Below are 55872 nucleotides of genomic sequence, written 5' to 3' on the forward strand. Positions count from 1 at the left end.
GTGTGTGTCTAGATGTTCGTCCCTAAGATCGTAGGCGATACCGACCCTGATCATTCGGGCGATCTCTCCTAGCCCATCCTCCAGACCCTTGATGATCTCACGACCGAAGTAGTCATTCTGCCAGAGAACCACGATCCTCTTTCCCGGGTACACTGCCTGGATGTAGTTCGCGTAGATGCGTCCCTCTTCTCGGAACGAAGGCTGCCAGCCCATTGTCCATGGGAACGAGCTTGGATCGCTGAGATGATCGTCGCCGGAAGCAACAAACAGCTGAGGGATCTGTTTTTCATTCAAGTATTGGCGAACGGCGAAATTGCCTGGTGTACCGAAGGAACCAAACATCAGGAGAACATTGTCCTGCTCGACAAGCGCACGCGTCAAGCTCAGGGAGGATGCCGCATCAGATTTGTCATCGTAGGAGATGAAGCGCACTTTGCGGCCATTGATGCCACCGCGCTCATTGAGCATCTCAAAATAGGTCGCCTCGGCCTTGCCGATTGCCCCGAAGATCTCAAGGTTTCCACTATACGGCATGAGATTGCCGATGCGGATTTCGTTGTCGGCCACCTCCTCACGCACGCGCTCCGAGATCGCGCCCAACGAGGCAACAGCAACAGCGATGGTCAGCAGGGTCCGGAGCAGCGTATCCATTGCAGAAACTCGACTAGATGGAGCGCGCTTGCCTAGATTTCGAGCCTGCCGGAGTGATTACTTGATCTAGATCAATAGAGGGCTGCTTTGGCGGTGTCAGCGGCGCGGCTGCCGCCGCGAGGTTGTTGTCTTTACTGCGCGCAAAAGTGGCGGGTCAATTTAGCTGACGCAAAAACGATCGGCGTCGCAACGGTATCTGTTCGCCCGGAATGAGCGTCTGCCGGAGCGTGGGCATTTGACCTTTGACTACAGTGTTCTCCAAGACTTCCATCAGGAAGCGCGTGCGATCTTCCATGCGGCCCCCGCCGTAACTGTCGGTGCGCGTATTGAGCACCGAGTTCATGAACTGCTCGAACAGATAGCCGTTGGCTGCATGGAGTTCGACACCATCGAACCCGACCTTCCGTGCATTGGCGGCAGCTTTGGCAAAGGTGCCGACTATGGCCGACACTTCATCCGTGCTGAGGGGCCTCGGCGTCTCCGTAGGCATATAACCCAACCGGCCATCCGGGCCGTGGGAAAACACCGACGAGCCCTTTGCCCGTTGCTCGGTCACGCCCACCGGCGCCTGGCCGTTCGCCAGAATCGAGGAATGGGCCATCCTGCCGACGTGCCACAACTGCAGAAAGATCGTGCCGCCATGACGGTGAACCTCATCGGTCACCGGGCGCCAGCCCTGCATTTGGGCTTCCGAGTGTCCTTGCGTAACCGTGGCTGGACTGATCCACGTCGGCGGCCTCGGTGATGATCAGGCTCTGGATCTGGCTGAAGGCAAGCGTGACGATACCGCTTGACGTCTGCGCGTCGGTGCCGAGATAGGCAATGACCGCCTTGATAGGCGCGCCCGCAGCGGCGAGCTTCAGGATAGAGCCGTTGAAAGCGCCGCCGAAGTCGATGTCACCGTCACTGCCGCCTGGATGTCCTGAGGGCCACTAATTGTATTGCCGATCCAGTTGAGTTTGACGGGCGCGAGGTATCCGAGCTCCTCGGCGAGCTCGGGGTAGAGCACGCGGCCCGACCAGCCCTGATATCGCAGCTCGAGCTTTTCCGGCGCCGGCCCCGGCTGCTTCGGCGCATCCTCCGCACGGAGAGGGCCCGGGGCCGAGACCAGCAGAAAGCAGAAGAGAGTGAAGAAACGCAACGCCTGTTCAGCAGCGAATTTCGGACATTCACAAGCTGCAGCCAGAGTTCGGCCGCCTCCGCTCCCGATCCGCAGATAACAAATACGCATCGACCGTCTCTCCTGGCTTGAGATTGCACGCCGGCCCCCATGGTAGGGCTGGCGCGCAATCATCGGACGTCTAGAATACGCCGTCATATTCCAATGTGAGGCGGTGGATGCGGCGCGGAGCCTTGCCGTAGTCACGAGTCGCGTAATGCTGGACCTGTCTGTTGTCCCAAATCGCGACGTCACCCTCCTGCCACTCGAAGCGAGCCTGCACTTCGGGCGTCTTGATGAGATCGTACAGATAGTTCAACAAGCTCTGGCTGGCGGTCTTGGAGACGCCGAGCAGATGGCTGGTGTGGGCCTCGTTGACGAAGATCAGCTTGCGGCCCGTCTCCGGGTGCGTCTTGACGACGGGCACTTCGATCGGCGGAAACTTGACGGCGGCATCCCTGACGCGCGCCAGCCCCTCTTCAGCCGTTTCTTGTCCTCCTGCCGCATAGCCCGAGAGAAGATCCGACAGCCCGGCCTTTTTCGGCGAGGCCCAGAAGGTGTTCACTGCCGTCAATTTCTCGAAATAGCGGGCTAGGTCGGGATCGAGCAGATCATAGACAGCGCCGGAGGAAGCCCAGATCGTATCACCGCCCCCGCCGGGAGGCACCTGCTTGATATGCAGCACCGTCGCCTTGGGAGGCTCGCGTTGCCATGAGACATCGACGTGCCAATTGTCGGTTCCGCCCGACTTGGTGTGTTCGTCATGGGCGATGACCTCGATCTCGGGAAACTCGTTCACCGACGGCAGATAGATATTCTTGCGGATGGGGTTGCCGAAGACGCGGGCGAGTTCGACATGCTGGCCGGAGTCCAGCGCCTGATTGCGGATGAAGATGACGCCGTGCTCGATCAACGCACGGTTTAGATCCTGCTTGTTGCGATCGCTGAGCGGCTTGGTCAAATCGACGTTCTCGATCACCGCTCCGATCAGTGGCTTATAGCGACGGACAGAAAGGTCTTGATGTTGCCCTGTATTCCCGACGGCAGCCTCCGCCAGCGCAATGCTCATTGTTGATGGCCCTCCCGGAAAGTTAAAGCGATTAAAATCGTCAGTCTGCGCACAACCGGAGTCAAGCTTGATCGGAAAATAAGTAAACTCCATTCGACAAACCGGTGAGCAACCCCTCATCCATGTTTTCCTTCATGAAGAAACGAAAATTTTGACCTATGGAACATCGGCGCGAGCAAACGAGTCCTGCGAAAATACGACCGTGCGCTCGATGCGGCCATGAATGAAGCTCACGCCCGCTCCCAAGCCAGCGGACCAGCGGATATTTGTTGCTGTTTGCAATGGAAATTTGGAATGGCGAGGTCCGTCCTTTCTTGTATTTTCCTTGTCGCCTCACGTCGGGTGATGCAATGGCTCAGTCACTTTCGATCATCGACTTCCATAGCCACCACGTCCCGCCTCAATGGCAACTGACAACATTGCGGAATTTTGCGCCGAGCGAGCGCTCACGATGAGGGCGCATCAACACCCGCCTCGTCGATCCCGGCGCGCTGACCGCTGCGATCGATGACGGTGATATCGCCGGACGCGTGGTAAACATCCTGACCGCATTATCCTCGTTCGGGCGCGAGGTACCTGCCATTGACGTGTTAGGCAATTGCAAGCGCAGATTGGAGACGCGGCTGCTGATCCTGCCTCAATTTCCCGGCGTCAGGAAGAGCGGCGACGTCCAGATTCTCGACTGGTCCCGCTGCCGCGCGGTGATGAACAGCGGATGCTCGACGCCCGATGTGAGATCGAAGCCGGAGAGATCGATCTCGCCGCCGACATCGCGCGGCAGCGCGACGTCAGAGACACGCTCAACGGCCACCTCCAGCTCGATTCCGCTGAGAGCGAGCGCGCGGCCGCCTGCAAGAAGGTCGGTGCCGGAGATCTCGAGGCTGAACTGCGGCGCATGTACGTGAGGCGACGGACTCAAGGGATCACCGACCTTCACATAGCCCGCAATGCCCCCTCGCACTTCGATCCTGGCACCCGCGAGGCTCGACAGGGTCAATTCGATGGCATCCGTGTCTCCATGGGTCGCCGTGACAAATCCCACGGTGGTCGTGTCCTTGCGCCAGGCCCGCTGTTCCGGATGATCGAATCCGACGCCGCGGACATCAAGGATTGCGGCGCCGAGCACCGTGATCTCGCCGCTCCAGTTGGCGGCACGATAGCGATCCCTGATGCGCGCACCGGCGAGACGCACCCTCACCTTGCGCTCGGAGAGACCGGCTTCCGCATTCAGGTCCCGGCGCCAGATCAGGCGGCCGGCATCGAACAGTTCGACGCTTTCCCAGCCCTGATCGCCCAGCAGCCGGTAGGTCAACGGCTCATGCCGATTGGCGGCGACAACCTCGCCCATCCAGGCCGCGCCGAGCCGCAGGCTCGCGAAGCTGCGCTCGCCGGTCGTTGCGAAGGTGCGCCGCGCGCGCAGTGCCTGCCCCACACTCGCGCGGTCGAGGCGCTCCGCGAGGACGCCCGTCAATCCACCGCGGGAGCCGAACACGGCCGTGGCCGGCGCACCACCGCCGCATCGTCCCTGGTGTTCGTCACCCGCAGCGGACGCACCGACGCGATAGCCACGCGCCAAGGCGTCGGTATAGAACCAGTGGAACTGGCCCCAGGACGATCCCACCTCGACAAGGCGCTCCAGTTCAGGGTGATGCCAATCGAGGATGCAGCGTCGCCCGCCCACATGGGGAATGAGGAGATGCTCCTCCGGGCTATCGGCATACGCCGCATAAAGCTCGTCAACCGGCCACACGCCGGGACGAATGGTGCCGGCCGTCGTCTCGTTCCACTCGAACGAGCGCACTGAATGGCCTTCTGCATCAAACGGAAACCGCGGCTTGCCTTCCCCCAGAAACACGACGTTGCGGTCGCCGCCGGCGCTGGAGTTGCCGCACCACTCGGTCCCCGGATAGCAGACGAACCGGCCCGGCGCGTTGAGCCCGGCAATGATCTCGACCGCCCGCTCCCAGTCGGCCTGCTTGATGTTGAAGTCGTTGACGGTGTACCCGACGATGTCGAGCGCCGCCACGTCGCGGCCATAGGCAAGGTTGTAGAGCGTATCGTTGGTGCCCACGGTGTCATGGGAATGCACATGGAGATCCGCGTAAAGCGGACGCATGTCCTGCGCAAGCGGTTCGACCTGGACGAAGGCAACCGCCGGCGCGGCGAGACCTTCGACCTGCGCCTCCAACCGCCACTCGCCTCTGCGCTCCAATGCCAGGCCGTGGACGCGCGCGACGTTCCATCCCTCGGCAGCGAAGTTGAGCGGCTGCGATTGCACATGCCCGGCGGGATCGATCAGGCGCAGCTCGCCACGCGCTGCACGGTCGCGACAGGTGTTACCCCACAGATCGTCCAAGCGAACCACGATGTCGAACAGAGACTGCGGTGCCACCAGCCGCGGCGCGGTCAACACTGGCGACCGCGGCGGCCCGGGCACGATGTTGATGACACAGTCGCCGGGCACCTCTGCGAATTTCGAGCTGCCGAGCGGGTCGATGAACAGGCGGAAACGAAAGTCCTTCTCGACGAAGCTCTGCACGCGGGTGCCACCGCCGCCCTGCCGGCGGTCGCCGAGCCGGATCACGATGCGGTCGCCAGGGTTGAGATAGCCGTCCACGATGTCGACGATGATCGCCTTCTGGAAGGGCCGCTCGTGCCCTTTCTGGTCGAAGCGCACCTTCAAGCCCTGCACCGTCGACGGACTTTGCCCCGGCCGCAGCGGTCCAGCGTGATATTCGGCGGACACGTAGTTCGCACCGGCCGGATCGGAGGTCTGGAACAATGCCCAGTCGGAATAGAACTTGAACGCGAGCTTGAGCCAGGCGCCGTCGGCGAGGCCGACCGCGCCGACCTCATAGACCAGCTCGATCTCGGTCCATTCGCCGGCGACGAGCTGCTCGCGACTGCAGCTGACCCGCCCGAGGAACGGCAAGGCCTTGTTCTGCTCGTACAGGCCCTGTGGCGCGACGTAGCGGCCGGCGCGAATGCGCGGATCAGTCTCTGCGGTCATGCGATGCTTTCTATGAGGGCTGTTTCAAAATCATGGGGTACGCCAGGCCTGGTAGTGGCGCTCGACGCGACGAAACACCAAGCTCTCTGCAAGCCATGCGATCAGGCCGATCAGCACAATTCCAAGCAGCACCTGGCTGGCATTGCCGACCTGGCCACCCATTGCGACCATCCAGCCGATGCCCTGCGACGCTCCGATCATTTCCGCGGCGACGAGTGCGCGCCAGGCCTGGCTGAAGCCGATCCGCAGCGCCGCAGTGACGAAGGGAAGCGATGCCGGCAGATAGACGTGACGCAGCAGTTGCACAGGGCTTGCGCCGAGCGTGCGCGCGGCGCGCACCTGGCCGGCAACAATGCCGAGCACGCCTTCCTGGATGGTGACCGCCATCGGGAATACGGCGGCGATGAAGATGACTACCGCAATGGCGAGATAGCCGAGCCCAAAGAAGATCAGGCAAAGCGGCGCCCAAGCGATCGGTGGAATGGCCATGAACAAGCTGACCAGCGGCGAGGCGAAGGCGCGGAACCGCTGCGACAGCCCGCCGGCAGTGCCGATCGCCAGCGCGACGAGCACCGCTATGGCAAAGCCGCCGGCTTCGCGCGCGAGGCTTGCACCCACCTGCCGGCCGAGATCGCCGCTCCGGATCCAGCGCAACGCTTCAATCGCCACGTCCCAGGGCTGCGGCAGCACGTAAGGAGGCACCCGGCTCGCGGCCATGCACCAGACCAGCAGCAGAACCGGCAGCGACGCCCAGCCCCAGGACGGTTTCGGCATGCGCATTGCGGACGTCAATTCTGCTCGACCGCGCGCGTCCATGGACCGTCATCGACGAGCTGCTCCACCTTCAGCGGCCGCGCGAGCAGACCTTGATCACGGGAATAGTCCATCAGCCGCTGGATGAAGGCGCGGTCCGACGCGGTCAGCTCGTCAGACCAGCCCAGGCGCTTGCGCGCCTCGGCGACAATCGCCTCCGGCGGGATCGTGCTGCCGTCCCGAGCCGTGACTGCCTCCAGCTTGAATTCGCGGGCGATGATCTGATCAGCCTCCGCGGCATGATCGCGCAGAAAAGCGATTGCCCGGCGATGTGCGCGCAACAATTTCACCAGATCGTCAGGACGATCCTTGAGCGTCTTCGCCGGCGCCATCACGACATACCATGGATATCCTGGAATGGCCGCGTTGACGTCGAACACGAGCCGGCCGCTGCCGCGCAGCAGCGCCTGGCTGACGAACGGCTCCCAGGAAAACACCGCATCCACCGTGCCGGTGTCCAGCGCCACGTTCATGCTGCCGACGGGCAGCTGCGACAGCGCCAGATCGGCCTCGGGATTGAGAGCCGCGGTGTCCTTCAGCACGTAGCCGCGTAGCAGCACATCCATGCCGCTGCCGCGCGCCACGCCAGCGAGTCTGCGGCCACGCAGGTCATCGAGACTGCGGACCGGTCCATCAGCCCGGGCCACAACCGCGGCCTGGCCGTAGTTCACCTTCGCAAGGATGCGGCTGTCGAGGCCACGAGAAAACCACTGATAGACCGGCGGCGCGCCGATATAGCCGACATCGAGCTCGCCGCTGGCCATCGCCTGCTGAATCAACGGGCCGTCGCCAAACGGCTTCAGGTCCACCTTGAGACCTTCCTGGACATAGAATCCCTTCTGATCGGCGATCAGCGCCGGCGCATTGGCCATGGCAGCAACCCATCCGATGCGCAGAGGAGCCGGTTGGCTCTGCGCCGACGACGGCCCGCTCGCCGCGAGCATCGCGACCATCGCACACAACAGAGATCTGATCATTGGACTGACTCTTGTTCGACAAAGGAAGCGGGCGTCGACCGCGCCTGCATCACACCGGCGTCCGCTGCAACAGCGTGTCGCAAAGCTCGGCGAACCCGGGCAGCACGCGGGTGCGGCGGAGGTCGCGCGGCCGCGGCAGATCGATCGTGACCTCGCTGTCCAGGCCATGGGGAGGGAAGCCGAGGACGAGCACACGATCGGCAAGAAAGACCGCCTCCTCCACATCATGGGTGATGAAGAGAATGGTCTGGCCGAGCGTGGACCACAGCCGCAGCAGCTCCGCGTTCATTGCGCTGCGCGTGATCGCGTCCAGCGCGGCGAACGGTTCGTCCATCAGCAGCAGGCTTGGTTCGAGCACGAGCGCGCGTGCGAGGGCGACACGCTGCTGCATGCCGCCCGAGAGCCGATTTGGCAGCTCATCGGCCACATCAGAAAGGCCGACCAGGTCCAGATACTGCAGCGCCTTGCGCCGCTGCTCGTCAGGATCAAGCTGCCCTGCCATGCGCAGGCCGAACCGTACGTTCTCGCGCACGCTCAGCCACGGAAACAGGTTCGGCGCCTGGAACACGTACCCGAGCTCGCTCATCTCGGGCCTGACCGCGCGGCCGTCGATCGTCACCGTGCCGGAATGCGGCGCAAGAAAGCCTGAAAGCAAGTTGAGCAGAGTCGTTTTGCCGCAGCCTGAAGGACCGAGCAGCGCGACGAACTCGCCGGGCCTCGCCTTCAGTGTGACATTCCGGAAGATGTCCCTCCCCGGCCGGTAGCCAAAACCCATGCCATCAACGATGAACGAGGCGCCGCGACGCGTGGTCGGCGCTGCGGCGCGCGCAAACTGAAAAGGCTCGGTGGCGCGGGCGCTGGTGTCGGAAGCAAGCATGTAATACATTATGATACAAGTTGACGCTGCCGCAACCGGCGCGCAGCGGCCGACCGCAAAACGAAAGATCCGCCCCTGCTTCCGGCTGGAATGAGCACAGAATGTCTCTCGTGAGAGAAAACGCGACAGCTCTCTACCAACAGATCGCCGATCGGCTGCGCCAGGAGATCGCGGCCGGCCGGTTCGAACCCTCCGGCCGCCTGCCCTCGGAAGCCGAGATCGGCGCGCGCTTCGACGTCAGCCGGGTCACCGTACGCCTCGCCCTCGACGATCTGGACAAGGACGGCCTGATCGACCGGAGAAAGGGCAAGGGCACTTTCGTCGCCGGCAAACAGGTGCGCCACGAGCTCAACGTCCTGCGCAGCTTCCACGAGACGTTGCGGCGCCAGGGACTGGAAGCCACCATGCGCGTAACGGCCCTGCGCATGGTCGCAACGCCAACCGGCCTGCGTCCCCTGTTCGGCAAGGCACGCCGCGATTGCCTGCTGCTTCAACGGCTGCACCTGATCGACGCGGAGCCGATCGCGTTCGGCCGCAGCTACCTTCCCGTGGACATCGGCAGCCTCACGCCCGCGGAGGTGGAGCAACAGCCGACCTACTCGGTCATCTCGACCCTTGCCGGCGCCCCCGTGATCCAGGCGAAGATGGAGCTCGGCGCACAGATCGCCAGCAAGGAGCTCGCCGGCAGTCTGCACACGACACCGGGCGCAGCTCTGCTGACGATGGAGCGGACCTCGTACTTCAGGGACGGCAAGTGCGCCGAGCACTCGACCTTCTTCATCAAGCCGGAGCGCTACAAGTTCGTGCTGAACGGAATCTTCAGTGAGACGGCATCATGAGGTGCATTGCGAACGGCAATAAAAACTAAAGTTCCGTGGGCGGGGTGGGCGGCCGCCCGGAGACAATCGCCTGCTCCAGCAGATCGAGGCGATCCTGGCCCCAGAACGGTTCGCCGCGATAGAATAGCCCTCAATTCGCGGAGCCTTATCATGTCTTCTCTCAAAGAAGCTGCTCGATTCAGGACCAGCCGCCCTTTCCAGCTCGATCTCGCGGAAGACAACAGCTTGGCCAACACCCTGCGTAGACGCGAGGAGATCTTCAATGGGGATGTGCTGCCCAGCGATGCCGCGCTGGTGGATCCGAGCGACTTCTATGCAACGATTGCTTTCGGGCCATCGCGAAGACCTATTTCGAAAGCGCCGGCAGACAGATCGAACAGCAACAAGCGACGTTCAAGGACATCGCCGCCGCGCAGGCAAAGGCCTGGCGCGAGGCCGTCGACAAGTTCCGTGAAGCCGAGGGCAAGGTTGCCGCAACGCATACCGGGGATTCCGATGCCGCACTCAAGCAGCTGAAGTCCGACGCAACGGAGGTCGAAGCGCGCTTGCAGAAGCTGAAGCAGGCTGGCGGCGAGTCCTGGTCGGTGCTGAGCGCAGCGCTCGCGGAGTCCCGCAAGGCGTTCGATCTGGCCAATCAGGCGGCCTGGAATGCTCTTAGAGGTTCTGGCGCGAAGAGCTGAAGGTTTCTGACAAGCCCCGCCTCAGGCGAGATGCGCTGGGGAAGATTCGCTCAGTTCTCAACGGAGGTCGAGCGCCTGCGGCACAGCGTTTTGACCGCGGAGTTGATCACCTTGGTGAAGCAGGGGAGCGGCAAATCTCTCTGGGAGACAATTCCGGCCCCTGCAATAGCCCGTTACCATCAAGGGCGCGAAATCGTACAAGATCGTAGCTTGGCGGGTAAAATCGCAGGATTGGTAGCGGGGGAGGGACTCGAACCCCCGACCCCAGGATTATGATTCCCGTGCTCTAACCAGCTGAGCTACCCCGCCACGGCGGCGCCGTTGCAGCATGCAGATGCCGCGGCGCGAATGCGCGGCATATAAGGAGTGGGCGGACGGCCTGTCAAGCAAAGCAGGCCGTCGGCCGGCCTTCTGCCAATATGCCTCCTGCCAACAAGCCGCCAGCCAAGGTGCTGCGAAACGGGGGGCTATTTTGGCCGGACGGAGGGATCGCCGCCGGGGCTGCCGGGCGGCGGGATCACCGGAGTATTGCCGCCGTCCGGGGGCGGTGCCCGCATCTCGGGATCTACGCCCGCAGGCGGGCACAGCACGCCATCGGAGCGCGACAGTTTTTCGCCGAGCGGCTCGGATCGCTGCCCGGTGGTGGTATCCGGCTTTGCGTTGGGATTCGCCGGCTGTTGCATCGGCGTGCAATTCTCGCCGCGCTGGGGCTGGGGCGGCGCGGTCTGCGCCGGGGGCGTCGTCGGCGCAGGCGGGGCCTGTGCGACCGCCGCACCCGGCACCGCCATCAGCACACCGAAAAAGACAAGTGACTGGTTCATCCGCATGCGAAGCAAACGGCCGGCGCGCGCGGAGGTTCCGGCCAAAACCGCATTCACGATTTGCGGAAGCGGATCAGCGAAAAATGCCCCATTGGCGGCATCGGGCGCCGCTCGGCAAGGCTGACGCCGCCATGTTTCCTGGCCCAGTTGGCGAGCCGCGCCCATGGAAATTCCGGCCGCCAGCCGAGCCTTCGGGCAAGCGGCGCGAAAGCCAGTTCGAACAGGCGCCGCGGCCCGCTTTCGGCGCCGATGTGATTGACCAGGATCAACTCGCCGCCAGGCTTCAGCACGCGGATGAAATCATCCAGCGTCGCCTCGGGATCCGGAACCGCCGTGATGACATATTGCGCCACCACGGCGTCGAAGAACGAATCCGGGAACGCGAGGTTCTTGGCGTCCATCACCGCCAGCGTCTCGACATTGGTCAGGCCCAGCGCCCGCACGCGCTGCTGCGCCCGCCGCAGCATCGGCTCGGAAATATCGACACCGCAAAGTCTGGTGCTGCGCGAATAATCCGCCAGCGACAGTCCAGTGCCGACGCCGACATCGAGCACGCGACCACCGATCCGGTCGGCTTCGGCGATCGTCGATTGCCGGCCCTGATCGAACACCCTGCCGAACACGAAATCGTAGATCGGCGCCCAGCGCCCATAGGCCTTTTCGACCCCCTCGCGGTCGATATCCGCCGCCATCCCCTGCCCCGAATTTATGTCAGCGCACGGCCTCGGCGAGAGGCCGCACCATCGCAGCCACGTTCCTCGCGGCCGCGCTCTTGATGAATCCGCCGCCGAGCACGCGCGCCTGGCCAGACGGCGCGTCGTAGAACACGCAGGCCTGCCCGGGCGATACGCCCTCTTCGCCGGCGACGAGCTCAACCTCGTAGCCGCGATCGGTCCTACGCAGCCAGGCCGGTTGCGGCGCGCGCGTCGAGCGCACGCGCACGAACAGCTCGATACCCTCGCCGATGACGCGGTCGAGCGCGCCATCGCCGATCCAGTTGACGTCGCGCAAGAGAATGCGATCCATGCGCAGCGCTTCGCGCGGGCCCACCACGACACGGCGGCTCGCCGCATCGAGCCTCACGACATACAGCGGCGCGCCGGTGGCGATCCCCAGCCCCTTGCGCTGGCCCACCGTGAAATGAACGATGCCCTGGTGCTGGCCGATCACCTTGCCGTCGAGATCGACGATGTCGCCGGGTGCGACCGCATTCGGCTTCAGGCGGCTGATGATGTCGGTGTAGCGGCCGGTCGGCACGAAGCAGATGTCCTGGCTGTCCTGCTTGTCGGCGATCTCGAGACCGAAGCGGCGCGCGAGTTCGCGAACCTGCGGCTTGGTCATATCGCCGAGCGGAAAGCGCAAATAGTCGAGCTGCTCGCGCGTGGTCGCGAACAGGAAATAGCTCTGGTCACGATCGGCGTCGGCGGCGCAGACCATCGCCCGCGATCCGTCGGCGAGGGGCCGCGAGGCGACATAGTGCCCGGTCGCGAGCACGGCGGCACCGAGCTCGCGCGCAGTCGCGAGCAGATCGCGGAACTTGATGGCGCGGTTGCACTCGATGCATGGCACCGGCGTCTCGCCGAGCGCGTAGCTGTCGGCGAAATTGTCGATCACCGATTCGCGGAAACGACTCTCATAGTCGAGCACGTAATGCGGAATGCCGATCCGCTCGGCGACATTGCGGGCGTCGTGGATGTCCCGGCCGGCGCAGCAGGCGCCCTTGCGATGGGTCGCGGCGCCGTGGTCGTAAAGCTGCAGCGTGATCCCGACCACATCGTAGCCTTCCGACTTCAAGAGCGCAGCCGTCACCGATGAGTCGACGCCGCCGGACATGGCGACCACGACCCTGGTGTCCTCGGGACGGCCTTCGAGATCGAGACTGTTGCGCATGGAAGAGGTCATCGATTTCTGTCGCGAGCAGCCGTTGCCCCCGCGACCAGCGTTAAAAGCGGACTTTACCCAGAAGGCTTTGGAGCATCGCCGAAAAAGGCCGATTTGCCTCGTCGGGGCGCAGGAAAAGCCACCCTTTAATATAGGCCGTATCGCCGCGAAGCAATCAGCCGTCCTTGGAAGAGATGTAGACGGCAAATCTTGCCGCCGGGCAAAAAGCGAACCGCCGGGCCATTGTTCCAAATCCCGCATCCTTCTCGTAAACCACTGTAATATATGGATATTTTTTCGCAGACTTGCTGGCCCGCTCCTTGCTGATGGGGAACTGAATTCCATCCTGAGGGTCGGTTGTGGTCAAGGTCGCGCAAGAAGCATTGGCAGGCATGTCGTTTCAGGCCAATTCGCCGAGGTCGGCGCGACCGGATTCCGGCCCCGCGCCCGGAAATGACAGTTTTGCCGCACTGGTCGACAGCAACACGGCGGCCCGCAACGAGCGCCCCGACGACAGTTCCCGTGCGCCGCCTGCATCGGCGCGCCGGAACGATGATCCTGCTCCGGCGGCGGACTCGAGGTCGCGCGATGACGGCGCCGGCCCTGACCGCTCTGAGCGGAACGATGTCGGTGCGCGCAACGACGTCGGCTCCAGCACCCGGGCCGACAAAGCCGATCAGCCTGATTCGAAACCCGACACGCCAAAGTCCGATTCGGCAAAGTCGTCGAAGCCGAAGGACGATGTCCCAGCCAAGGACGATGCCAAGAATGGTGACAAGGATGGTGATGAGTCCAAGCAGGACGACGGCACCGCTGCAACCACGGTGATAACAGCGACGGTTTCCGCAGTCGTCGGGAGCCCCGCGAATGCAGCGCCCGCAACACCGCCGGTAGCGGACCCGGCCGCCGCTCCGCTCGCGACGGCAGCCGCGGCCATCGCGGCTGTGGCCTCGGTCGCCGGTACAGCTCCCGCAGCGGCCGACGCGGCCAAGACCGATGCCCAGGCCGAAGCTCAGGCGGACGCCAAAGCCGTAACCGCCGTTTCCGTTGGCGCGGAGGCAGTTGGCGACACCGCGACCGGCATCGCACTGTCTGCAGCCGCCGCCCCCTCGCCGACGCCGCAGGCGAAGGCCACAGCCCAGTCAAAGCCGACGCTGACCGCGAAGGACGCCATCCCCACGTCCGGCGCACAAGACAGCGCGACAGACTCCACGCCGGCCGAAACACCGACTGGCCTTGTCCCGGATATCGCCCCGCCAGAAGCAGCCGCCGGCAAGCAGAAAGCCGAGCACGCCTTTGTTGACGCGGTGAAAGCGGACGCCTCAGGCAATTCCGCGCAGACGCCGTCCGCGCACGCGGCAAGCCATGTGGAGTCGGGCGCAGCGAACACCGCGCAAACGCTGGCCGCCGCATCCGACAACGCTGCGCAGGCGGCCGCCATGATCCAGCCGCAGATGCCATCCACGCCCACAACGCCGGCGGCCAATTCGCAACTGACCGTGACCGCGGCAACAACCCATGGCAATGCGGTGCCGGTCAGCGGCCTCGCACTGGAGATCGCGGCCTCGGCCAAGAGTGGCAAGAGCCGCTTCGAAATCCGGCTCGATCCGCCCGAGCTCGGGCGCATCGATGTTCGCATCCATGTTGACACCCATGGTCAGGTGACGTCGCATCTGACCGTCGAGCGGCCGGAAACGCTGCAGATGTTGCGCCAGGACGCCAACCAACTGCAGCGCGCGCTGGACAATGCCGGCCTCTCAACAGGCAATAGCGGACTGCAGTTCAGCCTGCGCGACCAGTCGTCGTCCGGACAGAACGGCGGCAATCAGCCCAATCCCAATGCACATCGCCTGATCGTCAGCGAAGAAGACAGCGTGCCGGCGACCGTCGCCGGTCGGAGCTATGGCCGCATGCTCGGCGCGAACGGCGGCGTCGATATTAGAGTCTAGAGGAGCGCACCATGGCAACCGACGTATCCATGCCGTCGCCGGTCGTATCGGCACCCGGGACCGGGACGGCCTCGGGCAATAACACCGCGTCGACCCAGACGAAGGGCATTGCCGACAACTTCCAGACCTTCCTGACGCTGCTGACGACGCAACTGCAGAATCAGAACCCGCTCGATCCGCTCGACACCAACCAGTTCACGGCGCAACTCGTGCAGTTCGCCGGCGTCGAGCAGCAGCTCAAGATGAACGACCAGTTGAGCTCGATCGTCGCCCTGGAGAAGAGCGCGCAGTCGACGCAGGCGCTGATCTATGTCGGCAATACCGTCGCGGTCGACGGCAGCAAGGCCAATTTCAACGGCTCGGCGACCTGGAACATCAATTCGCCGAAGGAGAGCAGCGCCACCATCACGATCACCGATTCGACCGGCCAGACCGCCTATTCCGGCAATTTTTCGCTGAAGACGGGCGGCTCCAGTTTCGTCTGGGATGGCAAGGGCAATGACGGCACGCAATGGCCGCCGGGCAGCTACACGCTCACCGCAACCGGCAAGGACGCCTCCGGCAACAACGTCGCGATCTCGACCGAAGTCCAGGGCATTGTCGATTCCGTCGACCTGACCGCCACCCCGCCACTGCTCTCGATCGGTGGCCAGACCTATACAACCGACCAGATCAAGCGGGTGATCCGCCCGAGCACTGGCGGCAAGGATTCTGATGCAGGCTCCGGCGATGGGTCGGGATCGACCTAGAGCTATTCGGTTCTGATGAATCAGAACCGAATAGCTCTAGATTCTTTGTTTGACGCGTTTTCTTCGCGCGAACCGGTACCCACTTCGCTCGAAAATGCTCTAATCCGCCGCGATGGCGGCAATGAAAAGGGCGCAGGCCGCGGTGGAGGCGATCGTCCGCACGTGATTCCAGAAGGTCCATTCCTTGAGATACCGCATCCATAGGGAGGCCGCCTCAGCGCTCGCCGGATCGGCCGCGGCCAGCGCATTGTTGAGCGGCACGTTGAAGATCATCGTCACGACGAACATGCCGACGACGTAGAGCACCCCGCCGGCGAGCATCGCCGCCGCGCCGGGCTCGCCCAGGCGGAAGACCGCAAGGGCGGCGAGGATCGCGCTCACCAGCGTCGTGCCGAGGAAGAGCGGCATGAACGGAGAGCGGACGATGTCGACATTGATGGCATTCATGGCCGCGATGCCGGATGCCCGCTCGATGCGGCCGAGCGCCCTCATCACGAAGGTCGAGAACGCAAAATAGAGCCCGGCAAGCAGGCCACAGCCGATCGCCGCGAACCAGAGCAGGATCGGCACTACAATCTCGCCCACGGGCGACCTCGCTTCCACTGGGTTGTGATTCGGACCCCACCAGGCGCCCGTCGGCTCCGGCCGGGGCCGCTTTCCCACACTGGGACAGGTGCCGGGGCGGAGCCACCCTACCGGCATTTCCAACGATTCGTATTGCAGGATTGCGCTTAGGCAAATTTTAAGCCGACACGCGTAGGTTGGCAGAGTGAGTTCAGTGGTCGAGAGTTTGTGAGTACGCCATGACAGAACCCCATCGCCCGAGGGTGAAATACGTCATCGGGCCCGACGGCAGTCCGCTAACCATTGCCGACTTGCCTGCGCCCGGTACAAAACGGTGGGTCATTCGCCGGAAGGCTGAAGTTGTTGCCGCGGTGCGCGGCGGTCTGCTTTCCCTGGAGGAAGCCTGCAGCCGCTACACGCTGACGGTCGACGAATTCCTTTCTTGGCAATTTTCCATCGATCAGCACGGGCTGGCCGGGCTGCGCACCACCCGGATCCAGCAATATCGACAATAAGCCCTCGAAACCAATCGAATTTGATGAAAACCGGCCTCGCTTTGCGAAGCCGGTTTTTTTCATGTCCTACTTTCTGCCGCGGTTCTTAACCGTCGTTAACCGGATGGAAACCATACCCTAGGCAATAATTGCCCAGTCGGACCCTCCGAGGGCCGAATCCCTGGGGGCGGTTGGTGCAAAGTCTGGTTGCTTTCCTGAAGGGCCTGGGCGCGGCCCGGTTGGCGGCGATGGTGGCGGTCACCGCCGCGCTCATCGGCTTCTTCGCGTTCGTCATCTTGCGCGTCACCACGCCGCAACTGACGACCCTGTTCACCGATTTGAGCGTCGAGGACTCCTCTGCGATCGTCAAGGAGCTCGAGCGGCAGGCGATCCCGTTCGAGCTGCGCAATGACGGCGCCGTCATCATGGTGCCAAAGGACAAGGTCATGCGGCTGCGCATGAAGCTCGCCGAGGGCGGCATGCCCAAGGGCGGCGGCGTCGGCTACGAGATCTTCGACAAGTCGGACGCGCTCGGCACCACGAGCTTCGTCCAGAACATCAACCATTTGCGCGCCCTGGAAGGCGAGCTCGCCCGCACCATCCGCGCTATCGACCGTATCCAGGCCGCGCGCGTGCACCTGGTGCTGCCGGAGCGGCCGCTGTTCTCGCGCGAGACGCCGGAGCCGTCCGCTTCCATCGTGGTGCGGGTGCGCGGCACCCTCGAGCCGCAGCAGATCCGCGCCATCCGCCACGTGGTCGCCTCGGCCGTCAACGGGCTGAAGCCGCAGCGGGTGTCGATCGTCGACGAGGCCGGCCAATTGCTCGCCGACGGTGCCACCAGCGATGCCGACAACGCCGTCGGCGACGAGCGCCGCGCCGCCTTCGAGAAACGGATGCGCAAGCAGGTCGAGGACATCGTGTCCTCCGTGGTCGGCCAGGGTCGCGCCCGCGTCCAGCTCTCGGCCGATTTCGACTACAACAAGATCACCCAGACCTCCGACAAGTTCGACCCCGAAGGGCGCGTGCTGCGCTCGAGCCAGACCCGGGAGGAATCAAGCCTCTCCGCCGACAATAGCGGTCAGGTCACGGTCAACAACGAGCTGCCCGGCAACCAGAATCAGGACAATGCCGCGCGCGCCCGCGACCAGAGCAAGAAGAGCGAGGAGACCAACAATTACGAGATCTCCCGCACCACCAAGACCGAGGTGACCGAAGCCGGCCGCGTCAACCGCATCTCGGTCGCTGTCCTCGTCGACGGCAGCTACGCCAAGACCGAAAAGGGCGAGATGGTCTACCAGGACCGCCCCAAGGAGCAGCTCGAGCGCATCGCCGCCCTGGTGCGCTCGGCGATCGGTTTCGACCAGAAGCGCGGCGATCAGGTCGAGGTCGTCAACTTGCGCTTTGCCGAAGCGCCCTCGGTGGCCCCGCTCAACGAGCCCACCGGCTTCCTCGGCATGCTGCAGTTCACCAAGGACGACGTGATGTATGTGATCGAGCTCGGCGTGATGATGCTGCTCGGCCTGGTCGTGCTGTTCATGGTGATCCGCCCGCTGGTCAAGCGCATCCTGGCCAACGAGGTCGTACCCGGCCGTGCCGAGGCCTCGGTGCCCGCACTGGTCGACACCAGCGCGCAAGCCGGCAGCGAAGGCGGACAGGGCCAGGCGCTCCTGACCGGCGGCGGCGCCGCGCACATGATCGACGTCGCCCAGATCCAGGGCCAGGTCCATGCCCAGGCCGTGAACCGCGTGGGCGAACTCGCCGAACGCAATCCGAACGAAACCGTCTCCATTGTTCGCCAATGGCTGACTGAGCCTGCCGAGACCTGAGATGGCCAGCGTCCCGCAAACCGCAAACGCCAACGATATCACGAGCGTCATCTCGACCCTGTCGAGCCGTCAGGGCGACCGTCCGAAGAGCAAGCCGATCTCCGGCCCGAAGCGCGCGGCGATCCTGATGCTGGCGCTCGGCGAGAAATACGGCGGCAAGGTCTGGTCGCTGCTCGACGATGACGAGGTGCGCGAGCTATCGATGGCAATGTCGACGCTCGGCACCGTGGAAGCCGACGTGGTCGAGGACCTCTTGCTCGAATTCGTCTCGCGGATGTCGGCCTCCGGCGCGCTGATGGGCAATTTCGACGCCACCGAGCGGCTGCTGCAGCAATATCTGCCGGCCGACCGCGTCAGCGGCATCATGGACGAGATCCGCGGACCCGCGGGCCGTAACATGTGGGAGAAGCTCTCCAACGTCCAGGAAGAGGTGCTCGCCAACTACCTCAAGAACGAATATCCGCAGACCATCGCCGTGGTGCTGTCGAAGCTGAAGTCCGAGCACGCCGCGCGCGTGCTGGCGATCCTGCCCGAGGATATCGCTCTCGATGTCGTCGGCCGCATGCTGCGGATGGAGGCTGTGCAGAAGGAAGTAATCGAGCGCGTCGAGCAGACGCTGCGCACCGAATTCATGTCCAACCTGTCGCAGACCCGCCGCCGCGACGCCCATGAGGTGATGGCCGAGATCTTCAACAATTTCGACCGCCAGACCGAAACGCGCTTCATCACCTCGCTGGAAGAGGAAAACCGCGAATCCGCCGAACGCATCAAGGCGCTGATGTTCACCTTCGACGACCTGGTCAAGCTCGATTCAGGCTCGGCCCAGACGTTGATGCGCCATGTCGACAAGGAGAAGCTTGGCATTGCGCTGAAGAGCGCCAATGAGGAGGTCCGCAACTTCTTCCTCGGCAACATGTCCTCGCGCGCCGGCAAGATGCTGATGGATGACATGGCGGCGATGGGACCGGTGCGCCTGCGCGACGTCGACGAGGCGCAGGCGCTGCTCGTCAATCTCGCCAAGGACCTCGCCGCCAAGGGCGAGATCATGCTGACCAAGAACCGCGCCGACGACGAACTGGTGTACTGATGGCCGCGCCCGCAAAATTCCTGTTCGATACCGACTTCTCGGTCCCCGCCAAGTCGCGCGAGCGCGCCGCAACCGCCGCCGAGATCGCCCAGAAGGTCGCGGAAGCCGAAGCGCGCGCCTATCGCAACGGCTACGATGCCGCCCAGCACGAAGCGAAGGTGGAGAGCGACCGCCGCGCCGCGCTCGCGCTGGAAGAGATCGGGCTTGCGATCAAGACCATCGCGTCGCGCTTTTCCGGCATCGAGGCGCGGATGGAGACCGAAGCCGTCGACGTCGCGGTCTCGGTCGCGCGCAAATTGTGCGGCGAAATGATCGCGCGCGAACCGCTTGGCGAGATCACGGCGCTGGTGTCCGACTGCTTCTCGCATCTGGTCTCGACACCTCACATCGTGGTCCGCATCAATGATGCGCTATACGAGGGCGCGCGCGATAAGATCGAGCGGCTGGCCGCGCAGAGCGGCTTTCAGGGTCGCCTCGTGATCCTGGCCGAGCCGACCATTGCGATCGGCGACTGCCGGATCGAATGGGCCGACGGCGGCATCGTGCTGGAACGCGCGACGATCGACGCCAAGATCAACGAACTTGTCGGACGCTACATGGCGTCCCGTGACCAACGGCCATGAGGATTGAGCCAAAGGATCGACGATGAGTGACACCGACACACATGTCCCGCTCCCCGACCTCAACTCGGCGGACGCGCCAAGGGACGACGATGTGGGCTATAACGAGGACGAACATGCTTCGCGCATCGCCTCCGACTTGGAAGCCGTCTTCGACGTGCCGGTGCAGGTCTCGGCCGTGCTCGGCCGCTCCAAGATGGATGTCGGCCAGCTCCTGAAGCTCGGCCCCGGCACCGTGCTCGAGCTCGACCGCCGGGTCGGCGAGGCCATCGATATCTATGTCAACAACCGCCTGGTGGCGCGCGGCGAAGTGGTGCTGGTCGAGGACAAGCTCGGCGTGACCATGACCGAAATCATCAAGGCAGAGCGTAGCTAGCCTTTAACCGATAGACGCGCGACGGACGCGCGGGAGACAGGAGACACTCATGCGGCTTCTCATCGTCGGCACCCTCAAGGGCCAGCTCACGACCGCCACCAAGATCGCGATGGACAACGGCGCCTCCGTGACGCACGCGGAAGGCAACGAGCAGGCGATGGCGGTGCTCCGCGGCGGCAAGGGCGCCGACCTGCTGCTGGTCGATGTCGGCCTCGACATTCGCGACCTCGTGATGCGCCTGGAAGCCGAGCACATCCACGTGCCGATCGTCGCCTGCGGTATCTCCAATGACGCCCGCGCCGCGGTGGCGGCGATCCGCGCCGGCGCCAAGGAATACATCCCGCTGCCCCCGGAGCCGGAATTGATCGCCGCCGTACTCGCCGCGGTCGCAAATGATTCCCGCGACCTCGTCTACCGCGACGAAGCCATGGGCCGTGTGATCAAGCTGGCGCAGCAGATCGCGGGCTCGGACGCCTCCGTGATGATCACCGGCGAATCCGGGACCGGCAAGGAAGTGCTGGCGCGCTACGTCCATTCCCGCTCGGCGCGCGCCAAACGGCCGTTCATCTCGATCAATTGCGCCGCGATCCCCGAGCATCTGTTGGAATCCGAATTGTTCGGCCACGAGAAGGGCGCGTTCACCGGCGCGATCGCTCGCCGTATCGGCAAGTTCGAGGAAGCCACCGGCGGCACGCTGTTGCTCGATGAAATCTCGGAAATGGACGTGCGGCTGCAATCGAAATTGCTGCGCGCGATCCAGGAGCGCGTGATCGACCGCGTCGGCGGCGCCAAGCCGGTGCCTGTCGACATCCGCATCATCGCGACCTCGAACCGCAATCTCGCAGACGCGGTGCGCGCCGGCACCTTCCGCGAGGACCTCTTGTTCCGCCTCAATGTCGTCAACCTGAAGATCCCGCCGCTGCGCGACCGGCCGGCCGACATCCTGGAGTTGGCGCAGCATTTCGCGAAGAAATACGCCGAGGCCAATGGCGTGTCGGCGCGGCCGCTGTCATCCGAGGCACGGCTGGTGCTGACCACGAACCGCTGGCCGGGCAACGTCCGCGAGCTTGAAAACACCATCCACCGCTCCGTGCTGATGGCGCAGGGCGACGAGATCGGCCCCGACGCCATCGTGACTCCGGACGGCGACCGCCTCGACCTCGCCAAGACCGCGCCGGCGGTCGCTCACGCCACCCTCGCCGCCGAGCAGGTGACGCGCGCGCTGGTCGGCCGTACCGTTGCCGACGTCGAGCGCGATCTGATCCTGGAGACGCTGAAGCACTGCCTCGGCAACCGCACCCATGCCGCCAACATCCTCGGCATTTCGATCCGCACGCTGCGCAACAAGCTGAACGAATATGCCGATGGCGGCCTGCCGATCCCGCCCGCGGGATCGGGCACGGCGGACTATCAGCGCCTGGCGACGGCCGGGTAATCGCCACCACCGCCATTGCGAACGCAGCGAAGCAATCCATAGCGCCGCACGCGGAGGCATGGATTGCTTCGTCGCTTCGCTCCTCGCAATGACGCATGGAGCTACGAATAACTCGGCGCGTCCGGCTTGCGGAAGATGTGAATGGGATCACCGGGCGTAAAGTCGCGCCCAGTGAAGGCGACATAGGCATAGAGCGCGAGATAGGCGATCGCGAGCGCACCGATGCCGTAGAAGACCCAGGTTGCAAGACGTTTCATCGAGCCCATGACGCGCTTCGTTCCCTTCCGGCGATAGAAGACTGATGCCTTCTATTGCGCGAGGAGGCAAAACGCCACGGCTGGCGTGTCCGTTCCCAAAAGCGATGACGGCCGTTCTTCCTCGCCCCGTTCTTATGGGAGAGGGTTGGGGTGAGGGGCTGTCTCCGCGAATACGATAGCAGTTGCGCTCGCGGAGGCTCCCCTCACCCGGAATTCCGCTTCAAAGAGAAGTCATCGACCCTTAACGCAGATGCACACCGCGTGTGGGTACGCTGACGTCGGCCAGCTTGGCGGCATCCTCGTCCTGGTCGACGGCGACATAGCGCCCCTGCCAATAGGCGAGCGCTCCCGTGCGCGAGGAGACCTGCAGGTCGAGCACGCGCCCGATGACGATTGCGTGCGAATGACGCTCCACGACATCCTCGACCTCGCAATCGATCGCCGCCAGCGCGCCGACCAGAAGCGGCACGCCGGAGGCGCGCGTCGTCCATTCGGCGCCGGCAAAGCGCTCGGCGCCTTTCAGCCCGCCCTTGCCGGTGAAGCGCTCGGCGATCTCGACCTGGTCCGAACTCAGGATGTTCACGCCGAAAACGCCGTGACGCTTGACCAGCGGCCAGGACGACGCGGCGCGATTGAGACTCACGATCAGCGAGGCCGGCTCGACCGACAACGAGGAGACGGAAGTCACCGTCATCCCGGAGATGTCCTTGCCGCGCCCCGCCGTGATGACGTTGACCCCGCCGGTCAGATGGCGCATGGCGCCGCGAAACTCGTCGGAGGTGACCACGGGATCGATCGCGATGTTGCGGACGGCGGAGTTCATGTGGGCCTCACAGATCGTCGGAAGTGTCTTCGGTGCCTTCCAGGAGATTCTTCAGGATCGCGCCCTCGAGCGCCGCGAGTTCGGCGGAGCCGCGCTCGCGCGGGCGCGCGATGTCGACATTGAAATCGTGTGCGATGCGGCCATTTTCAATGACCAGCACCCGGTCGGCCAGCGCCACCGCTTCCGAGACATCATGCGTCACCAGGATCGCGGTGAAGCCCTGATCGCGCCAGACTCGCTCGAGCAGCCGCTGCATCGAGATCCGGGTCAGCGCATCCAGCGCGCCGAGCGGCTCGTCGAAGGCCAGCACCCGGGGCTGGCTAACCAGCGCGCGGGCCAACGCGACGCGCTGCTTCTGGCCGCCCGAGAGCACCGAAGGCCATTGCCCGCGCTTGTCGCCGAGGCCGACCTCGACCAGTGCCTTCTCGGCGCGCGCCTGCGCATCGGCGGACGATCGCTCGCGCCCGAGGCCGACTTCGACATTCGACAGCACGCGCGCCCATGGCAGGAGCCGCGGCTCCTGGAACATGACGCGGATATCCTCGGCGCGCGCCTGCTCGCCGAAACCGATGCTGCCGGCGGTCGGCTTCTCCAGCCCCGCGATCAGCCGCAGCAATGTGCTCTTGCCGCAGCCACTGCGGCCCACGATCGCGACCGACTGGCCGGCCGGAATGTGCAGGTCGATGCCGCGCAGCACCTCATTGTCGCCGAAGGATTTGCGCAAGCCGCGGATGGTCAGCGACAGCCCGCGCGACGGCATGTCGGGGCTGCGGCGGAACTGACGCGCCTCCTCGGCAAAATCCTCGCGCGCGACAGCCTCGGCCTCGAGCGGACGAAAACGAAGGACTTCCTGCATTTCTTCCTCAGTTCCTTAGTGTTTCTGGAAGGCCGGATGCCAGGACAGCGTCAGCCGCTCCAGCGCGCGCGAGGCGCTGTCGGCGAGCTTGCCGAGCAGGGCGTAGATCAGGATCGAGAGCACGACGACGTCGATCAGCATGAATTCGCGCGCCTGCATCGCCATGTAGCCGAGCCCCGAGGAGGCCGCGATTGTCTCGGCCACGATCAAGGTCAGCCACATGATGCCGAGGGCAAAACGCAGGCCGACGAAAATCGAGGGCAGCGCGCCGGGGAAGATCACGCGGCGGAACAATTCGCCGTCGGTCATGCCATAGATGCGGCCCATCTCGATCAGTTGCGGATCGACGGTGCGGATGCCGTGCAGCGTATTGAGATAGATCGGGAAGAACACGCCGAGCGCCACCAGGAACAGTTTTGCCGACTCGTCGATCCCGAACCATAGGATGACCAGCGGGATCAGCGCCAGATGCGGGATATTGCGCACCATCTGCAGCGTGGTGTCGGTCAGTTTCGCCGAGAGTTGCGACAGGCCGTTGGCGAGGCCGAATGCGAAGCCGATGCCGCCGCCGATCAAAAAGCCGATGCTCGCGCGCCAGAAGCTGACCCAGATGTTGCGGACCAGTTCGCCTGACAACAGCAGTTTCCATCCCGCCAGCGCAACGTCGGTCGGTGCCGGCAGCACCCGCGCGGGCACAAACCCGGTGACGCAGGCAAGCTGCCAGATGACGATAATGGCAAGCGGCACGATCCAGGGGATCAGGCCGTCAGCCCGCGGCAATTTGGGCGCGCGGACGCGCGGGAGGCTGTCGATGAGGCTCATGATTCCGATACCTGCTTTTGCGGCCGATATTCGTTGCCGATGGTCTCGCCGAACGGTCCGGTGTTAACGCGGATCGGCGTCACGTTGCCGCCATGCTCAAGCGACAGCAGCGGGAACACCAGTTCGGCGAAGCGGTAGGCTTCTTCGAGATGCGGGTAGCCCGACATGATGAAGGTATCGATGCCGAGGTCCTGATACTCCTTGATCCGCGCCGCCACCGTTTGGGCATCGCCGACCAGCGCGGTGCCGGCGCCACCGCGCACGAGGCCAACGCCCGCCCACAGGTTGGGGCTGATCTCGAGCTTGTCGCGGCGACCGCCATGCAGCTCTGCCATGCGCTGTTGACCGACCGAGTCCATGCGCGAGAAGATCTTTTGCGCCGCGGCCACCGTGTCGTCGGTGACGTATTGGATCAATTCGTCGGCGGCCTTCCAGGCTTCCGCATTGGTCTCGCGCACGATCACGTGCAAGCGAATGCCGAAGGAGATCTTGCGGCCGCGCTTGTCGGCAACCGCCTTCACACGCGCAATCTTGTCGGCCACCTGCGCCGGCGGCTCGCCCCAGGTCAGATACTTGTCGACGGTATCGACGGCAACATCGATGCCGGCATCCGAAGAGCCGCCGAAATAGAGCGGCGGCCGCGGCGACTGCATCGGCTTGAACAAGAGCCGGCCGTCCTCGATGCGGATGTGCTTGCCCTCGACATTGACGGTCTTGCCAGCGAGCAGGTCGTTATAGACGTTGAGAAACTCGCGCGTCACCTCGTAGCGCTCGTCATGCGCCAGGAAGATGCCGTCGCCCTTGTTCTCGACGGGGTCGCCGCCGGTGACGACGTTGATCAGGAGCCGACCGTTCGACAGCCGGTCCAACGTCGCGGTCATGCGTGCAGCGACGGCTGGCGACTGCAGGCCGGGCCGCACCGCCACCAGATAGCGCAGCCGCTCCGTCTGAGGCGCGACCGCGGAAGCGACCACCCAGGAGTCCTCGCAGCTTCGTCCCGTCGGCAGCAGCACGCCGTAATAGCCGAGTTGGTCGGCCGCCTGCGCGATCTGGCGCAGATAGTTGAAGTTCACCTCGCGTCCGCCGATGGAGGTGCCGAGATAACGGCCATCGCCATGGGTCGGCAGGAACCAGAGGATATTGGCGTTGGGTTGCTGAGTCACGATCCGGACCTCCGCGCGACGTCTGAAATCTTGATGGCTTTCGGCAACAGGCCGAGGGCAAAGAACGTGTCCGCCACCTGCTGCTGGTCGGCGATCACGGAATCGGTGAGCGGCTTGATGCCGTAGGATTGGCGCTTCAACGCCACCTCGACCACCGGGACCGAAAGGCCGATCGACGGCGCGAGTTGCTCGGCGACCGCGTGGATGTCGCCCTTGGCCCAGTCATCGACCTCGCTCAGTTGCGCGAGCACGAGATCGACGATCTTCGCATCGCTCTCCAGGAACTTCTTCGAGGAGAAATAGAACTGGTAGTTCGAGACAACGCCGGTGCCGTCGGCGAGCGTGCGCGCGCCGGTCGCAGCTTCCGCCGCGGCCTGGAACGGATCCCAGATCACCCAGGCATCGACCGAGCCGCGCTCGAAGGCGGCGCGCGCATCGGCGGGCGCGAGAAACACCGGCTCAATCTCGGAATATTTGACGCCGGCTTTCTCCAGGGCCTTTACCAGGAGATAATGGACGTTGGAGCCCTTGTTCAGCGCGACCTTCTTGCCCTTGAGATCGGCAACCGACTTCAGCGGGCTGTCCTTCGGCACCAGGATCGCTTCGCCTTTCGGCGCCGGCGGCTCATAGGCGACATATTGGATGGGCGCGCCAGCGGCCTGCGCGAAGATCGGCGGCGCTTCACCGGTGTTGCCGAAATCGATCGCGCCGACATTGAGCGCCTCGAGCAGCGGCGGTCCGGACGGGAACTCGGTCCACACCACCTTGTAGCCGACCGCCTTCAGCTTCTCCTCGAGCGTGCCCTTGCTCTTGAGCAGAACCAGCTTGCCGTATTTCTGGAAGCCGACGCGGACGGTTTTCTCCTGCCCGTAGGACGCGCTGACGGCGGCAGCGACAATGCTGACTGAAACCACCGCGCTGGTGATCCAGCGTTGAATAATACGTCGCATGATGACCTCTGCGTGGAAATGAACTCAGCTCTGGGGGTTGCGCCAGACGATGTCGCGGATCGCGATCTGTTTCGGGATCAGGCCGAGCTTGAAGAAGCGGTCGGCAACGCCCTGCTGGGTCGCGACGATGTCGTCGGTGACCGGTCCGATCTTGAACGCGGCGCGATTGGCAGCGACGGCCTGGATGTCGAGCGGAACGCCGGTCACAGTGCTGAGCGACTTGGCCACTTCGTCGCGGTGCGCCTCCGCCCACGTCGCGGTCGACGCGATGACGTCGTTGATCTGCTGCAGGATCGGTCCGTGGTTTTTCGAAAAGTCGCGGTTGGCGATGAAGAACGAGTTGGTCTTGGTGATCTCGTAAGAGTTGATCAGGATGCGGCCGTTCTGCTTGGTCTCGCCGATCGCGAAATAGGGATCCCAGACCGCCCAGGCATCGATGCTGCCATTGGCGAATGCCGGGCCCGCATCCGGGGGCGTCAGGTAGACCGGGGTGATGTCGCTATAGGTGAGCCCGGCCTTTTCCAGCGTCTGCACCACGATATTGTGCGCGCTGGAACCCTTGGTGAAGCCGATGCGCTTGCCCTTGAGATCGGCAATCGTGCGGATGGCCGAGTTCTGAGGCACCAATATCCCTTGGCCGTTGGTGATCGGCTGGCCGGCGGCATAAACGATCGCCGCGCCGGCAGCTTGCGCAAATACCGGTGGCGAGTCGCCGACCGCACCGTAGTCGATGCTACCGACATTCATCGCTTCCATCATCGGCGGGCCCGAGGAAAACTCGACCCATTTCACCTCGATGCCGGCCGACTTGAAATGATTTTCCAAGGTTGCGCGCTGCCGCGCGATAACCAGCACGCCGGTTTTCTGGTAGCCGACACGAATTTCCTTTAGCGCCGCCTCGGCCTGCGCGCGCAAGGGCAAAGCAGCGACGGCGGCAGAGCCGAGCGACAGTGTTAGGAACTCGCGACGCTTCACTACCAAATTCTCCTGACGATCGAGCGCGTTATCCGCGCGCCATCATGCGGCGTCAGGGAATGATGGGGGGCACGAATGAGGCTGTCGAGGACCCCGAAAAAATAGCGATGCCCGCACTGCCATCGGGCACCGGACGCGCGGTTTCTTTCAAGCCGCGGATTGTGCGTAGCGAAATATTTCCTTCACGAAATCGGGATGCGGACAGCTCTCCGCTGGCATCGTCCGCGAAAGCAGACGATCCAGTAACCACCGGCGCCAGAGCGTGAGCCGAAATGCCGCGGCGCACTGGATGCCCGCCGGAGCCTGTCATCGGGCGGCGCTTCGCGCCGATCCGTTGGCGGGCATGACGGTGGAGTGTGGCGCTGCCTTCAAATTTGTCAGCCGCTCGCTGCTGCCTTCTCCGCTTGCGAGCCAGGGTTGATCGACAGTTTGCCGTAGCGATCCTTGAACGCTTCGGTGTCGATCTCCTCGAGCTTGATCTCGCCGCTCATCACGCCCTGCTTCCATGCATCGTGCTCGGGATCGTGCTGGAACTCCGGCATCACTTCCCGGGCGAACAATTCGAGCGACTCGCAGATATGGTCGTGCGTGTTCTTGCCGGCTTGATTGAGCAGGATCACCTGGTCGATGTGCGAGGTGCGGAAGCGGCGCAGCTTCCTGCGGATGGTTTCAGGCGATCCGATCAGACCGCCGCGCAATGCGGCTTCCTGCGCTTCCGGATTGTCGCGCTTCCATTTGTTGTACTCGTCCCACATGTTGACGGTGCCCGGCGCCGGCCGCTGCCGGTTCTGCGACGCGCCATAATAGCGCAGCGCGAACTGGAAGAAGGTGGCGCCGTCGGCGCGGGCGCGCGCTTCTTCATCCGTCTTGGCGCACATGAAGAACGACACCAGCGCCATGTTGGGATTGATCTGGTAGTCGGCGAGCTTCTTCAGCCGCTTGGTGATCGCGTTGTAATAGGCATGCACCCAGGCATGCGCCGCGTCCGCGCTGACGAACTGAAAGCCGAGCGCGCCGAAGCCGTGCTGCCCGGCGCGCTCGATGGTCGGCAATTGCGAACACGCCATCCAGAGCGGCGGATGCGGCTTCTGCACCGGCTTCGGCACCACGTTGCGCAAGGGGATATCGAAATATTTGCCGTGATGCTCGGTGCCGATCTTGGTGAACATCGGGAAGATCGCCGCGACCGCCTCTTCGAACACTTCCCGCTTGGTCTCCATGTCGCGGCCGAACGGCGTCAATTCGGTGATCGAGGCGCTCTCGCCCATCCCGAACTCGCAGCGCCCGTTACTGAGGAGATCGAGGACTGCGACCCGCTCGGCGACACGCGCGGGATGGTTGGTCGTGAGCTGCAAGATGCCATGCCCGAGCCGGATGTTGCGGGTGCGCTGGCTTGCCGCACCCAGGAACGATTCCGGCGCCGGCGAGTGCGAGTATTCCTCGAGGAAATGATGTTCCACGACCCAGGCATAGTCGTAGCCGAGCCGGTCGGCGGTCTCGAGCTGCGTCAATGCGTCCTGATAAAGCTTGAGCTCGTCGCCCTCGTTCCACGGACGCGGCAGTTGCAGCTCGTAGAAGATGCCGAATTTCATGGCGTCGCTCCCGTACGTCTTGTTTGTTTGCTGCAGTGTATTGCCGGGGCGCGCGAAGTCCAGCCTTTGCCAATTCCGGATGGCGGAAGACGCGCGCCGCAACCAAACAGTAACCTTGCGGGTAGCGGCGCCGCCGAATCCGCTTCGAGCTAGTATAGTTTTGGCGCGCATTGATTTAGATCAGTGCTAAAGTATCCCAGCGACGTTACTTTTTTTCGGAAGGCAACGAGGCCTTCCCCCACACAATCCAAATCGAATCGAGACGACGTATGTCGGCAACCAGCGACGATGCGAGCGCGAGGCCGCGCCGTAGGCGCATGGAGATCTTCGCATTTCTTTTTCTCACGGCAGTTGTGATGCCCGCTTTGGCCGTGGCCACGGTGGGCAGCTACGGACTTGCTGTGTGGATCTATCAGATGATCGCGGGCCCGCCGGGCCCTCCCCCGCCACATTGAGCAGCCGATTTCTCAAGGAACACCCGACATGATCAGAGCTCAGACCACCATCGACCGCCGAGCGCTCATCACGGGGCGCGTCCTGCAGGCCGAGCCTGTCGTGCCGCCGCCCGGCGGCGAGATCGCCAGCATCCTCGTGCAAACCCGGCCTGAGCGGCTCGATGCCACCGAAGCTGCGATCACGGCACTGCGCGGCTGCGAGATTTACGGCCGCGATGAGAAGGGAAAGCTCGTGGTCGTCGTGGATGCGCCCGACGCAAGCTCGCTCGGCGCGACCCTCAACACGATTTCCGCGCTGCCCAACGTCTATTCCGCCTCGCTCGTGTTCCACGCCGTCGACGCCGATAACGTGTGATGACACGTGATCGGCCGCCCCTTGATGAAGGGAAGGAAATGCCATGACCGCCCCCAAGCTGGATCGCCGCCAGGTCCTGAAACTGGAAGCCGCCGCAATGGCGGCGCTCGCCGGAGGCATGCCGGTTGCGGCAGGTGCCGCCAACCTCGTCACCGAACGCGCCGAGAGCGAAATGAAGTGGGACAAGGCGCCGTGCCGCTTCTGCGGCACCGGCTGCAGCGTGATGGTCGCGACCAAGGACAACCGCGTCGTCGCCACCCACGGCGACATCAAGTCGGAAGTCAACCGCGGCCTGAACTGCGTCAAGGGCTATTTCCTCTCCAAGATCATGTACGGCCATGATCGCCTGACCAAGCCTTTGCTGCGCAAGAAGGACGGCAAGTACGACAAGAACGGCGATTTCACCGAAGTCTCATGGGACGAGGCCTTCGATGTGATGACGGAGAAGTTCAAGGCCGCGCTGAAGAAGCGCGGGCCGAGCGGCATCGGCATGTTCGGCTCCGGCCAGTGGACGATCTTCGAAGGCTACGCGGCATCAAAGCTGTTCAAGGCCGGCTTCCGCTCCAACAACATCGATCCCAATGCGCGGCATTGCATGGCCTCCGCTGCCGTCGGCTTCATGCGCACTTTCGGCATTGACGAGCCGATGGGCTGCTATGACGACATCGAGGCCACTGATGCCTTCGTGCTGTGGGGCTCGAACATGGCGGAGATGCACCCGATCCTGTGGACCCGGGTCGCCGACCGCCGCCTCTCGGCGCCGCATGTGCGCGTTGCCGTGCTTTCGACCTTCGAGCATCGCTCGTTCGATCTCGCCGACATCGGACTCGTGTTCAAGCCGCAGACTGACCTCTATCTGCTCAACGCGATCGCCAACCACATCGTCAAGACCGGACGGGTCAACAAGGATTTCGTCGACAAGCACACGCTGTTCAAGCGCGGCCAGACCGATATCGGCTACGGCCTGCGGCCCGACCACCCGCTGGAGAAGAAGGCGACCGGCCGCGCCAAGGCGGGCGATGCCCAGGACATGACTTATGACGAATACGTCAAGTTCGTCTCCGACTACACGCTGGAGAAGGCGGCCGACATGGCCGGCGTCCCGCTCAGCCGGCTGCAGGCACTCGCCGAGCTCTATGCCGATCCGAAGGTCAAGGTCACGAGCTTCTGGACCATGGGCTTCAACCAGCACACCCGCGGCGTCTGGTGCAACAACCTCGTCTACAACATCCACCTCCTGACCGGAAAAATCTCCGAGCCCGGCAACAGCCCGTTCTCGCTGACCGGCCAGCCATCGGCCTGCGGCACCGCGCGCGAGGTCGGCACCTTCTCGCACCGCCTGCCGGCCGACATGCTCGTGACCAACAAGGAGCATCGCGCCAAGGCCGAGCACATCTGGAAGCTTCCGGAAGGCACCATTCCCGACAAGCCCGGCTATCATGCCGTGCTGCAGAACCGAATGCTGAAGGACGGGCTGCTCAACGCCTACTGGATCCAGGTCAACAACAACCTGCAGGCCGCCGCCAACGGCAACGAGGAGACCTATCCCGGCTATCGCAACCCCGAGAATTTCATCGTGGTGTCGGACGCCTATCCGACCGTGACGGCGCTGGCCGCCGACCTCATCCTGCCGACGGCGATGTGGGTCGAGAAGGAAGGCGCCTATGGCAACGCCGAACGCCGCACGCATACCTGGCACCAACTGGTGTCGGCGCCGGGCGAGGCGCGCTCCGACCTCTGGCAGCTCATGGAGTTCTCCAAACGCTTCAAGGTCGAGGAAGTCTGGCCGGAAGAGCTGATCGCGAAGATGCCGGAGTATCGCGGCAAGACGCTGTTCGACATCCTCTACCGCAACGGCCAGGTCGACAAGTTCCCGGTCACCGACATCGAGGCCGGCTACGCCAATGACGAGTCGAAGGCCTTCGGCTTCTACGTCCATAAGGGCCTGTTCGAGGAATATGCCTCGTTCGGCCGCGGCCACGGCCATGACCTCGCGCCGTACGACACCTATCACCAGGTGCGCGGATTGCGCTGGCCTGTCGTCAACGGCCAGGAGACCCGCTGGCGCTTCCGCGAGGGGCTCGACCCCTACGTCCAGCAGGGCACCGGCGTTCAGTTCTATGGCTTCCCCGACGGCAAGGCGCGGATCTTCGCACTGCCCTACGAGCCGCCGGCGGAATCGCCCGACAAGGACTTTCCGTTCTGGCTCTCGACCGGCCGCGTGCTGGAGCATTGGCACTCCGGCACCATGACCCGCCGCGTTCCCGAACTCTACCGGGCATTTCCTGAAGCCGTCTGCTTCATGCACCCCGACGACGCCGCTGATCTGAAGCTGCGCCGCGGCGACGAGGTCAAGGTGGAATCCCGCCGCGGTTTCATCCGCGTCCGGCTGGAGACCCGCGGCCGCGACAAGCCGCCGCGCGGCCTGGTGTTCGTGCCCTGGTTCGATGAATCCAAGCTCATCAACAAGGTGACGCTGGATGCGACCGATCCGATTTCGCTGCAGACCGACTACAAGAAATGCGCTGTGCGCATCGAGAAGGTGACGACGACATGATCGGAAAGTCCGCTATCGTTGTTCTTGCCATTGCGCTTGTCGCCGCTTCAAGCTCGCTGCTCGCGCAAGGCGTCACGTCCGGCCTGCGCGGTCCCGCCCCGCTCAACGAGGAGGGACCGGCGCCGCCGATGACGCCGATGCGCAACACCGCTGAACGGGAGATCCGCAACTACCCGGAGCAGCCGCCGGTGATCCCGCATTCGATCGACGGCTACCAGGTCGATATGAACGGCAACAAATGCCTGTCCTGCCATGCCCGCGCCCGCACCGGCGAATCGCAGGCGCCGATGGTGAGCATCACCCATTTCATGGACCGCGACGGCCAGTTCCTCGCCTCGGTGTCGCCACGCCGCTACTTCTGCACGGAATGTCACGTTCCGCAGAACGTCACGACGCCGCCGGTGACCAATGATTTCGTCGACATCGACACCATCCTGAATCGCCCAGCACCCGGTGGCCCTCGATGAGCGACGTCGACAAGGCTCCGCCAGGCCAAGGCTGGTTTGCGCGGCCGTGGCGTTTTGCCCTCGAACTATGGGACGTGCTGATCCGGCCGAGCTCGGTGTTCGGGCTCGGCGTCTTGGTGCTTGCCGGTTTCGTCGCCGGCGTGATCTTCTGGGGCGGCTTCAACACCGCGCTGGAACTGACCAACACCGAAAAATTCTGCACCGGCTGTCACGAGATGCGTGACAACGTCTTTGCCGAATTGAAGTCCACCATCCACTTCACCAACCGCTCCGGCGTGCGCGCGACCTGCCCGGACTGCCACGTCCCGCACAACTGGACCGACAAGATCGCCCGCAAGATGCAGGCCTCCAAGGAAGTCTGGGGCCATCTTTTCGGCAGCATCGACACCCGCGACAAGTTCGTCGACAATCGGCTCGAGCTCGCGCTGCATGAATGGGCGCGGTTCAAGGCCAATGATTCGCTCGAATGCCGCAACTGCCACAGCGCGCAATCGATGGACATCACCAAGCAGTCGCCGCGGGCGAGCGTGGCGCATCAGCGCTTTCTGTTCACGGGCGAGAAGACCTGTATCGACTGCCACAAGGGTATCGCTCACCACCTGCCGGATATGCGCGGCGTTCCCGGCTGGCAATAGGCTTGGGTATCTTTGGGTATCCTGGGGCGGCCGGCCGGCACCTTGCGCCGGCAGCCTGAATGGCTAGGTTGAGGGGCTGAGTCGGCGGGCGATCGCCCGCTTGTCCTCTCCTCCGCCGAGACCCATGACCACCTTTACGCCGCATCAGGATTCCGCGCTGAAAGCCGTCGCCGACTGGCTCAAGGCAAAACCGGGTAAGAACGGCACACCGCCGATCTTCCGCCTGTTCGGCTATGCCGGCACCGGCAAAACGACGCTGGCGCAACATATCGCCGACGGCGTCGACGGCGAGGTGAAATTCGCGGCATTCACCGGCAAGGCCGCGCTGGTCATGCGCAACAAGGGCTGCGAGAACGCCTCCACTATCCATTCGCTGATCTACCGCGCCCGCGAATCCGGCGTCGAGCAGCCGACTTTCGAATTGTGGGACGACGCGCCGGCATCGAAAGCCAAGCTGATCGTGATCGACGAATGCTCGATGGTGGACGCCGAGCTCGGCCGCGACCTGATGTCGTTCGACTGTCCACTGCTCGTGCTCGGCGATCCCGCGCAGCTTCCGCCGATCCAGGGCGCCGGCTTCTTCACCAATGCCGAGCCCGACGCGATGCTGACCGAGGTGCATCGCCAGGCGCAGGACGATCCGATCGTGCGGATGTCGATGGACATCCGCGAAGGCCGCGAGCTCGAGATCGGCCGCCATGGCGAGAGCGAGGTGGTGCCGCGCAACGAGCTCGATCCCGAGCGCGTCATGAATGCCGACCAGGTGCTGGTCGGCCGCAACAACACCCGCCGCGCCTACAACATGCGGATGCGACAGCGGCAGAACATCGAGGATCCCTTGCCGGTCGCCGGCGACAAGCTGGTCTGCCTGCGCAACAACCGCAAGAAGGGCCTGTTCAACGGCGGCCTGTGGCGGGTGAAAGCGCGCGCGCAATCGAAATCCAAGATCATCACCATGCGCGTGATGCCGGACGAGGATTTCGGCCACAAGGTCACCAAGGTCTCCGTGCGCGGCGAATGCTTCGGCGGCGCCATCGAGACCATCCCATGGGAACAGCGCAAGCCCTACGACGAATTCGACTACGGCTATGTGCTCACCGTGCACAAGTCGCAGGGCTCGCAATGGGACGACGTCGTACTGTTCGACGAAAGTTTTGCGTTCCAGGACAGCCGCGCGAGGTGGCTGTACACGGGGATCACGCGCGCGGCGAAGCGGCTCTCCGTGGTGGTGTGATCCTCTCCCCCGTCATTGCGAGCGAAGCGAAGCAATCCATTTATCCCCTTGCGGAGGCATGGATTGCTTCGTCGCTCCGCTCCTCGCAATGACGGGGCTGGTTCACAGACTCGTGTCCATCCGGCCGTAACACCCCCCTCCTCAGCCCGTATCTTCGGCATCCAGGGGAAGACCGCCCGATTTCCGAAACCCGGCTTCCGTTCTAGACTGGCTCCAGGCCCTCCCATCCAAAGAGGAAACCATGTCCAATCGCCCGTTCCGCCGCCTGTCGCTCTGCGCTGCCGCCCTCGGCGCGCTGGCCATCGCCGCACTTGCCGCAGCCCCCTCGCGGGCGGCTGAAGACGCCGTGATCATTCCCGTCCCGACGCTCGACGCAAAGGCCACCGATGGCATCCAGACCGCGGTGCTCGCGGGCGGCTGCTTCTGGGGCGTGCAGGGCGTGTTCCAGCACACCGCTGGCGTCGTCAGCGCGGTTTCCGGCTATGCCGGCGGCAACAAGGCGACCGCCGACTACAACATGGTCTCCACCGGCACGACCGGACACGCGGAATCCGTCGAGATCAAGTACAACCCGAAGCAGGTTTCCTACGGCAAGCTCCTGCAGATCTTCTTCTCGGTCGTGCACGACCCGACGCAGATGAATCGCCAGGGTCCGGACACCGGCACGCAATACCGCTCGGCGATCTTCGCCACCAGCGACGATCAGAAGAAGGTGGCGGAGGCCTATATCGCCCAGCTCAATGCCGCCAAGGTCTACAAGAAACCGATCGTGACCAAGGTCGGACCGCTCGAGGGGTTCTATCCCGCGGAGGCCTATCACCAAGACTACCTGACGCTGCACCCCAACCAACCCTATATTGCGTATAATGACATCCCGAAGGTCGAGAACCTGAAGAAGATCTTCGCGGAAAACTACATCGAGAAGCCGACACTGGTCGGCAACACCAAGGTCACGAATTAAGCGCCACAGTTTCCGTCATTGCGAGGAGCGAAGCGACGAAGCAATCCATCTCTCCACGTGCTGCGGCATGGATTGCTTCGCTTCGCTCGCAATGACGGTATAGTGAGAGGAGCCTTCATGTCCGATACCAAGACCCCAGACAAGGTCGTCAAGAGCGACGCCGAATGGCGCAAGGAATTGACGCCGATGCAATATGCGGTGCTGCGCGAGAAAGCGACCGAGCGTCCCTTCACCGGCGAATACGAGCATGAGCACCGCCAGGGCACCTATGTCTGCGCCGGCTGCGGCCAGACCTTGTTCGAATCCGATGCCAAGTTCGATTCCGGCTGCGGCTGGCCGAGCTTCACGCAGCCGGCGACGGAAGGCCATATCGACGAGGAGACCGACCACAGCCACGGCATGGTGCGCACCGAGGTGCTGTGCTCGAAATGCAGTGGCCATCTTGGCCACGTCTTCCCCGACGGCCCCGGCCCGACCGGCCTGCGCTACTGTATCAACTCGGCAGCGCTGAAGCTGCAGCCGAAGTGATCAATTCTCGTCATGCCCGGGCTTGTCCCGGCCATCCACGAAGACACTTGCTCAAGCTACAAAGACGTGGATGCCCGGGACAAGCCCGGGCATGACGGCATTGTACTGAGGTCAGGCTACGCCGCCAACGCGCCGCGCTCCATGGCGAGCTCAGCCGCGAGGCTCGCAATATCCCGATAGATTGATGCCACCGCGAGCACGCGGCCGCCTCTCTTGTAGCGCACCACGCAGTCCTTTGCGGCAATATCGCCGTCAACGTCGATCTCGTCCCATTTCTCGGCATGGCCGACATAGTTGATCGGCACGTCGTAATGCTGGCTCCAGAAGAACGGCACCGTATTGAACACTTCCCGCTGACCGAGCATGTTGCGCGCGGCAGTCTGGCCCTGGCGCTCCGCCACCACCCAGTGTTCGACGCGGATGTTCTCGCCGGAATGCGGATCCGGCCAGCGGGCGATGTCGCCCGCTGCATAAATGCCGGCGCTGCTGGTTTCGAGATAGGCATTGACGGTGACGCCGCGATCGATCGCAAGCCCGGCCTTTTCGGCCAGCGCGAGACGCGGCCGCACGCCGACGCCGATCACGACGAGATCGGCCTCGAGCACGCCGCCGCTCTGCAGGCTCGCGCGCTTGCCGTCCATCGCGGTGACGGTATCGCCGAGGTGAAAGACAACGCCGTGCTCTTCGTGCAGGCTGCGGACGAAGTCGCCCATTTCGGGCCCGAGCACGCGCTCCATCGGCCGCTGCTCCAACCCGACGACGTGGACCTCGATATCCCTCGCCCGCAACGAGGCCGCGACCTCGAGCCCGATGAAACTTGCGCCGATCACAACCGCGCGGCGCGCGCCGCTCGCTGAAGCGATGATCGCGCGGCAATCATCCAGCGAGCGCAAAAGATGAACATGGGGCTGGTCCGCGCCCGGTATCAATAGACGCACCGGCTCCGCGCCGGTCGCCAGCAACAACCGGTCATAGGGCAAGGCCTTGCCATCGGCGAGAACCACCTGGTGCGCAGCCGGATCGATCGACGCGACCTTGGTCTTGAGCCGCAGATCGATCGCGGCGTCAGAATAGAAATCGTCAGGCCGCAGCGGCAGCCAGTCCTCCGGCGCGCTGCCGGCAAGATAGTCCTTCGACAGGTTCGGCCGATCGACAGGCGCCGCGGCCTCGCCGCTCAGCATCGTGATGCTGCCGTGATAATCCTGTCGTCGCAGCATCTCGGCGGCGGCAAATCCCGCCGCGCCACCGCCCACGATCACGATGCGGCCGGGCGCATCGATCGCGCCTTTCACGCGCGGCTTGGGCTGCTCGCGCTTCTCGCGGACAAAGATGCGCTCGCCTTCGTGCTCGACCTTCCACACCGCGAGCGTGCTCAACGCCGGAGCGCGTGCAGCCTCGCCGGTGCGCAGATCGAAACAGGCGTGATGCCAGGGACAGCGGACGCTCTCGCCGACGACGAGGCCTTCCGCCAGCGGCCCGTGATAATGGCTGCAACGGGCGTCGATCGCGAAGACGTCCGACCCCGAACGCACCAGCAGCACGTCGTCATCGCCGACATGGCCGAGCAGAGTGGCGCCGGAGAAGTCGGAGGGCGCCACGCCTTGCGACAGATCGGGACCGGAGGGTTGGGCTTGCTGGTCGGCCATGATGTCCTCCGTCGGTTTGAAACTGGTCCGTTCGAAGCCCTATCCCAGCGCCGCCTTCACCAGGCCACTGGCCTTCGCGAAATCCATCTGCCCGGTGTACTTCGCCTTCAATGCGCCGATTACCTTGCCCATGTCCTTGACCCCGGCAGCATTGGTCTCGGCGATCGCGGCTGATATCGCGGCCTTCACCTCATCCTCCGACATCTGCTTCGGCAGATAGGCTGAGATCACCGCGATCTCCTCGCGCTCCTGCGCGGCGAGCTCGGCGCGGCCGCCCTTGTCGTAGAGCTCGACCGCTTCCTGGCGCTGCTTGATCATCTTCTGCAGCACGCCGAGCAATTCGGCATCAGAAAGCGGCGGCTTGCCTTGGCCGCGCGCGTCGATATCGGCGTTCTTGATGGTCGAATTGACCATGCGCAGCGTGGAGAGCTTGCGCTCCTCCTTCGCCTTCATGGCGTCCTTGACCGCGTTGTTGATGTCGTCGCGCAGCATGGCCGTGTCCCTGAATGATGAAACCTTCCATCTAGGCCGTTCGTTCCGCGAGAACAACCTCAGTTCCGCAGCCATTCGACCAGCGCGTTCGCGGTCGCCTCGGGTTGTTCCGGTTGTGGCAGATGCCCGCAATTGGGCAGGATCACGAGCTTGGCGCCGGGAATGCGGTTCGCCATCTCCACCGACAGCGAATTCGGGATGGTATGGTCCTCGTCGCCCGTCAGCACCAGGGTCGGGCACCTGATCCAGGCCAGCGTCGGCCGCGAGTCGGGGCGGCTGATCACTGCCGTCTGCTGGCGGATGAACCCCTCGACCCCGACATCGTTGCCCATGTCGTGGACGAGCTGGCGCAGGCTCGCATCCTCGCGCCGCGACGGGTGCACGAAGCCGGGAAACAGTTCATCCAATACGCTGCGGAAATCGCCGCTTTTGGCGCGGGCCATCATGCCGCGGCGGCGCTCGGAGGCCTCCGGCGTATCAGGGCGGGCCTGGGTGTTGATCAAGGCCAGCTTTGCCACCCGCGCCGGCGCCTGGCGCATGATCTCAAAGGCGATGTAGCCGCCCATCGAATGCCCGGCCAGCGCAAAGCGCGGCGGCGCTTCCGCCAGGATCCGGCGCGCGATCGCCCCCATATGATCGTCGCGGATGTGGTTGGCGACCGTGACCGGTCCGAGCCGCCACAACGCCGGCACGACAGGGACAAAGATCCGCGGCGACGAAACCAGGCCCGGGACGAGCAGGATCGGCATCGTGTTGTCCATGCGGGCTCCGAAACGGGCAATTTGGCCGGGAAACGAGGTTATGGCGGGAACCCTAGCTTAAAACCCCGGAACCGCCAGTCAAATAGGCGCAAAACCCGTGTGAATGGACGCCCTTTCGCTTTGACGCGGCAGGATGTGGGAACTATGTAAAGGGCTCATGACCACATCCGAAAACGCTTCAGCCTGGCCGGACCACAAACCGACCGCGCTCCTCGTGCTCGCCGATGGCACCGTGCTGGAAGGCTTTGGCCTCGGCGCGGAAGGCCAGGCCGTCGGCGAAGTCTGCTTCAACACCGCCATGACCGGCTATGAGGAGATTTTGACCGATCCCTCCTATGCCGGGCAGATCATCACCTTCACCTTCCCGCATATCGGCAACGTCGGCACCAACGACGAAGATATCGAGACGGTGAACATGGCGGCAACGCCGGGCGCGCGCGGGGTGATCCTCCGCACCGCCATTACCGATCCGTCGAACTACCGCGCCACCCGCCATCTCGATCAATGGCTGAAAGCGCGCGGCATCATCGGCCTGTCGGGCATCGACACCCGCGCGCTCACGGCGCTGATCCGCAGCAAGGGCATGCCGAACGCCGTCATCGCGCATTCAAAAGACGGCAGGTTCGACCTGCACGGCCTCAAGGAAGAAGCGCGGGAATGGCCCGGCCTCGAAGGCATGGACCTGGTGCCGATGGTGACCTCCGGTCAGCGCTTCACCTGGGACGAGACGCCCTGGGAATGGGACAAGGGCTACGGCCGGCAGACCACCCCTGAATTCAACGTGGTCGCTGTCGACTACGGCATCAAGCGCAACATCCTGCGTCTGCTCGCCGGCGTCGGCTGCAAGGTCACGGTGGTGCCGGCGACCACGTCGGCCGAAGACATCCTCGCGGTGAACCCGGACGGCGTGTTCTTGAGCAACGGCCCCGGCGATCCCGCCGCGACCGGCAAATATGCCGTGCCCGTCATCCAGAAGGTGATCGAGTCGGGTACGCCGACCTTCGGCATCTGCTTGGGGCATCAGATGCTCGGGCTCGCCGTCGGCGCCAAGACCAAAAAGATGCACCAGGGCCATCACGGCGCCAATCACCCGGTAAAGGACGAGACCACCGGCAAGGTCGAGATCACCTCGATGAACCACGGCTTTGCTGTGGACCAGGCGACATTGCCCGCCGGCGCAACGCAGACCCATATCTCGTTGTTCGACGGCTCCAATTGCGGCATCCAGCTCGACGGCAAGCCGGTGTTCTCCGTGCAATATCACCCGGAGGCGTCGCCCGGCCCGCGCGACTCGCATTACCTCTTCAAGCGCTTCGCCGCCATGATGCGCGACAAGAAGCGGGCGTAGGAACGTAGGCGGCCGAAATGACGTTGTAGGATGGGTAGAGCGAAGCGAAACCCATCATCTGGTGGCTCACGGCAATCGCGATGGGTTTCGCTCACGCTCTACCCATCCTACGGGAGCTTCCCATGTCCGTCGTCAAGGCCGATACAACGCCGCTCACGATCGTCTTCGAGGATGACGGCCTGGTGCCGAACAATCGGCTGCCGTTCCTCGTCTACAAGGCGACCGTCGACGTCGACAACGAGCATCCGGAGAAGACTATCGAAGGGTTGTTCGGCGCCAATGGCTGGGGCGCGATGTGGCGCAACGGCGTCTACGATTACCTGCACTATCATTCGACCGTGCACGAGGTGCTCGGCGTCTCACGAGGACATGCGCGCGTACAGTTCGGCGGCGATCGCGGCAAGGTGCTGGAGATCTCCGCCGGAGACGTCGCGATCCTGCCCGCCGGCACCGGGCACCAATTGATTGCCGCGAGCGATGATTTCTGCGTGGTCGGCGCCTATCCGCCGGGACCGCCGATGGAGATCACGCGACCGACGCCCGAAAATCACGCCAAGGCGCTGAAGACGATCCCACAGGTCGCGACACCCAAGACCGATCCGGTGATGGGCGAGAATGGGCCGCTGGTGAGGTTGTGGAAGCGCGGCTGACCGTGCGGGCCAAGTGGCACCATCGCGCGTCCCCATGGGGTCAGCAGGACCGAAAGATGCGGGAAGTGCCCGCGGGGATATGCCCACGAGCGGGCACACAGCGCAACGAGCTAGCGATGGTCCGACTGGTTCACATTCACGCTTGTGCTAGATTGTACTCGTGGAGGTAGTTGAAACAGTCGTTCTTCGACATCGGACTTTATAGCATTTGATTCAATAATCTGCCCCGCGGGCGTCGTGTGGCGTCTTATGCTGCACACCCCCTGCACACCCCCTCTTGCACACCTGACATCCCTTGCCTGAACGCGAAGACTTCGAAGTCGAAGCATCCAACGATTGTAGAGGCCTGCCCCCATAAATCACGACAGCACACATCAGTTGAGGAGTAGTCGATATGTTTCGAGGAATTCTGACGCTGACTTTGTCTCTCGGCCTGGGCGCGGCGGCTGTGCCCGCTGCGCTTGCGCAACAAGCGGCGCCGGCAATCACCGAGCAGGAAGCGCACGCCATCGCGGTGGACGCCTATATTTATTTCTACCCTATCCTGTCGATGGACGTGACGCGGAAGCAATTCACCAACGGCACCACCGATTTCAAGGGACCGATGAACACGTTCGTCAACGTATCAGAATATCCGCCGGCGAATTTCAAGGGCGTGGTGCGCTCCAACTTCGACACGCTCTATTCCGTATCATGGCTCGACATGACCAAGGAGCCTGTGGTGGTCTCGGTACCCGATACCGACGGGCGCTACTACCTGCTGCCGATGCTGGACATGTGGAGCGATGTCTTTGCCTCGCCGGGGTGGCGAACGACGGGCACCAAGGCGGGCACCTTCCTGCTGACGCCTCCCGGCTGGCGACCGGATCTGCGTGACAGATTTATCGATGAGTTCAAGCTCCCGAGAGACACGCAGCGGATCGACGCACCAACGCCTTATGTCTGGGTGATCGGCCGTACCAAGACCGACGGCCCGGCAGACTACGATGCGGTTCACAAGATCCAGGCGGGTTACAAGGTCGCGCCGCTTTCAGAATTCGGCAAGACGCCCAAACCCGTCGAATTCAAGCCCGACCCAAGCGTCGACATGACGACGCCACCGAAGGTCCAGGTCGATACGATGACGGCCGGCGTGTATTTCGCCTATGCGGCCGAACTGCTGAAGCTTCACCCGCCTCATATCACCGATCAGCCGATCATCGCGCAGATGAAGAAGATCGGCATCGAGCCGGGCAAGAGCTTCGACATCGGCAGGATCGACCCTGTCCTGCAGCGCGCCTTCGAGACCGCCCCGCAGGACGCGCAGAAGCTGATGGCCTGGAAGGTGCCGACGCTTGCGCGGGTTGCCAATGGCTGGTCGATGAACACCGATACGATGGGTGTTTACGGCAACTACTATCTGAAGCGTGCCATCGTCTCGCAATTGGGGCTCGGCGCGAATCTGCCCGAGGACGCCATCTATCCGCTCAATCTCGGCGACGAAACCGGCAAGCCGCTCGACGGCGCAAGCAAGTACACCATCGCGTTCGAGAAGAATGCCGCCCCGCCGGTCAACGCGTTCTGGTCGATCACGCTGTACGATCCGGAAGGCTTCCAGGTCGGCAATGTGCTGAACCGCTTCGCAGTCAGCAGTTGGATGCCGTTCAAGTATAACGCGGACGGCTCGCTCGATCTTTACTTCCAGAACGAAAGCCCGGGCAAGGACAAGGAAGCCAATTGGCTTCCGGCGCCGAAGGGCCCCTTCAACCTGACCATGCGCCTCTACAGTCCGAAGTCCGAGGCGCTGACCGGAAAATGGAATCCTCCGCCCGTCGTCAAGACGCAGGCAACGCTGGGATTGTCGGCACAGTAAATCTCGATCGGGCGTCGGCGGCGTCTCAAGACCCACTAAAGCGGGATGACTTTTCTTCGAATCGTCATCCCGCTTTGATCTTTTTCAGAAAACCGGTGCCCACTTTTCTGGATCATGCTCTAGATTGGCTCGCGCAATCAATTGGGCGAGTTGATCAGACGGCTGGCGGATGACGGATCCGGTTCGCAGCCTCCGCACTTTCGGACGCCGCCCCCGTCTCAGTGACGGCCCATCGAGGGAGCAAGAAGATGCCGACCACCTTCACGCCGATGACCGCGCTGCTGGGCGGAGCCTTGATTGGCCTTTCCGCCGTGGCGTTGATGGCGTTCGCCGGGCGGATCGCAGGAGTGAGCGGCATCGCCGCCCGCCTGCTTCCGCCGTTCAACGATCAGGAATGGCCCGGTCGTCTCGCCTTCATTGCCGGGCTCGTCGCCGCGCCCGTCGTGGTACGGGTTGCGACCGGCAGCCTTCCGCTGCAAGCCATCGAGACCGGCGGTATCCTTTTGGCGATCGCGGGCCTTTTGGTTGGCTTCGGTTCGGTATGGGGCAGCGGCTGCACCTCCGGCCACGGCGTCTGCGGCATATCGCGGCTGTCGCTTCGATCCATTGTCGCTACACTGGTCTTCATGGCGACGGGACTTGCGACGACCTTCGTCATCCGGCATCTCGCATGAGGTCCCGCATGTCTGTTCTGATCCAGTTCGTCATCGGCCTGGCATTCGGACTCGGGCTCCTGGTCTCCGGCATGTCCAATCCGGCGAAGGTCCTGAACTTCCTCGACCTCGCGGCGATTCGCACGGGATCGTGGGATCCCAGTCTCCTGTTCGTGATGCTGGGCGCCGTCACCATCACGTTTATCGGCTTCAGGGTTGTGCTGAGGTGGCCGCGACCGGTTCTTGCGGGTGCATTCCATCTGCCAACCAAAACCGATTTCGATTTGCGCGTGATCGTCGGACCTGCGATTTTTGGGGTAGGCTGGGGTATCGCCGGTTTCTGTCCCGGTCCAGCCTTCGTGGCGCTTGGTTATGGATCGTCGGCGTCGATCCAGTTCATGATTGCCATGCTGGTCGGGATGGCCGGCGCCCGCGCGCTCGCCGACCGGCAGCCGGCGCTTGCCGGATCACTTTACGAGTAGAGGAGCAGCCCATGTCCGACATTCCTCACACCGTCGACCTCTCCGTGAAGCCCGAGGTCACCGCATTCTTCGATCCGGCGACCAACACCGTCAGCTACGTGGTCAAGGACCCCACATCGAAGGCCTGCGCCGTGATCGATTCCGTGATGGACATCGATTACGCGGCCGGCCGCATCGCCTACCAATCCGCCGACAAGATCATCGATTTCATCACGAAGCACCGCCTCAAGCCGGAATGGCTGATCGAGACCCATGTTCATGCCGACCATTTGTCGGGCGCGCCCTACATCCAGAGCAGACTCGGCGGCAAGATCGGCATCGGCGAGAAGATCACGGTCGTGCAGGAGACGTTCGGCAAGATCTTCAACGAGGGCACCGAATTCCAGCGCGACGGCAGCCAGTTCGACCGCCTGTTCAAGGACGGCGACACCTACGAGATCGGCGCGATGAAGGCCTTCGCGCTCTATACGCCCGGCCATACGCCCGCCTGCATGACGCATGTGATCGGTGACACGGCCTTCGTCGGCGACACCTTGTTCATGCCGGACGGCGGCTCGGCGCGCGCGGATTTCCCGGGCGGCAACGCCCGCGATCTCTACCGCTCGATCCACCGGATTCTGTCGCTGCCGAACGAGACCCGCCTGTTCATGTGCCACGATTACGGCCCGAACGGCCGCGAGATCCGCTGGGAGACGACGGTGGCCGAGCAGCATGCCCACAACATCCACGTCCATGACGGCATCACGGAGGACGAATTCGTCGCCACGCGCGAAGCGCGCGACAAGACGCTGCAGATGCCGAAGCTGATCATCCCCTCGCTGCAGATCAACATGAAGGGCGGCAAGCTTCCGGCGCCGGACGCCGACGGCAAGCAATATCTGAAGGTGCCAATTAACCTGTTATAAGCTCAAACGGCGGCGAGGCAGCCCGCTGCCGTTCCGCACTCTTCGTCGCCGTTGCGCACCGTCTTTGGTGCTATGCCGCATTACTGCCTTCCTGGCGGCTGGCCTCGAACAGGAACCAGGTGCGCCGCTCGGTCTCGTCGATGAAGGTCTCGAGGATGCTTGCGGTCGCAGCGTCGCCGTGCTCGTCGGCGAGGTTGCGTGCCTTCCGCATTGCGGCCGCGACGTGCTTGTTGTCTTCCATCAATTCGCGCAGCATCTCGCGCGGCGGCACGTAATCCTCGTTGTTGTCCTTGATGGTCTGCAATTTGCTGACCTGGCTGATCGATTTCAGCGTGGTCCCGCCGATCTTGCGCACCCGCTCGGCCAGTTGATCGGTGGTGGCGAAGATTGCGTCCGACTGCTCGTCCAGCATCAGGTGGTAATCGTGGAAATGCCGGCCGCTGACATGCCAGTGGAAATTCTTGGTCTTCAGGTAGAGTGCGAAGGCATCCGCGAGCAGCGTATTGAGCGCTGCCGAGACCTTCGTGACCGCCTCGTTGGGCAGGTCGGTCGGGGTATCGAGGTCGGGGGAGATTTTGTCGGATTTTGGATCAGGCTTGGCTTTGCTCACGTTGAACCTTCCTGTTAGGACACCGGACACCGGCGGCCCGAACTCCTGGTCGCCGGCCCCTCTAACGCATCATACGGATGCCGGTTCCTATGCCGGAACCCCAAGTTTTTGCCGGGCCCACTGCCGATGGATGAATGGATCGATTATTACGATTCCACGCATACGATTTATGTCAGCAAGCTGCATCGCGACCTGCATTTCCGGATCGTTGCGCGGGATATCATTGCCTATATCTCCTCGCCCGACGCCGTCGTGCTCGACTATGCCTGCGGCGAAGCGCTGTCCGCAGCAGAGGTCGCGGATGCCTGCGCCACGCTCTATCTCGCGGAGCCCGCGCCCGGCGTGCGCGGACGGCTGATCGCGCGCTTTGCGCCCAACACCAAGATCCGGGTGCGTTCGCTGGATGAGGTGCGGCAGATGGCCGAAGGCTCGGTCGATCTGGTCATCATGAATTCGGTCGCGCAATATATGACGGCGGAGGAACTGGACGCGGCATTCGCCGTCATTCGCCGCCTGCTCAAACCCTCCGGGCGCCTCATACTCGGCGATGTCCTGCGACCCGAAGTCGGCATGGGCAGGGACGTTCTCGCGCTGTTGGGTTTCGGCGCCCGCCACGGCTTCCTCAAGGATGCCCTGCTCGGGCTGATCAGCACGGCGCTGTCGGACTATCGGCAATTGCGCACACGGATCGGCCTGGAGCGTTACGGCGAGGAGCAAATGCTGAAGAAGCTCGCGGCCGCCGGCTTCAAAGCCTCCCGCGCCCCCCGCAATATCGGCCACAATCCATGGCGGATGACGTTCGTCGCGCATCGTCCCGACGCGTGATCGTGCAACGCAACCGTTAGGGTTAATCCGGGCTAAGGATGGCTAGCGCCTGCGAAATGGGCAATGATCGCCTCGGCCCGGTGGCGGAACGCGTCGACGCGGGAGCAGTGCATTGCTCTTTATCCTGGTTCAAATCCAGGCCGGGCCTCCAACCTTCGCCGCTTTGCGGCTTCCGCTCGCGAGCCAGTCAGCTCGCAGCCACCACTTCGCATTCAGGAAATTGTAGCCGGTCGGCATCCCGCGCGGCCGAGGCGATGATCACATCGAGCAAACCGGGAAAGCGCGCGTCGAGATCCGCGCGGCGCAGCCTCATATAGCGCGTGGTCCCGGCGATGCGGGTCTGCACCAGCCCCGCCTCGCGCAATTTCGCAAAGTGATAGGCGAGGTTCGACTTGCCGCTGAAGGCGTTGAAGTCGCCGCAGCGCAGCTCCGTGCTCGCGGAATCATATTTCGCCAGGTTGTAGACGATCGCGAGCCGCGTCGGATCGCTCAGGCAGTCCAACACCATCGGCAATTCAAGTTGATCCCGCGTGGGGTGCAAAGGCGTTCGGCTCATGACCCAACATAACCACGCGGGTTTGCTGTCGCAATGTTCAATTATCATTGAACCAATTGACATTCGTCACCGCTCGCTCGATAGTTCAATAAACCTTGAACATCGGGGACCATCATGAGCGTGTTCTGGCTGGCGCTTGCCGCCTTTGCGATCGGCACTGAAGCCTTTGTGATTGCTGGTCTTTTGCCAGGGATCGCCAGCGACGTTCAGATCTCGGTCGCGGCCGCCGGCCAACTGGTGACGGCCTATGCCCTTGCCTACGCGATCGGCTCACCGATCCTGGCCGTCGCCTTCAACAATTTCGACCGCCGGAACGTACTTGCGCTGGCGCTTTCCTGCTTCATCGCGGGCAATCTGGTGGCCGTATTCGCTCCCGGGTTTCCGCTACTGCTGGCCTCGCGCGTGCTGATGGCGCTTGGCGCCGGCCTGTGCATGCCAACGGCGCTCGGCGTTGCGGTTGCCGTTGCCTCGCCCGAACGGCGTGCCCGGGCGGTTGCGCTGGTCACCTCAGGCATCACGGTCGCAACCGTGGTCGGTGTTCCCCTGGGCACCCTGATCGGGCATCAGTTCGGCTGGCGCGCGACCTTTGTCATGGTGGCGATCCTTGGCGCCATCGCACTGGCTGGCCTGCTGTTCGGCTTGCCGCGTGGCCTGCCGAGCAGCACCGCAACGCTCGGCGAGCGGCTCGCGGTGGCGCGGCACGGCGCCGTGCTCCATGCGCTCGGCACCACCGTGCTGTGGGCGCTCGGCGGCTTCACCGTCTTCACCTATCTCTCGGTCCCACTGCAAAAGCTCGGCTTCGACGCCTCGGATATCAGCCTGACGCTGCTGGTGTTCGGCTCGGCCGCCGCGATCGGCAACATGCTCGGCGGCACGCTGGCGGATCGATTTGGCACAACGCCGACCTCGGCGCTCGGACTTGCCGGCATGTCGATGGCGCTGATTCTGCTGTCGGTCACGCTGAAGACCGCCGCTCCCGAAGCGGCGCGCTACATCGTGCTTCTGCTGGTATTTTGCTGGGCGATCTCGGGATGGGCGTTCTATCCCGCCCAGATCGCCAGCATCATCCGGATCGAGCCGCAGGCCGCGATGATCGCGGTCTCGCTGAACGCCTCCAGCATGTATCTCGGTTTCGCCCTCGGCGGGGCGGCCGGGGGCGCGGTGCTCTCGGCGCTCGGGCCGACCGACCTCGGCTGGGTCGGCGGTGCCAGCGTCGCTGCGGCACTTGCCGTGCTGTGGCGACGCGCCCGGCAGGAACGGCTCAGACTCTACAAAATTGCCGGTTGACGGGGACTTTTTCGGGGTTTCGCACGCCAAAAATCTGGTCTAAAGACCAGCCGCGCGCGAGGGCATCCCTCACGCTGTGGCGATAGGGACGCGCGGTAGCGCGCCCTTTTTTTGTGCCCGAAAATTCCTGTTCCGCGAGAGCCGATGCCCAAACGAACCGACATCTCCACCATCCTGATCATCGGCGCCGGTCCCATCGTGATCGGCCAGGCCTGCGAATTCGATTATTCCGGCACCCAGGCGGTGAAGACACTGAAGGAAGAGGGCTACCGTATCGTCCTGGTCAATTCCAATCCGGCGACGATCATGACCGATCCGGAGCTCGCGGACGCCACCTATATCGAGCCGATCACGCCCGAAATCGTCGCCAAGATCATCGAGAAGGAGCGCCACGTCATCCCGGGCGGCTTTGCGCTGCTCCCGACCATGGGTGGCCAGACCGCGCTGAACTGCGCGCTGTCATTGCGCAAACAGGGCACGCTCGAGAAATTCGACGTCGAGATGATCGGCGCCACGGCCGATGCCATCGACAAGGCCGAGGACCGCGGCCGCTTCCGCGAGGCGATGACCAAGATCGGCCTGGAGACGCCGCGCTCGACCCAGACCAAGACCCTGCCCGACGCGCTGCGCGCGCTCGACCATATCGGCCTGCCCGCCATCATCCGCCCGTCCTTCACCATGGGCGGCACCGGCGGCGGCATCGCCTATACCAAGGCGGAATTCATCGAGATCGTCGAGCGCGGCATCGACGCCTCCCCCACCGACGAAGTCCTGATCGAGGAAAGCGTCCTCGGCTGGAAGGAATTCGAGATGGAGGTGGTGCGCGACAAGAAAGACAACTGCATCATCATCTGCTCGATCGAGAACCTCGATCCGATGGGCGTGCACACCGGCGATTCCATCACGGTGGCGCCAGCGCTGACGCTGACCGACAAGGAATACCAGGTCATGCGCGACGCCTCGCTGGCGGTGCTGCGCGAGATCGGGGTGGAGACCGGCGGCTCCAACGTGCAGTTCGGCGTCAACCCCGCCGACGGCCGCATGGTCGTGATCGAGATGAACCCGCGCGTCTCGCGCTCCTCCGCGCTCGCCTCGAAGGCGACGGGCTTCCCGATCGCGAAGGTCGCGGCCAAGCTCGCGGTCGGCTACACGCTCGATGAGATCGCCAACGACATCACCGGCGGTGCGACGCCGGCATCGTTCGAGCCGACGATCGACTATGTCGTGACCAAGATCCCGCGCTTCGCGTTCGAGAAGTTTCCGGGCGCCTCCACCACGCTGACCACCTCGATGAAATCCGTCGGCGAAGTGATGGCGATCGGCCGCACCTTCCAGGAGAGCCTGCAGAAGGCGCTGCGCGGACTGGAGACCGGGCTGACCGGCCTCGACGAGATCGAGATCGAGGGCCTCGGTCAGAGCGACGACAAGAATGCGATCCGCGCCGCACTCGGCACGCCGACGCCGAACCGCTTGCTGCAAGTGGCGCAAGCGATGCGGCTCGGCTGGTCGAACGAGGAGATCTTCAATTCCTGCAAGATCGACCCCTGGTTCCTCACCGAGCTGCGGGGCATCGTCGAGATGGAAGCTAAGGTCCGCGCCCACGGCCTGCCGCCGAACGGCTACGGCATGCGCATGCTGAAGGCGATGGGCTTTTCGGATGCGCGGCTCGCCGTGCTGGCCGACACCACGGAAGGTGAGATCACTGCCAAGCGCCACGCGCTCGGCGTCCGCCCCGTATTCAAGCGCATCGACACCTGCGCCGCCGAATTCGCCTCGCCCACGGCCTATATGTACTCGACCTATGAGGCCCCGTTCGCAGGTCTCGCTGCCGACGAGAGCGCGCCGTCGGACAAGAAAAAGGTCGTCATCCTCGGCGGCGGCCCGAACCGCATCGGCCAGGGCATCGAGTTCGACTATTGCTGCTGCCATGCCTGCTTCGCGCTCGACGATGCCGGTTATGAGACCATCATGGTCAACTGCAATCCGGAGACGGTGTCGACCGACTACGACACCGCCGACCGGCTCTATTTCGAGCCGCTCACCGCTGAGGACGTGCTCGAGATCATCGCGACCGAACGCAAGAACGGCACGCTGCACGGCGTGATCGTGCAGTTCGGCGGCCAGACCCCGCTGAAGCTCGCGCGCGCGCTCGAGGCCGCGGAGGTGCCGATCCTCGGCACCTCGCCGGATGCGATCGATCTCGCCGAGGACCGCGACCGCTTCAAGCGCGTGCTCGACAAGCTCCGCCTGAAGCAGCCGAAGAACGGTATCGCCTATTCGGTCGAGCAGGCGCGCCTGGTGTCCGCCGATCTCGGCATGCCGCTCGTGGTGCGCCCATCCTACGTGCTCGGCGGCCGCGCGATGCAGATCATCCGCGACGAAAACCAGCTCGCCGACTACCTGCTCGGGACGCTGCCCGAGCTGGTGCCGGGCGACGTCAAGGCGCGCTACCCGAACGACAAGACCGGGCAGATCAACACCGTACTCGGCAAGAACCCGCTGCTGTTCGACCGCTATCTCTCCGATGCGACCGAGGTCGATGTCGACTGCCTCTGCGACGGCAAGGACGTCTTCATCGTCGGCATCATGGAGCATATCGAGGAGGCCGGCATCCACTCTGGCGATTCCGCCTGCTCGCTGCCGCCGCATTCGCTCGATGCCAAGACGATCGAGGAGCTCGAGCGGCAGACCCGCGAGCTTGCGCTCGGCCTCGACGTAGTCGGGCTGATGAACGTGCAATATGCGATCAAGAACGGCGATATCTACGTGCTCGAGGTCAATCCGCGCGCCTCGCGCACGGTGCCGTTCGTCGCCAAGGTGATCGGCACGCCGGTCGCGAAGATCGCGGCGCGCATCATGGCCGGCGAGAAGCTCGCCGACTTCAAGCTCAAGAAGAGGAAGCTCGAGCATGTCGGCGTGAAGGAATCGGTGTTTCCGTTCGCGCGCTTCCCCGGCGTCGACACCGTGCTCGGGCCGGAGATGCGCTCGACCGGCGAAGTCATGGGCATCGACCGCTCCTTCGAAGTCGCCTTCGCCAAGAGCCAGCTTGGCGGCGGCACGCGCGTACCGCGCAAAGGCACGGTGTTCGTGTCGGTGCGCGAGACCGACAAGAACCGCATCACCGATGCGGTCAGCCTGCTGCATGGGCTCGGCTTCAAGGTGATGGCGACGTCGGGCACCCAGCGCTTCCTCACCGACAAGGGTGTGCCGGCAGAAAAGGTAAACAAGGTGCTGGAGGGGCGGCCGCACATTGTCGACGCCATCACCAATGGCGACGTCCAGTTGGTGTTCAATACCACCGAGGGTCCGCAGGCACTCGCCGACAGCCGTTCTCTGCGGCGCGCTGCCCTCTTGCATAAAGTGCCGTATTACACCACTCTTTCAGGCGCTGTAGCGGCCGCCCAGGGCATCCGTGCCTACCGGGACGGGGACCTTGAGGTCCGGACGCTGCAGAGTTACTTTTCCGAGAACTGACCGTCAGCCTCGGCCCGAGATTTGTTCCCAGGGCCCGCTAAACGGTTGGTAATGAAGCCGATACGGCTGGAACTCACCGCCCGTTTGGATGTGTCTCGGCCCCTCAGGGGCCGCGAATCACTAAGCGGGCGGGCTGGCGTTTTGAGCCGTGATGGCCGGAGTCTAGCGCAACCGAAGCAACGCCTGCCCGCGCTCCGCTGCGGTTCGCCCCGATTTGAAGGATGAGAGATGATGGAAAAGGTTCCGATGACCGCGACCGGATATGCGGCTCTCACGGACGAATTGAAGCACCGCCAGTCGGTGGATCGTCCGCGAATCATCGAGCATATCGCCGAGGCGCGATCACATGGCGACCTCTCGGAAAACGCGGAATATCATGCCGCCAAGGAAGAGCAGTCCCATAACGAGGGCCGCATTGCGGAGCTCGAGGACAAGCTCGCGCGCGCCGACGTCATCGACATCACCAAGCTCTCGGGCGACACCATCAAATTCGGCGCCACCGTTACGCTGATCGATGAGGATACCGAAAAGAAAGCGGTGTGGCAGATCGTCGGCGAGGTCGAGGCGGACGCCAAGAAAGGCCGCATCTCCATCACCTCGCCGCTTGCGCGCGCGCTGATCGGCAAGACCAAGGGTACGACCGTGGAAGTGATGGCGCCCGGGGGCGCCAAGGCCTACGAGATCACCAAGGTCGAGTGGCGCTAGATCTATTCCATTTCGCGCATTCAAAAGAGGCCGCGTTCTCCCGACGCGGCTTTTTTCTTGCTGTAGCCCGGTGGGAGCCATCGGGTCGCGCGAACGCGCGCCCCGATGGCTCCGCCCGGCTACAGGTTACGGTTTATATTCCGTTAACGGGATTGTGAGTGGAACCGCTGTCGCATTTCCCTCGTCTGCGACACGTACACTTGATTATGCTTCATAACTATCGCGAGGGGACATTCCGGTAACGGCGCCGATTTTTTGGTTCGGCACAAGGAACTGCGCGCGCAGTTCTGCGTATCGAGCTGACCGGCTGTGGGCAGCGGCACTTCATCGCGAGACGACCATTCGCCGCGGACGATGCCCGCGGTCATGCACCAGAGGGGGTAGAACATATGGACCAGATTTTCTCGAAATGGCAGCCGCTCGCGCTCAGCCTGTTTCGCTTCATCACCGGGCTTCTGCTGTTTCAGTACGGCATCGCCAAGATCTTCAAATTTCCGGTCATCCCCTATTTCGCCGACATCCCGCCGCTGATCGTGGCCGCCGGCATGCTCGAGCTCGTGCTCGGCGCGCTCTTGATGGTTGGCCTGTTCACTCGGCTGTCCGCGTTCATCCTGTCGGGCGAGATGGCCTTCGCTTACTTCCTCGGGCACATGTTCAAGAACCCGTCCGCGCCGGTGTTTCTCCCGCTGCTCAACAACGGCACCGCAGCGATCCTGTTCTGCTTCGCCTGCCTCTATCTCGCAACCGCCGGCGGCGGCCCCATCAGCATCGACGCCGCAAGGAAGAAGTAGACTTTAGCCTTCGTAGCCCGGGTGGAGCGCCAGCGTAACCTGGGGCACCTGCATCAGCGTCGACGAGTGGCCCCGGGGTTGCGCGTTCCGCTTCACCCGGGCTACCGATCGTTATCGCCACCTCACCTCGCCGCTTTCACATCCAGCGGCACGGCGGCCTCATATTTCGAATTATGCAGCACCAGCGATGTCCTGACATTGCGCACGTGAGGCGCGGCGGTGAGGTGGGTGACGAAGTTCTGGAACGTCGCCATGTCAGGGGCCACGCATTTCAGGATGAAATCCACCTCGCCCGACAGCATCCAGCACTCCCGCACCAAGGGTTCCTTGCGCACGAAATCCTCGAACGCGCGCAGATCCGCGTCCGCCTGGCTCGACAGGTGCACCGCGGCAAACACCGTCACATCGAAGCCGAGCCGCTGCGGGTCGAGCAATCCGCGATAGCCCAGGATATAGCCCGCTTCCTCCAGCGCCCGGACGCGGCGCAGGCAGGGCGGCGGCGAAATGCCGACGCGCTTGGCCAATTCCACATTTGTGATTCGGCCATCGGCCTGGATTTCGGCGAGAATCCGAAGATCAATCTCATCAAGATTCTTAGACACGCGGGTCTGGTTCCCAAGGCTTGGAGGATTTGGTGGTTCTGACGGCAACTCTCATAACCCAGTCGGCTCGAAGGGCGCAATTTTATTGCGCGTGCAGTGCGAGATTTGACGCGGTCCCGGGGAAAAACCGCTGATATGGATTGCAATTCTTGCATAGCTACCCAGATATATTAGAGTTGGATTTGACTCTGGCGGCGCCGCCGCGATGCCTTTCCAGGCGCTTTCCGCACAAGTCCTGACAAAATCGCCCCTGAGAAGGGATTCGCTATGCCTGCTCCAATCCATGCCAAGGTCGTCATCATCGGGTCCGGTCCGGCCGGCTACACCGCGGCGATCTACGCGGCGCGTGCGATGCTGGAGCCGGTGCTGATCCAGGGCATCCAGCCGGGCGGGCAGCTCACCATCACCACCGATGTGGAGAACTATCCGGGCTTCGCCGACGTAATCCAGGGCCCCTGGCTCATGGAACAGATGGAGAAGCAGGCCGCGCATGTCGGCACCAAGCTCGTCACCGATCTCGTCACCAAACTTGACCTGTCGCAGCGGCCGTTCCGCCTGACCTGCGATAGCGGCGACGTCTATCTTGCCGAGACCGTCGTGCTCGCCACCGGCGCGCAGGCGCGCTGGCTCGGGCTGCCGTCGGAAGAGACGTACAAGGGCTTCGGCGTTTCGGCCTGTGCAACCTGCGATGGCTTCTTCTATCGCGGCAAGGAGGTCATCGTGGTCGGCGGCGGCAACACCGCGGTCGAGGAAGCGCTGTTCCTCACCAACTTCGCCTCGCAGGTCACCATCGTGCATCGCCGCGATCATTTCCGCGCCGAGCGCATCCTGCAGGACCGCCTGTTCAAGCATCCGAAGATCAAGGTGGTCTGGGACAGCGCCATTGACGAGATCCTCGGCGCTGAGAACCCGACCAAGGTCACCCATGTACGCTTGAAGAACGTCAAGACCGGCGCACTGACCGAAGTGCCGGCCGACGGCGTCTTCATCGCCATCGGTCATGCGCCTGCGACAGATCTCGTCAAAGGCCAGATCAAACTCAAACCCTCCGGCTATGTCGAGGTGGCGCCCAATTCGACTGCGACCTCCGTGCCCGGGCTGTTTGCCGCCGGCGACGTGGCGGACGAAACCTATCGCCAGGCGGTGACGGCCGCCGGCCTCGGCTGCATGGCAGCGCTTGAGGCTGAACGCTTCCTGGCTTTGCGCGCGAGCGATCGCGCGGCGGCGGAATGATCATGGCTAGAACACGCGATGGATTTACGGACATGGACTGGGACAAGCTGAAGGTGTTTCACGCGGCGGCGGAAGCGGGAAGCTTCACGCATGCCGGCGAGCAGCTTGGCCTCTCGCAGTCGGCGGTCTCCAGACAAGTCAGCGCGCTGGAGCAGGAGCTTTCGGTCTCGCTGTTCCACCGCCACGCCCGCGGCCTGATCCTCACCGAGCAGGGCGACCTGTTGTTCCGCACCGCCCATGACGTCTTCATGCAGTTGCAGGCGGCGCGGGCAAAGCTCACCGACAGCCGGGAGCGGCCGAGCGGCGACCTCAAGATCACGACGCCGCCGGCGCTCGGTATCAACTGGCTGATCCCGCGGCTCGACGAATTCACCCAGCTCTATCCGGACATCCGGATCTCGCTGATCGTCACCGACGAGGATCTCGATCTCTCGATGCGCGAAGCCGATGTCGCGATCCGCACCCGCAAGCCGACGCAGCCCGACCTGATCCA

General features: G+C 63.7%; 57 protein-coding genes, 2 tRNA genes and 1 pseudogene (2 of these 60 running past the window's edge). 32 read left to right on the top strand and 28 right to left on the bottom strand.

The window, feature by feature from the left end; all coding sequences use genetic code 11:
* From AC5ZGW_RS13825 to AC5ZGW_RS13860, 8 genes are all read right to left on the bottom strand, one after another.
* A protein-coding gene (locus AC5ZGW_RS13825; protein ID WP_130225206.1) for an ABC transporter substrate-binding protein crosses the window boundary here: on the bottom strand, positions 1–651 show its 5' portion. The gene continues 567 nt to the left of window position 1, outside the view; 651 of the gene's 1218 nt are visible here — the first part of the coding sequence; its start codon is at positions 649–651; its stop codon lies beyond the left edge, outside the window.
* Positions 652–805: 154 nt separating this feature from the next.
* Positions 806–1333, bottom strand: a complete 528-nt coding sequence (locus tag AC5ZGW_RS13830) for an oxidoreductase (RefSeq protein WP_245474649.1) — start codon at positions 1331–1333, stop codon at positions 806–808.
* Between the two features lie 177 nt (positions 1334–1510).
* Entirely contained in the window at positions 1511–1882 is a 372-nt protein-coding gene (locus AC5ZGW_RS13835; RefSeq protein ID WP_165435153.1) for a hypothetical protein, read from the bottom strand.
* A gap of 70 nt (positions 1883–1952) precedes the next feature.
* Positions 1953–2879 carry a TauD/TfdA dioxygenase family protein gene (locus AC5ZGW_RS13840; protein WP_130225205.1) on the bottom strand — a complete coding sequence of 309 codons (927 nt, stop codon included), beginning with the start codon at positions 2877–2879 and terminating at the stop codon, positions 1953–1955.
* A gap of 637 nt (positions 2880–3516) precedes the next feature.
* Complete coding sequence (locus AC5ZGW_RS13845) at positions 3517–5889, bottom strand: hypothetical protein (RefSeq protein ID WP_130225204.1); 2373 nt, start codon at positions 5887–5889, stop codon at positions 3517–3519.
* Positions 5890–5919: 30 nt separating this feature from the next.
* The gene (locus AC5ZGW_RS13850) at positions 5920–6669 is read right to left on the bottom strand and encodes an ABC transporter permease (RefSeq protein ID WP_130225203.1); all 750 of its coding nucleotides are present in this window, start codon (positions 6667–6669) and stop codon (positions 5920–5922) included.
* Between the two features lie 8 nt (positions 6670–6677).
* Complete coding sequence (locus AC5ZGW_RS13855) at positions 6678–7679, bottom strand: ABC transporter substrate-binding protein (RefSeq protein WP_130225202.1); 1002 nt, start codon at positions 7677–7679, stop codon at positions 6678–6680.
* Positions 7680–7728: 49 nt separating this feature from the next.
* Positions 7729–8556 carry an ABC transporter ATP-binding protein gene (locus AC5ZGW_RS13860; protein ID WP_496113923.1) on the bottom strand — a complete coding sequence of 276 codons (828 nt, stop codon included), beginning with the start codon at positions 8554–8556 and terminating at the stop codon, positions 7729–7731.
* Between the two features lie 101 nt (positions 8557–8657).
* Here AC5ZGW_RS13860 and AC5ZGW_RS13865 point away from each other — a divergent pair, with 101 nt between their 5' ends.
* Both AC5ZGW_RS13865 and AC5ZGW_RS13870 read left to right on the top strand, forming a co-directional pair.
* Positions 8658–9395 carry a GntR family transcriptional regulator gene (locus AC5ZGW_RS13865; RefSeq protein WP_130225200.1) on the top strand — a complete coding sequence of 246 codons (738 nt, stop codon included), beginning with the start codon at positions 8658–8660 and terminating at the stop codon, positions 9393–9395.
* A 326-nt stretch (positions 9396–9721) separates the two neighbouring features.
* Positions 9722–10075 (top strand): annotated as a pseudogene (locus tag AC5ZGW_RS13870) (hypothetical protein); the annotation flags it as partial.
* Positions 10076–10307: 232 nt separating this feature from the next.
* On the opposite strand, the gene AC5ZGW_RS13875 reads toward AC5ZGW_RS13870, so the two are convergent.
* From AC5ZGW_RS13875 to AC5ZGW_RS13895, 5 genes are all read right to left on the bottom strand, one after another.
* Positions 10308–10384 (bottom strand) — tRNA-Met (locus AC5ZGW_RS13875).
* A gap of 158 nt (positions 10385–10542) precedes the next feature.
* Positions 10543–10902: a hypothetical protein gene (locus AC5ZGW_RS13880; protein ID WP_130225247.1), complete on the bottom strand. Its 360-nt coding sequence runs from the start codon at positions 10900–10902 to the stop codon at positions 10543–10545.
* Between the two features lie 47 nt (positions 10903–10949).
* Positions 10950–11588: a class I SAM-dependent methyltransferase gene (locus AC5ZGW_RS13885; protein WP_130225199.1), complete on the bottom strand. Its 639-nt coding sequence runs from the start codon at positions 11586–11588 to the stop codon at positions 10950–10952.
* A gap of 19 nt (positions 11589–11607) precedes the next feature.
* The gene (mnmA, locus tag AC5ZGW_RS13890; protein WP_130225246.1) at positions 11608–12786 is read right to left on the bottom strand and encodes a tRNA 2-thiouridine(34) synthase MnmA; all 1179 of its coding nucleotides are present in this window, start codon (positions 12784–12786) and stop codon (positions 11608–11610) included.
* Positions 12787–12952: 166 nt separating this feature from the next.
* On the bottom strand, positions 12953–13171 hold the full coding sequence (locus tag AC5ZGW_RS13895) for a hypothetical protein (RefSeq protein WP_130225198.1): 219 nt from the start codon (positions 13169–13171) through the stop codon (positions 12953–12955).
* Here AC5ZGW_RS13895 and AC5ZGW_RS13900 point away from each other — a divergent pair.
* Together AC5ZGW_RS13900 and AC5ZGW_RS13905 are read left to right on the top strand one after the other, a co-directional pair.
* Positions 13170–14726 carry a flagellar hook-length control protein FliK gene (locus tag AC5ZGW_RS13900; RefSeq protein ID WP_130225197.1) on the top strand — a complete coding sequence of 519 codons (1557 nt, stop codon included), beginning with the start codon at positions 13170–13172 and terminating at the stop codon, positions 14724–14726. The two genes, AC5ZGW_RS13895 and AC5ZGW_RS13900, sit on opposite strands and share 2 nt — an antisense overlap.
* A gap of 11 nt (positions 14727–14737) precedes the next feature.
* The gene (locus AC5ZGW_RS13905) at positions 14738–15475 is read left to right on the top strand and encodes a flagellar hook assembly protein FlgD (protein ID WP_130225196.1); all 738 of its coding nucleotides are present in this window, start codon (positions 14738–14740) and stop codon (positions 15473–15475) included.
* Positions 15476–15574: 99 nt separating this feature from the next.
* Here AC5ZGW_RS13905 and AC5ZGW_RS13910 read toward each other — a convergent pair whose 3' ends face one another.
* Positions 15575–16060: an anthrone oxygenase family protein gene (locus tag AC5ZGW_RS13910; RefSeq protein ID WP_207230995.1), complete on the bottom strand. Its 486-nt coding sequence runs from the start codon at positions 16058–16060 to the stop codon at positions 15575–15577.
* A gap of 218 nt (positions 16061–16278) precedes the next feature.
* On the opposite strand from AC5ZGW_RS13910, the gene sciP reads away from it, so the two are divergent.
* The 6 genes from sciP to flbD all read left to right on the top strand — a co-directional run bounded on the left by sciP (position 16279) and on the right by flbD (position 21877).
* Positions 16279–16554, top strand: a complete 276-nt coding sequence (gene sciP, locus AC5ZGW_RS13915) for a CtrA inhibitor SciP (RefSeq protein WP_002714638.1) — start codon at positions 16279–16281, stop codon at positions 16552–16554.
* Between the two features lie 173 nt (positions 16555–16727).
* Entirely contained in the window at positions 16728–18359 is a 1632-nt protein-coding gene (gene fliF / locus AC5ZGW_RS13920) for a flagellar basal-body MS-ring/collar protein FliF (RefSeq protein WP_463328005.1), read from the top strand.
* Between the two features lies 1 nt (position 18360).
* A complete protein-coding gene (gene fliG, locus AC5ZGW_RS13925) occupies positions 18361–19446 on the top strand; it encodes a flagellar motor switch protein FliG (RefSeq protein ID WP_028165359.1) in 1086 nt (361 codons plus the stop codon).
* On the top strand, positions 19446–20069 hold the full coding sequence (locus AC5ZGW_RS13930) for a FliH/SctL family protein (protein ID WP_130226000.1): 624 nt from the start codon (positions 19446–19448) through the stop codon (positions 20067–20069). Before fliG ends, AC5ZGW_RS13930 begins: the two co-directional genes overlap by 1 nt.
* 22 nt (positions 20070–20091) lie before the next feature.
* Positions 20092–20442, top strand: a complete 351-nt coding sequence (fliN, locus tag AC5ZGW_RS13935) for a flagellar motor switch protein FliN (protein WP_028165361.1) — start codon at positions 20092–20094, stop codon at positions 20440–20442.
* 49 nt (positions 20443–20491) lie between these two features.
* Positions 20492–21877, top strand: coding sequence for a sigma-54-dependent transcriptional regulator FlbD (gene flbD / locus AC5ZGW_RS13940; protein WP_496113924.1), 1386 nt, complete (start codon positions 20492–20494; stop codon positions 21875–21877).
* Between the two features lie 101 nt (positions 21878–21978).
* Here flbD and AC5ZGW_RS13945 read toward each other — a convergent pair whose 3' ends face one another.
* The 8 genes from AC5ZGW_RS13945 to AC5ZGW_RS13980 form a co-directional block, all read right to left on the bottom strand.
* On the bottom strand, positions 21979–22143 hold the full coding sequence (locus tag AC5ZGW_RS13945) for a hypothetical protein (RefSeq protein WP_165435215.1): 165 nt from the start codon (positions 22141–22143) through the stop codon (positions 21979–21981).
* 232 nt (positions 22144–22375) lie between these two features.
* Positions 22376–22957 carry a flavin reductase family protein gene (locus AC5ZGW_RS13950; RefSeq protein WP_130226001.1) on the bottom strand — a complete coding sequence of 194 codons (582 nt, stop codon included), beginning with the start codon at positions 22955–22957 and terminating at the stop codon, positions 22376–22378.
* Between the two features lie 7 nt (positions 22958–22964).
* Positions 22965–23813: an ATP-binding cassette domain-containing protein gene (locus AC5ZGW_RS13955; RefSeq protein WP_028165365.1), complete on the bottom strand. Its 849-nt coding sequence runs from the start codon at positions 23811–23813 to the stop codon at positions 22965–22967.
* A 15-nt stretch (positions 23814–23828) separates the two neighbouring features.
* Positions 23829–24635 (bottom strand): ABC transporter permease subunit, encoded by an 807-nt coding sequence (locus AC5ZGW_RS13960; protein WP_130226002.1) that lies wholly within the window; start codon positions 24633–24635, stop codon positions 23829–23831.
* On the bottom strand, positions 24632–25798 hold the full coding sequence (ssuD, locus tag AC5ZGW_RS13965) for an FMNH2-dependent alkanesulfonate monooxygenase (protein WP_130226003.1): 1167 nt from the start codon (positions 25796–25798) through the stop codon (positions 24632–24634). Before ssuD ends, AC5ZGW_RS13960 begins: the two co-directional genes overlap by 4 nt.
* Positions 25795–26748, bottom strand: coding sequence for a sulfonate ABC transporter substrate-binding protein (locus tag AC5ZGW_RS13970; protein ID WP_130226004.1), 954 nt, complete (start codon positions 26746–26748; stop codon positions 25795–25797). Before AC5ZGW_RS13970 ends, ssuD begins: the two co-directional genes overlap by 4 nt.
* 24 nt (positions 26749–26772) lie before the next feature.
* Positions 26773–27723 (bottom strand): aliphatic sulfonate ABC transporter substrate-binding protein, encoded by a 951-nt coding sequence (locus tag AC5ZGW_RS13975; protein ID WP_463328008.1) that lies wholly within the window; start codon positions 27721–27723, stop codon positions 26773–26775.
* 377 nt (positions 27724–28100) lie between these two features.
* Complete coding sequence (locus AC5ZGW_RS13980) at positions 28101–29315, bottom strand: LLM class flavin-dependent oxidoreductase (RefSeq protein ID WP_130226005.1); 1215 nt, start codon at positions 29313–29315, stop codon at positions 28101–28103.
* A 269-nt stretch (positions 29316–29584) separates the two neighbouring features.
* On the opposite strand from AC5ZGW_RS13980, the gene napE reads away from it, so the two are divergent.
* The 8 genes from napE to msrB all read left to right on the top strand — a co-directional run bounded on the left by napE (position 29585) and on the right by msrB (position 36507).
* Positions 29585–29770, top strand: coding sequence for a periplasmic nitrate reductase, NapE protein (gene napE / locus AC5ZGW_RS13985; RefSeq protein WP_028165371.1), 186 nt, complete (start codon positions 29585–29587; stop codon positions 29768–29770).
* Between the two features lie 28 nt (positions 29771–29798).
* Positions 29799–30125 (top strand): chaperone NapD, encoded by a 327-nt coding sequence (locus AC5ZGW_RS13990; protein WP_028165372.1) that lies wholly within the window; start codon positions 29799–29801, stop codon positions 30123–30125.
* Positions 30126–30168: 43 nt separating this feature from the next.
* Positions 30169–32682: a periplasmic nitrate reductase subunit alpha gene (napA, locus tag AC5ZGW_RS13995; protein WP_130226006.1), complete on the top strand. Its 2514-nt coding sequence runs from the start codon at positions 30169–30171 to the stop codon at positions 32680–32682.
* Positions 32679–33149, top strand: a complete 471-nt coding sequence (locus AC5ZGW_RS14000) for a nitrate reductase cytochrome c-type subunit (protein WP_165435216.1) — start codon at positions 32679–32681, stop codon at positions 33147–33149. The genes napA and AC5ZGW_RS14000 overlap by 4 nt, the downstream gene beginning before the upstream one ends.
* Positions 33146–33784 (top strand): NapC/NirT family cytochrome c, encoded by a 639-nt coding sequence (locus tag AC5ZGW_RS14005; RefSeq protein WP_028165375.1) that lies wholly within the window; start codon positions 33146–33148, stop codon positions 33782–33784. Before AC5ZGW_RS14000 ends, AC5ZGW_RS14005 begins: the two co-directional genes overlap by 4 nt.
* 124 nt (positions 33785–33908) lie before the next feature.
* Entirely contained in the window at positions 33909–35018 is a 1110-nt protein-coding gene (locus AC5ZGW_RS14010) for an ATP-dependent DNA helicase (RefSeq protein ID WP_130226008.1), read from the top strand.
* A gap of 241 nt (positions 35019–35259) precedes the next feature.
* The gene (msrA, locus tag AC5ZGW_RS14015; RefSeq protein ID WP_130226009.1) at positions 35260–35979 is read left to right on the top strand and encodes a peptide-methionine (S)-S-oxide reductase MsrA; all 720 of its coding nucleotides are present in this window, start codon (positions 35260–35262) and stop codon (positions 35977–35979) included.
* A 117-nt stretch (positions 35980–36096) separates the two neighbouring features.
* Positions 36097–36507 (top strand): peptide-methionine (R)-S-oxide reductase MsrB, encoded by a 411-nt coding sequence (msrB, locus tag AC5ZGW_RS14020; protein ID WP_130226010.1) that lies wholly within the window; start codon positions 36097–36099, stop codon positions 36505–36507.
* A gap of 116 nt (positions 36508–36623) precedes the next feature.
* Here msrB and AC5ZGW_RS14025 read toward each other — a convergent pair whose 3' ends face one another.
* The 3 genes from AC5ZGW_RS14025 to AC5ZGW_RS14035 are packed head-to-tail and all read right to left on the bottom strand — an operon-like array spanning position 36624 to position 39406.
* The gene (locus AC5ZGW_RS14025) at positions 36624–38153 is read right to left on the bottom strand and encodes an FAD-dependent oxidoreductase (RefSeq protein WP_130226011.1); all 1530 of its coding nucleotides are present in this window, start codon (positions 38151–38153) and stop codon (positions 36624–36626) included.
* 39 nt (positions 38154–38192) lie between these two features.
* Positions 38193–38645 carry a GatB/YqeY domain-containing protein gene (locus AC5ZGW_RS14030; RefSeq protein WP_028165380.1) on the bottom strand — a complete coding sequence of 151 codons (453 nt, stop codon included), beginning with the start codon at positions 38643–38645 and terminating at the stop codon, positions 38193–38195.
* 59 nt (positions 38646–38704) lie between these two features.
* Entirely contained in the window at positions 38705–39406 is a 702-nt protein-coding gene (locus AC5ZGW_RS14035; protein WP_130226012.1) for an alpha/beta fold hydrolase, read from the bottom strand.
* 157 nt (positions 39407–39563) lie between these two features.
* Here AC5ZGW_RS14035 and carA point away from each other — a divergent pair, with 157 nt between their 5' ends.
* The 6 genes from carA to AC5ZGW_RS14065 all read left to right on the top strand — a co-directional run bounded on the left by carA (position 39564) and on the right by AC5ZGW_RS14065 (position 45296).
* Positions 39564–40754, top strand: coding sequence for a glutamine-hydrolyzing carbamoyl-phosphate synthase small subunit (gene carA, locus AC5ZGW_RS14040; protein WP_130226013.1), 1191 nt, complete (start codon positions 39564–39566; stop codon positions 40752–40754).
* Between the two features lie 122 nt (positions 40755–40876).
* Complete coding sequence (locus AC5ZGW_RS14045) at positions 40877–41404, top strand: cupin domain-containing protein (protein ID WP_130226014.1); 528 nt, start codon at positions 40877–40879, stop codon at positions 41402–41404.
* Positions 41405–41798: 394 nt separating this feature from the next.
* Entirely contained in the window at positions 41799–43256 is a 1458-nt protein-coding gene (locus AC5ZGW_RS14050) for a DUF1254 domain-containing protein (RefSeq protein WP_130226015.1), read from the top strand.
* 248 nt (positions 43257–43504) lie between these two features.
* Positions 43505–43930 carry a YeeE/YedE family protein gene (locus AC5ZGW_RS14055; protein WP_130226016.1) on the top strand — a complete coding sequence of 142 codons (426 nt, stop codon included), beginning with the start codon at positions 43505–43507 and terminating at the stop codon, positions 43928–43930.
* Between the two features lie 8 nt (positions 43931–43938).
* Complete coding sequence (locus AC5ZGW_RS14060; protein ID WP_130226017.1) at positions 43939–44391, top strand: DUF6691 family protein; 453 nt, start codon at positions 43939–43941, stop codon at positions 44389–44391.
* A gap of 11 nt (positions 44392–44402) precedes the next feature.
* Positions 44403–45296 (top strand): MBL fold metallo-hydrolase, encoded by an 894-nt coding sequence (locus AC5ZGW_RS14065; RefSeq protein WP_130226018.1) that lies wholly within the window; start codon positions 44403–44405, stop codon positions 45294–45296.
* A 70-nt stretch (positions 45297–45366) separates the two neighbouring features.
* On the opposite strand, the gene AC5ZGW_RS14070 is transcribed toward AC5ZGW_RS14065, so the two are convergent.
* Entirely contained in the window at positions 45367–45906 is a 540-nt protein-coding gene (locus tag AC5ZGW_RS14070; RefSeq protein ID WP_028165388.1) for a Dps family protein, read from the bottom strand.
* Positions 45907–46032: 126 nt separating this feature from the next.
* Here AC5ZGW_RS14070 and AC5ZGW_RS14075 point away from each other — a divergent pair, with 126 nt between their 5' ends.
* Together AC5ZGW_RS14075 and AC5ZGW_RS14080 are read left to right on the top strand one after the other, a co-directional pair.
* Positions 46033–46731 (top strand): class I SAM-dependent methyltransferase, encoded by a 699-nt coding sequence (locus AC5ZGW_RS14075; RefSeq protein WP_130226019.1) that lies wholly within the window; start codon positions 46033–46035, stop codon positions 46729–46731.
* A 74-nt stretch (positions 46732–46805) separates the two neighbouring features.
* Positions 46806–46882 (top strand) — tRNA-Ala (locus tag AC5ZGW_RS14080).
* Positions 46883–46918: 36 nt separating this feature from the next.
* Here AC5ZGW_RS14080 and AC5ZGW_RS14085 read toward each other — a convergent pair.
* The gene (locus AC5ZGW_RS14085; protein WP_130226020.1) at positions 46919–47287 is read right to left on the bottom strand and encodes an ArsR/SmtB family transcription factor; all 369 of its coding nucleotides are present in this window, start codon (positions 47285–47287) and stop codon (positions 46919–46921) included.
* A 114-nt stretch (positions 47288–47401) separates the two neighbouring features.
* On the opposite strand from AC5ZGW_RS14085, the gene AC5ZGW_RS14090 reads away from it, so the two are divergent.
* The 4 genes from AC5ZGW_RS14090 (at position 47402) to AC5ZGW_RS14105 (ending at position 53544) form a co-directional block, all read left to right on the top strand.
* Positions 47402–48574: an MFS transporter gene (locus AC5ZGW_RS14090; RefSeq protein WP_464345434.1), complete on the top strand. Its 1173-nt coding sequence runs from the start codon at positions 47402–47404 to the stop codon at positions 48572–48574.
* Positions 48575–48718: 144 nt separating this feature from the next.
* Positions 48719–52048 carry a carbamoyl-phosphate synthase large subunit gene (carB, locus tag AC5ZGW_RS14095; protein WP_130226021.1) on the top strand — a complete coding sequence of 1110 codons (3330 nt, stop codon included), beginning with the start codon at positions 48719–48721 and terminating at the stop codon, positions 52046–52048.
* Positions 52049–52279: 231 nt separating this feature from the next.
* Positions 52280–52753, top strand: coding sequence for a transcription elongation factor GreA (greA, locus tag AC5ZGW_RS14100; RefSeq protein WP_130226034.1), 474 nt, complete (start codon positions 52280–52282; stop codon positions 52751–52753).
* Positions 52754–53142: 389 nt separating this feature from the next.
* A complete protein-coding gene (locus tag AC5ZGW_RS14105; protein WP_130226022.1) occupies positions 53143–53544 on the top strand; it encodes a DoxX family protein in 402 nt (133 codons plus the stop codon).
* 122 nt (positions 53545–53666) lie between these two features.
* Here the strand turns inward: AC5ZGW_RS14105 and AC5ZGW_RS14110 are convergent, their stop codons facing one another.
* On the bottom strand, positions 53667–54146 hold the full coding sequence (locus AC5ZGW_RS14110) for an Lrp/AsnC family transcriptional regulator (protein ID WP_130226023.1): 480 nt from the start codon (positions 54144–54146) through the stop codon (positions 53667–53669).
* Positions 54147–54413: 267 nt separating this feature from the next.
* Between AC5ZGW_RS14110 and trxB the strand changes: the two genes are divergently transcribed.
* Both trxB and AC5ZGW_RS14120 read left to right on the top strand, forming a co-directional pair.
* The gene (gene trxB, locus AC5ZGW_RS14115; RefSeq protein ID WP_028165396.1) at positions 54414–55379 is read left to right on the top strand and encodes a thioredoxin-disulfide reductase; all 966 of its coding nucleotides are present in this window, start codon (positions 54414–54416) and stop codon (positions 55377–55379) included.
* A gap of 2 nt (positions 55380–55381) precedes the next feature.
* A protein-coding gene (locus tag AC5ZGW_RS14120) for a LysR family transcriptional regulator (protein ID WP_028165397.1) crosses the window boundary here: on the top strand, positions 55382–55872 show its 5' portion. Its footprint extends 433 nt past the window's final position; 491 of the gene's 924 nt are visible here — the first part of the coding sequence; it begins with the start codon at positions 55382–55384; its stop codon lies off the right edge, out of view.

Source organism: Bradyrhizobium sp. Crot121, assembly GCF_059512385.1.

Excerpts from the sequence above, each read along its gene's own strand:
- AC5ZGW_RS14105 (WP_130226022.1), top strand. The coding sequence starts at position 53,143 with ATGGACCAGATTTTCTCGAAATGGCAGCCGCTCGCGCTCAGCCTGTTT.
- AC5ZGW_RS14035 (WP_130226012.1), bottom strand. The coding sequence starts at position 39,406 with ATGGACAACACGATGCCGATCCTGCTCGTCCCGGGCCTGGTTTCGTCG.
- AC5ZGW_RS13880 (WP_130225247.1), bottom strand. The coding sequence starts at position 10,902 with ATGCGGATGAACCAGTCACTTGTCTTTTTCGGTGTGCTGATGGCGGTG.
- msrB (WP_130226010.1), top strand. The coding sequence starts at position 36,097 with ATGTCCGATACCAAGACCCCAGACAAGGTCGTCAAGAGCGACGCCGAA.
- AC5ZGW_RS13835 (WP_165435153.1), bottom strand. The coding sequence starts at position 1,882 with ATGCGTATTTGTTATCTGCGGATCGGGAGCGGAGGCGGCCGAACTCTG.
- AC5ZGW_RS13850 (WP_130225203.1), bottom strand. The coding sequence starts at position 6,669 with ATGCGCATGCCGAAACCGTCCTGGGGCTGGGCGTCGCTGCCGGTTCTG.
- AC5ZGW_RS13970 (WP_130226004.1), bottom strand. The coding sequence starts at position 26,748 with ATGCGACGTATTATTCAACGCTGGATCACCAGCGCGGTGGTTTCAGTC.
- AC5ZGW_RS13895 (WP_130225198.1), bottom strand. The coding sequence starts at position 13,171 with ATGCCTGCCAATGCTTCTTGCGCGACCTTGACCACAACCGACCCTCAG.
- flbD (WP_496113924.1), top strand. The coding sequence starts at position 20,492 with ATGCGGCTTCTCATCGTCGGCACCCTCAAGGGCCAGCTCACGACCGCC.
- AC5ZGW_RS13900 (WP_130225197.1), top strand. The coding sequence starts at position 13,170 with ATGTCGTTTCAGGCCAATTCGCCGAGGTCGGCGCGACCGGATTCCGGC.
- AC5ZGW_RS14085 (WP_130226020.1), bottom strand. The coding sequence starts at position 47,287 with ATGAGCCGAACGCCTTTGCACCCCACGCGGGATCAACTTGAATTGCCG.
- AC5ZGW_RS14065 (WP_130226018.1), top strand. The coding sequence starts at position 44,403 with ATGTCCGACATTCCTCACACCGTCGACCTCTCCGTGAAGCCCGAGGTC.
- msrA (WP_130226009.1), top strand. The coding sequence starts at position 35,260 with ATGTCCAATCGCCCGTTCCGCCGCCTGTCGCTCTGCGCTGCCGCCCTC.
- AC5ZGW_RS13990 (WP_028165372.1), top strand. The coding sequence starts at position 29,799 with ATGATCAGAGCTCAGACCACCATCGACCGCCGAGCGCTCATCACGGGG.
- AC5ZGW_RS13845 (WP_130225204.1), bottom strand. The coding sequence starts at position 5,889 with ATGACCGCAGAGACTGATCCGCGCATTCGCGCCGGCCGCTACGTCGCG.
- sciP (WP_002714638.1), top strand. The coding sequence starts at position 16,279 with ATGACAGAACCCCATCGCCCGAGGGTGAAATACGTCATCGGGCCCGAC.
- AC5ZGW_RS13945 (WP_165435215.1), bottom strand. The coding sequence starts at position 22,143 with ATGGGCTCGATGAAACGTCTTGCAACCTGGGTCTTCTACGGCATCGGT.
- AC5ZGW_RS14000 (WP_165435216.1), top strand. The coding sequence starts at position 32,679 with ATGATCGGAAAGTCCGCTATCGTTGTTCTTGCCATTGCGCTTGTCGCC.
- AC5ZGW_RS13830 (WP_245474649.1), bottom strand. The coding sequence starts at position 1,333 with ATGCAGGGCTGGCGCCCGGTGACCGATGAGGTTCACCGTCATGGCGGC.
- AC5ZGW_RS13955 (WP_028165365.1), bottom strand. The coding sequence starts at position 23,813 with ATGCAGGAAGTCCTTCGTTTTCGTCCGCTCGAGGCCGAGGCTGTCGCG.
- AC5ZGW_RS13855 (WP_130225202.1), bottom strand. The coding sequence starts at position 7,679 with ATGATCAGATCTCTGTTGTGTGCGATGGTCGCGATGCTCGCGGCGAGC.
- napA (WP_130226006.1), top strand. The coding sequence starts at position 30,169 with ATGACCGCCCCCAAGCTGGATCGCCGCCAGGTCCTGAAACTGGAAGCC.
- AC5ZGW_RS14045 (WP_130226014.1), top strand. The coding sequence starts at position 40,877 with ATGTCCGTCGTCAAGGCCGATACAACGCCGCTCACGATCGTCTTCGAG.
- AC5ZGW_RS14060 (WP_130226017.1), top strand. The coding sequence starts at position 43,939 with ATGTCTGTTCTGATCCAGTTCGTCATCGGCCTGGCATTCGGACTCGGG.
- AC5ZGW_RS14090 (WP_464345434.1), top strand. The coding sequence starts at position 47,402 with ATGAGCGTGTTCTGGCTGGCGCTTGCCGCCTTTGCGATCGGCACTGAA.
- AC5ZGW_RS13840 (WP_130225205.1), bottom strand. The coding sequence starts at position 2,879 with ATGAGCATTGCGCTGGCGGAGGCTGCCGTCGGGAATACAGGGCAACAT.
- AC5ZGW_RS13905 (WP_130225196.1), top strand. The coding sequence starts at position 14,738 with ATGGCAACCGACGTATCCATGCCGTCGCCGGTCGTATCGGCACCCGGG.
- greA (WP_130226034.1), top strand. The coding sequence starts at position 52,280 with ATGGAAAAGGTTCCGATGACCGCGACCGGATATGCGGCTCTCACGGAC.
- carB (WP_130226021.1), top strand. The coding sequence starts at position 48,719 with ATGCCCAAACGAACCGACATCTCCACCATCCTGATCATCGGCGCCGGT.
- AC5ZGW_RS14025 (WP_130226011.1), bottom strand. The coding sequence starts at position 38,153 with ATGGCCGACCAGCAAGCCCAACCCTCCGGTCCCGATCTGTCGCAAGGC.
- fliN (WP_028165361.1), top strand. The coding sequence starts at position 20,092 with ATGAGTGACACCGACACACATGTCCCGCTCCCCGACCTCAACTCGGCG.
- AC5ZGW_RS13930 (WP_130226000.1), top strand. The coding sequence starts at position 19,446 with ATGGCCGCGCCCGCAAAATTCCTGTTCGATACCGACTTCTCGGTCCCC.
- napE (WP_028165371.1), top strand. The coding sequence starts at position 29,585 with ATGTCGGCAACCAGCGACGATGCGAGCGCGAGGCCGCGCCGTAGGCGC.
- mnmA (WP_130225246.1), bottom strand. The coding sequence starts at position 12,786 with ATGCGCAACAGTCTCGATCTCGAAGGCCGTCCCGAGGACACCAGGGTC.
- AC5ZGW_RS14050 (WP_130226015.1), top strand. The coding sequence starts at position 41,799 with ATGTTTCGAGGAATTCTGACGCTGACTTTGTCTCTCGGCCTGGGCGCG.
- trxB (WP_028165396.1), top strand. The coding sequence starts at position 54,414 with ATGCCTGCTCCAATCCATGCCAAGGTCGTCATCATCGGGTCCGGTCCG.
- AC5ZGW_RS14075 (WP_130226019.1), top strand. The coding sequence starts at position 46,033 with ATGGATGAATGGATCGATTATTACGATTCCACGCATACGATTTATGTC.
- AC5ZGW_RS13860 (WP_496113923.1), bottom strand. The coding sequence starts at position 8,556 with ATGCTTGCTTCCGACACCAGCGCCCGCGCCACCGAGCCTTTTCAGTTT.
- AC5ZGW_RS13885 (WP_130225199.1), bottom strand. The coding sequence starts at position 11,588 with ATGGCGGCGGATATCGACCGCGAGGGGGTCGAAAAGGCCTATGGGCGC.
- fliG (WP_028165359.1), top strand. The coding sequence starts at position 18,361 with ATGGCCAGCGTCCCGCAAACCGCAAACGCCAACGATATCACGAGCGTC.
- AC5ZGW_RS13950 (WP_130226001.1), bottom strand. The coding sequence starts at position 22,957 with ATGAACTCCGCCGTCCGCAACATCGCGATCGATCCCGTGGTCACCTCC.
- AC5ZGW_RS13865 (WP_130225200.1), top strand. The coding sequence starts at position 8,658 with ATGTCTCTCGTGAGAGAAAACGCGACAGCTCTCTACCAACAGATCGCC.
- AC5ZGW_RS14030 (WP_028165380.1), bottom strand. The coding sequence starts at position 38,645 with ATGCTGCGCGACGACATCAACAACGCGGTCAAGGACGCCATGAAGGCG.
- AC5ZGW_RS14005 (WP_028165375.1), top strand. The coding sequence starts at position 33,146 with ATGAGCGACGTCGACAAGGCTCCGCCAGGCCAAGGCTGGTTTGCGCGG.
- AC5ZGW_RS13960 (WP_130226002.1), bottom strand. The coding sequence starts at position 24,635 with ATGAGCCTCATCGACAGCCTCCCGCGCGTCCGCGCGCCCAAATTGCCG.
- carA (WP_130226013.1), top strand. The coding sequence starts at position 39,564 with ATGACCACATCCGAAAACGCTTCAGCCTGGCCGGACCACAAACCGACC.
- AC5ZGW_RS14055 (WP_130226016.1), top strand. The coding sequence starts at position 43,505 with ATGCCGACCACCTTCACGCCGATGACCGCGCTGCTGGGCGGAGCCTTG.
- AC5ZGW_RS13980 (WP_130226005.1), bottom strand. The coding sequence starts at position 29,315 with ATGAAATTCGGCATCTTCTACGAGCTGCAACTGCCGCGTCCGTGGAAC.
- AC5ZGW_RS14010 (WP_130226008.1), top strand. The coding sequence starts at position 33,909 with ATGACCACCTTTACGCCGCATCAGGATTCCGCGCTGAAAGCCGTCGCC.